This window comes from Paenibacillus terrae, from assembly GCF_005217525.1.
GTDB classification, from domain to species: domain Bacteria; phylum Bacillota; class Bacilli; order Paenibacillales; family Paenibacillaceae; genus Paenibacillus; species Paenibacillus terrae_C.
The window spans coordinates 51486-109156 of the sequence record NZ_PNXQ01000014.1; the positions used below are offsets into that span (position 1 = coordinate 51486).

51 protein-coding genes (1 of these 51 only partly in view) are annotated in these 57671 nt (G+C 44.5%); 36 read left to right on the plus strand and 15 right to left on the minus strand.

The genetic code is table 11. The features are described from left to right. The 5 genes from C1I60_RS25675 to C1I60_RS14985 all read left to right on the plus strand — a co-directional run. On the plus strand, positions 1-405 hold a 405-nt coding region (locus C1I60_RS25675), incomplete at its 5' end, for a Rossmann-fold NAD(P)-binding domain-containing protein (protein WP_491844698.1). Positions 406-660: 255 nt separating this feature from the next. Next, complete coding sequence (locus C1I60_RS14970; protein WP_137062462.1) at positions 661-2316, plus strand: helix-turn-helix domain-containing protein; 1656 nt, start codon at positions 661-663, stop codon at positions 2314-2316. A gap of 180 nt (positions 2317-2496) precedes the next feature. Continuing rightward, complete coding sequence (locus C1I60_RS14975; RefSeq protein WP_137062463.1) at positions 2497-3447, plus strand: iron-hydroxamate ABC transporter substrate-binding protein; 951 nt, start codon at positions 2497-2499, stop codon at positions 3445-3447. Positions 3448-3606: 159 nt separating this feature from the next. Further along, on the plus strand, positions 3607-4614 hold the full coding sequence (locus tag C1I60_RS14980; RefSeq protein ID WP_137062464.1) for a FecCD family ABC transporter permease: 1008 nt from the start codon (positions 3607-3609) through the stop codon (positions 4612-4614). Next, a complete protein-coding gene (locus C1I60_RS14985) occupies positions 4611-5618 on the plus strand; it encodes a FecCD family ABC transporter permease (protein ID WP_137062465.1) in 1008 nt (335 codons plus the stop codon). Before C1I60_RS14980 ends, C1I60_RS14985 begins: the two co-directional genes overlap by 4 nt. A 178-nt stretch (positions 5619-5796) precedes the next feature. Here C1I60_RS14985 and C1I60_RS14990 read toward each other — a convergent pair whose 3' ends face one another. Genes C1I60_RS14990 through C1I60_RS15000 form a run of 3 tightly spaced genes read right to left on the minus strand, consistent with a single transcriptional unit; the run spans position 5797 to position 8243 of the window. Further along, positions 5797-6801 (minus strand): alpha/beta hydrolase family protein, encoded by a 1005-nt coding sequence (locus C1I60_RS14990; protein ID WP_137062466.1) that lies wholly within the window; start codon positions 6799-6801, stop codon positions 5797-5799. Further along, entirely contained in the window at positions 6798-7451 is a 654-nt protein-coding gene (locus C1I60_RS14995; protein ID WP_137062467.1) for a GNAT family N-acetyltransferase, read from the minus strand. Before C1I60_RS14995 ends, C1I60_RS14990 begins: the two co-directional genes overlap by 4 nt. Positions 7452-7478: 27 nt before the next feature. Further along, positions 7479-8243: a helix-turn-helix domain-containing protein gene (locus C1I60_RS15000; protein WP_137062468.1), complete on the minus strand. Its 765-nt coding sequence runs from the start codon at positions 8241-8243 to the stop codon at positions 7479-7481. A gap of 205 nt (positions 8244-8448) precedes the next feature. On the opposite strand from C1I60_RS15000, the gene C1I60_RS15005 reads away from it, so the two are divergent. Further along, positions 8449-9327 (plus strand): radical SAM/SPASM domain-containing protein, encoded by an 879-nt coding sequence (locus C1I60_RS15005; protein WP_137062469.1) that lies wholly within the window; start codon positions 8449-8451, stop codon positions 9325-9327. Positions 9328-9469: 142 nt separating this feature from the next. Here the strand turns inward: C1I60_RS15005 and C1I60_RS15010 are convergent, their stop codons facing one another. Beyond that, positions 9470-10036 carry a TetR/AcrR family transcriptional regulator gene (locus C1I60_RS15010; protein WP_137062470.1) on the minus strand — a complete coding sequence of 189 codons (567 nt, stop codon included), beginning with the start codon at positions 10034-10036 and terminating at the stop codon, positions 9470-9472. A 195-nt stretch (positions 10037-10231) separates the two neighbouring features. Between C1I60_RS15010 and lpdA the strand changes: the two genes are divergently transcribed. Both lpdA and C1I60_RS15020 read left to right on the plus strand, forming a co-directional pair. Next, complete coding sequence (lpdA, locus tag C1I60_RS15015; RefSeq protein ID WP_137062471.1) at positions 10232-11617, plus strand: dihydrolipoyl dehydrogenase; 1386 nt, start codon at positions 10232-10234, stop codon at positions 11615-11617. Positions 11618-11737: 120 nt separating this feature from the next. Then, the gene (locus C1I60_RS15020) at positions 11738-13720 is read left to right on the plus strand and encodes an AraC family transcriptional regulator (RefSeq protein WP_137062472.1); all 1983 of its coding nucleotides are present in this window, start codon (positions 11738-11740) and stop codon (positions 13718-13720) included. A gap of 231 nt (positions 13721-13951) precedes the next feature. Here C1I60_RS15020 and C1I60_RS15025 read toward each other — a convergent pair whose 3' ends face one another. From C1I60_RS15025 to C1I60_RS15040, 4 genes are all read right to left on the minus strand, one after another. Further along, positions 13952-14764 carry a DNA alkylation repair protein gene (locus C1I60_RS15025; protein ID WP_137062811.1) on the minus strand — a complete coding sequence of 271 codons (813 nt, stop codon included), beginning with the start codon at positions 14762-14764 and terminating at the stop codon, positions 13952-13954. Positions 14765-14851: 87 nt separating this feature from the next. Continuing rightward, positions 14852-15502: a peroxiredoxin-like family protein gene (locus C1I60_RS15030; protein WP_137062473.1), complete on the minus strand. Its 651-nt coding sequence runs from the start codon at positions 15500-15502 to the stop codon at positions 14852-14854. A gap of 78 nt (positions 15503-15580) precedes the next feature. After that, the gene (locus tag C1I60_RS15035) at positions 15581-16255 is read right to left on the minus strand and encodes a Crp/Fnr family transcriptional regulator (RefSeq protein WP_137062474.1); all 675 of its coding nucleotides are present in this window, start codon (positions 16253-16255) and stop codon (positions 15581-15583) included. Positions 16256-16397: 142 nt separating this feature from the next. Continuing rightward, positions 16398-17285: a LysR family transcriptional regulator gene (locus C1I60_RS15040; protein ID WP_137062475.1), complete on the minus strand. Its 888-nt coding sequence runs from the start codon at positions 17283-17285 to the stop codon at positions 16398-16400. Positions 17286-17412: 127 nt separating this feature from the next. On the opposite strand from C1I60_RS15040, the gene C1I60_RS15045 reads away from it, so the two are divergent. The 4 genes from C1I60_RS15045 (at position 17413) to C1I60_RS15060 (ending at position 22062) form a co-directional block, all read left to right on the plus strand. Continuing rightward, complete coding sequence (locus C1I60_RS15045) at positions 17413-18093, plus strand: O-methyltransferase (protein ID WP_137062476.1); 681 nt, start codon at positions 17413-17415, stop codon at positions 18091-18093. 312 nt (positions 18094-18405) lie between these two features. After that, the gene (locus tag C1I60_RS15050; RefSeq protein WP_137062477.1) at positions 18406-19152 is read left to right on the plus strand and encodes a DeoR/GlpR family DNA-binding transcription regulator; all 747 of its coding nucleotides are present in this window, start codon (positions 18406-18408) and stop codon (positions 19150-19152) included. 2 nt (positions 19153-19154) lie between these two features. Next, entirely contained in the window at positions 19155-20066 is a 912-nt protein-coding gene (gene pfkB, locus C1I60_RS15055; protein ID WP_137062478.1) for a 1-phosphofructokinase, read from the plus strand. Positions 20067-20133: 67 nt separating this feature from the next. Beyond that, positions 20134-22062, plus strand: coding sequence for a PTS fructose transporter subunit IIABC (locus C1I60_RS15060; RefSeq protein WP_137062479.1), 1929 nt, complete (start codon positions 20134-20136; stop codon positions 22060-22062). Between the two features lie 128 nt (positions 22063-22190). On the opposite strand, the gene C1I60_RS15065 is transcribed toward C1I60_RS15060, so the two are convergent. Beyond that, entirely contained in the window at positions 22191-23066 is an 876-nt protein-coding gene (locus tag C1I60_RS15065; RefSeq protein ID WP_137062480.1) for a LysR family transcriptional regulator, read from the minus strand. Between the two features lie 111 nt (positions 23067-23177). Between C1I60_RS15065 and C1I60_RS15070 the strand changes: the two genes are divergently transcribed. Both C1I60_RS15070 and C1I60_RS15075 read left to right on the plus strand, forming a co-directional pair. Further along, positions 23178-23564: a tautomerase family protein gene (locus C1I60_RS15070; protein WP_137062481.1), complete on the plus strand. Its 387-nt coding sequence runs from the start codon at positions 23178-23180 to the stop codon at positions 23562-23564. A gap of 68 nt (positions 23565-23632) precedes the next feature. Further along, the gene (locus tag C1I60_RS15075) at positions 23633-23968 is read left to right on the plus strand and encodes a carboxymuconolactone decarboxylase family protein (protein WP_137062482.1); all 336 of its coding nucleotides are present in this window, start codon (positions 23633-23635) and stop codon (positions 23966-23968) included. 104 nt (positions 23969-24072) lie between these two features. Here C1I60_RS15075 and C1I60_RS15080 read toward each other — a convergent pair whose 3' ends face one another. Further along, positions 24073-24693 (minus strand): GntR family transcriptional regulator, encoded by a 621-nt coding sequence (locus tag C1I60_RS15080; RefSeq protein WP_137062483.1) that lies wholly within the window; start codon positions 24691-24693, stop codon positions 24073-24075. A 243-nt stretch (positions 24694-24936) separates the two neighbouring features. Here C1I60_RS15080 and garR point away from each other — a divergent pair, with 243 nt between their 5' ends. The 12 genes from garR (at position 24937) to tkt (ending at position 41748) form a co-directional block, all read left to right on the plus strand. Then, positions 24937-25830: a 2-hydroxy-3-oxopropionate reductase gene (gene garR / locus C1I60_RS15085; RefSeq protein WP_137062484.1), complete on the plus strand. Its 894-nt coding sequence runs from the start codon at positions 24937-24939 to the stop codon at positions 25828-25830. A gap of 42 nt (positions 25831-25872) precedes the next feature. After that, positions 25873-27309, plus strand: a complete 1437-nt coding sequence (locus tag C1I60_RS15090; protein WP_137062485.1) for a four-carbon acid sugar kinase family protein — start codon at positions 25873-25875, stop codon at positions 27307-27309. A 62-nt stretch (positions 27310-27371) separates the two neighbouring features. Next, positions 27372-28730, plus strand: coding sequence for a GntP family permease (locus tag C1I60_RS15095; protein ID WP_137062486.1), 1359 nt, complete (start codon positions 27372-27374; stop codon positions 28728-28730). Between the two features lie 225 nt (positions 28731-28955). Then, entirely contained in the window at positions 28956-29813 is an 858-nt protein-coding gene (licT, locus tag C1I60_RS15100) for a BglG family transcription antiterminator LicT (RefSeq protein ID WP_137062487.1), read from the plus strand. Between the two features lie 184 nt (positions 29814-29997). Beyond that, positions 29998-31857: a beta-glucoside-specific PTS transporter subunit IIABC gene (locus C1I60_RS15105; protein WP_137062488.1), complete on the plus strand. Its 1860-nt coding sequence runs from the start codon at positions 29998-30000 to the stop codon at positions 31855-31857. A gap of 76 nt (positions 31858-31933) precedes the next feature. Continuing rightward, entirely contained in the window at positions 31934-33343 is a 1410-nt protein-coding gene (locus C1I60_RS15110; protein ID WP_137062489.1) for a glycoside hydrolase family 1 protein, read from the plus strand. A gap of 142 nt (positions 33344-33485) precedes the next feature. Continuing rightward, complete coding sequence (locus C1I60_RS15115; RefSeq protein ID WP_137062490.1) at positions 33486-34388, plus strand: LysR family transcriptional regulator; 903 nt, start codon at positions 33486-33488, stop codon at positions 34386-34388. A 123-nt stretch (positions 34389-34511) separates the two neighbouring features. Beyond that, positions 34512-35651 (plus strand): 5-methyltetrahydropteroyltriglutamate--homocysteine S-methyltransferase, encoded by a 1140-nt coding sequence (locus C1I60_RS15120; RefSeq protein ID WP_137062491.1) that lies wholly within the window; start codon positions 34512-34514, stop codon positions 35649-35651. A gap of 332 nt (positions 35652-35983) precedes the next feature. Beyond that, positions 35984-38029, plus strand: coding sequence for a BglG family transcription antiterminator (locus tag C1I60_RS15125; protein WP_137062492.1), 2046 nt, complete (start codon positions 35984-35986; stop codon positions 38027-38029). Next, the gene (locus C1I60_RS15130; protein ID WP_044647107.1) at positions 38026-38307 is read left to right on the plus strand and encodes a PTS sugar transporter subunit IIB; all 282 of its coding nucleotides are present in this window, start codon (positions 38026-38028) and stop codon (positions 38305-38307) included. Before C1I60_RS15125 ends, C1I60_RS15130 begins: the two co-directional genes overlap by 4 nt. A 15-nt stretch (positions 38308-38322) precedes the next feature. Further along, on the plus strand, positions 38323-39681 hold the full coding sequence (gene ulaA / locus C1I60_RS15135; protein ID WP_137062493.1) for a PTS ascorbate transporter subunit IIC: 1359 nt from the start codon (positions 38323-38325) through the stop codon (positions 39679-39681). A gap of 54 nt (positions 39682-39735) precedes the next feature. Next, positions 39736-41748 carry a transketolase gene (gene tkt, locus C1I60_RS15140; protein ID WP_137062812.1) on the plus strand — a complete coding sequence of 671 codons (2013 nt, stop codon included), beginning with the start codon at positions 39736-39738 and terminating at the stop codon, positions 41746-41748. A gap of 140 nt (positions 41749-41888) precedes the next feature. Here the strand turns inward: tkt and C1I60_RS15145 are convergent, their stop codons facing one another. Continuing rightward, complete coding sequence (locus tag C1I60_RS15145) at positions 41889-42233, minus strand: helix-turn-helix domain-containing protein (protein ID WP_137062494.1); 345 nt, start codon at positions 42231-42233, stop codon at positions 41889-41891. Positions 42234-42625: 392 nt separating this feature from the next. Here C1I60_RS15145 and C1I60_RS25680 point away from each other — a divergent pair, with 392 nt between their 5' ends. Both C1I60_RS25680 and C1I60_RS24885 read left to right on the plus strand, forming a co-directional pair. After that, positions 42626-42853, plus strand: coding sequence for a hypothetical protein (locus tag C1I60_RS25680; protein WP_252361730.1), 228 nt, complete (start codon positions 42626-42628; stop codon positions 42851-42853). 119 nt (positions 42854-42972) lie between these two features. After that, positions 42973-43077, plus strand: a complete 105-nt coding sequence (locus C1I60_RS24885; protein ID WP_212734478.1) for a YjcZ family sporulation protein — start codon at positions 42973-42975, stop codon at positions 43075-43077. 422 nt (positions 43078-43499) lie between these two features. Here the strand turns inward: C1I60_RS24885 and C1I60_RS15155 are convergent, their stop codons facing one another. Further along, positions 43500-44630, minus strand: a complete 1131-nt coding sequence (locus C1I60_RS15155; protein WP_137062496.1) for a phosphodiester glycosidase family protein — start codon at positions 44628-44630, stop codon at positions 43500-43502. A 246-nt stretch (positions 44631-44876) separates the two neighbouring features. On the opposite strand from C1I60_RS15155, the gene C1I60_RS15160 reads away from it, so the two are divergent. From C1I60_RS15160 to nspC, 4 genes are all read left to right on the plus strand, one after another. Next, complete coding sequence (locus C1I60_RS15160) at positions 44877-45500, plus strand: SMI1/KNR4 family protein (RefSeq protein ID WP_137062497.1); 624 nt, start codon at positions 44877-44879, stop codon at positions 45498-45500. Between the two features lie 181 nt (positions 45501-45681). Beyond that, positions 45682-47562 carry a molecular chaperone HtpG gene (htpG, locus tag C1I60_RS15165; protein WP_137062498.1) on the plus strand — a complete coding sequence of 627 codons (1881 nt, stop codon included), beginning with the start codon at positions 45682-45684 and terminating at the stop codon, positions 47560-47562. Between the two features lie 437 nt (positions 47563-47999). Beyond that, complete coding sequence (locus C1I60_RS15170; RefSeq protein ID WP_137062499.1) at positions 48000-49199, plus strand: saccharopine dehydrogenase family protein; 1200 nt, start codon at positions 48000-48002, stop codon at positions 49197-49199. Positions 49200-49207: 8 nt separating this feature from the next. Next, positions 49208-50347 (plus strand): carboxynorspermidine decarboxylase, encoded by a 1140-nt coding sequence (gene nspC, locus C1I60_RS15175; protein ID WP_137062813.1) that lies wholly within the window; start codon positions 49208-49210, stop codon positions 50345-50347. 117 nt (positions 50348-50464) lie between these two features. Here the strand turns inward: nspC and C1I60_RS15180 are convergent, their stop codons facing one another. Next, positions 50465-50953: a hypothetical protein gene (locus C1I60_RS15180; RefSeq protein WP_137062500.1), complete on the minus strand. Its 489-nt coding sequence runs from the start codon at positions 50951-50953 to the stop codon at positions 50465-50467. 381 nt (positions 50954-51334) lie between these two features. Here C1I60_RS15180 and C1I60_RS15185 point away from each other — a divergent pair, with 381 nt between their 5' ends. Together C1I60_RS15185 and C1I60_RS15190 are read left to right on the plus strand one after the other, a co-directional pair. Continuing rightward, positions 51335-51850, plus strand: a complete 516-nt coding sequence (locus C1I60_RS15185; RefSeq protein WP_137062814.1) for a hypothetical protein — start codon at positions 51335-51337, stop codon at positions 51848-51850. A 35-nt stretch (positions 51851-51885) separates the two neighbouring features. Continuing rightward, on the plus strand, positions 51886-52392 hold the full coding sequence (locus C1I60_RS15190) for a GNAT family N-acetyltransferase (protein WP_137062501.1): 507 nt from the start codon (positions 51886-51888) through the stop codon (positions 52390-52392). A gap of 103 nt (positions 52393-52495) precedes the next feature. Here the strand turns inward: C1I60_RS15190 and C1I60_RS15195 are convergent, their stop codons facing one another. Further along, positions 52496-52933: an N-acetyltransferase gene (locus tag C1I60_RS15195; RefSeq protein WP_137062502.1), complete on the minus strand. Its 438-nt coding sequence runs from the start codon at positions 52931-52933 to the stop codon at positions 52496-52498. Positions 52934-54123: 1190 nt separating this feature from the next. Here C1I60_RS15195 and C1I60_RS15200 point away from each other — a divergent pair. After that, positions 54124-55863, plus strand: coding sequence for an SGNH/GDSL hydrolase family protein (locus tag C1I60_RS15200; protein WP_137062503.1), 1740 nt, complete (start codon positions 54124-54126; stop codon positions 55861-55863). A gap of 22 nt (positions 55864-55885) precedes the next feature. Here C1I60_RS15200 and C1I60_RS15205 read toward each other — a convergent pair whose 3' ends face one another. After that, positions 55886-56668 (minus strand): helix-turn-helix transcriptional regulator, encoded by a 783-nt coding sequence (locus tag C1I60_RS15205; RefSeq protein ID WP_137062504.1) that lies wholly within the window; start codon positions 56666-56668, stop codon positions 55886-55888. A 106-nt stretch (positions 56669-56774) separates the two neighbouring features. On the opposite strand from C1I60_RS15205, the gene C1I60_RS15210 reads away from it, so the two are divergent. Next, positions 56775-57671: the start of a glycosyl hydrolase 115 family protein gene (locus tag C1I60_RS15210; RefSeq protein WP_137062505.1), read on the plus strand. It continues 1971 nt past the right edge of the window; the window shows 897 of its 2868 coding nt (coding positions 1-897); the start codon lies at positions 56775-56777; its stop codon lies off the right edge, out of view.

Here is a 57671-nt window from a genome sequence, read left to right on the forward strand (position 1 = left end):
TTTACTGCCAGAGGCTCGTCTGCAATTTATGGAAAAACCAAGCTGTTTAACATTATGTTTACGGGTGAACTGGCACGTCAATGGACTGGTACGGGGGTCAGTGTTAACGCTCTGAATCCGGGGTTTAATGTTACTGGTCTCGGACGTGAGCTCTGGTTTGCATCAATGCTTGAGCGTTTATTGAATTTTTTTCATATTGGTGATCCACGCAGAGGAGCTGATATTATGACTCGTTTAATTGTGGATCCGCAGTACCAGGCAGTTACAGGAGGGTATTTTAATGTCGGAACCGGACATTCGATTGTACCTGTACACCCCGGTGGAGATATTGCTATGCAAAATAAACTGTGGAACTGTACGAAAGAATTACTACAACAAAGAGGTTTTCTTAACAATATGACCTGATTTTATGGATTACAGCGGCTAAACTGAGGACTGTATTGTAAAAATCCAAGGTGGGGTAGCATGAGCATAGTATACTCTTGCGGAATACATGATCTGCATAAGATGTGGAATTTGGAGAATAGCAGTAGCATGAAAAAGGTTTGATCATTTATAGTGTAGATATCGTTTTTGTGCTATATAATTGGACTTTTTTGCTTAATACAACGCAGAGGACTGAAAGACATTCCTCAATATTTTGTAATGGAGGCTTTGCTTGTGGATAACGTTGTCTCGGAGTGGGCAGAGTCCCATTTTCCTTTATATACTGCTGAAAGCATCCATTCGCTGTACAGCACCTCTAATTTTCCGATGTACAAGATTCATGAGAGTGTAACCGTGCTGATTGCGATTGCCAGCGGCAAAGGCATTCTCAGGATTCATGACCAAATGTACGAGCTTGTGGAAGGGAGCGTCATCCTTCTCCCGGCGCATAGCCATGCCGCTTTAATTACGAATCTCCAGCAACCACTTCATGCTTATAAACTTTTAATCCGTACGCTTGAGCAGGTGAGCGCTCTGCCCGCAGGCGCAATGATGCGGAAAAGCGAGGTGGCATCCAATGCCAATATTCAGTTTTCCCATTATGAACCTGCGATTGTGGCTAATGTGGAGGAGCTGTATATCCATCGTTTACCTGCTAGTGAAGCCCGTCATGTGCAGAATCAAATTATCTTTCACCTAATCATTCTTCAACTGTTGAAACAGCAGGAGGCCAAGTATGCTGCCAGTGAGCAGCCGTCGATGGAACACAGCATTACTTATTTGGAAAATCACTATAACGAGAAAATAACGCGTGAGCAGTTGGCCGCGATTGCAGGCGTAAGCCGATCACATTATTCTATCCAGCTTAAGCAGCTTACCGGTTTTTCCCCGAACGAATATTTGTCGCGGCTGCGCGTTCATCGAGCCAAAGAGCTGTTAATTAACGGATCAGGCACGCTCCGGGAAATTGCAATGAAGGTAGGTTACAAGGATGAATTTTATCTAAGCCGTCGTTTTAAGCAGCATACAGGAGCATCACCTTCAAGCTACAACCGCGGATCATCCCAGCGTGTGGCTGTATTGCTTATACCTTACGCCAGCCATCTGTTGCTGCTTGGGTTGGAACCTGCTGTCACCATTTCGGAAAGCAGCGAATATGTGAAGACGAATGGTCTGGAGCCACCGCAAACGATGAAGTTTATAAGCACGAACTGTTCTGCTGAACAGGTGAACTCAGTATTGCTCGATACCAACATTGAGTTGATCATTGCAGCCAAACAGCATTTGCACCAATATGGGCTAAATCCTGAGCATTTGCGAGTTGTAGCGCCTATCGTGGAAATTTCATGGATGGAAATGGGATGGAAAGAGCATCTGCGTCGTATTGCACATGCTGTTCAGCGGAGCGATCGGGCAGAGCAGTGGCTGGCTGCTTTTGAAAAGGAAGAACAGGCAGCCCGTTCACTGATCCAGCAATGCGCAGTCGCTCATGAAATTATAACGATTCTGGTGATTAAGCCAGATAAGCTGCTCGTTTACGGAGCGAGAAATGTCGGATATATTATCTATCAATCGCTTGGACTACGGCCTCCTGAATTGATTGGGCAGGAGATGAAGAAGCGTGGGGATCAATTTCATTCTATTCCCATTGAGATATCCGAACTTGCAGCTTATGCTGGGTCTCAATTATTGGTTGCTGTGTTTCCGGATGAGAAGGGCTCCACCGCACATAGTGAAAAGATATTCAGGTCCTCCTATTGGAGCAGCCTTCCCGCTGTACAGCGGAATAATGTACATCTGCTTGACCTGGATGAATGGTTGCCCTACAATCCGGTTTCTATTCGTTTGCAGCTTCAACGCGCGGTAGCTTTATTTACAAGTAACCAATAGTCCAAGTCATTTTCCAAACAAAAAGGCATGGATCGGTGCATAGTGGTTCCATATAATTAGTTCATACAAATGAGAATGAATTTCATAATCAATGAAAAGGTGCTAAGTTTAAGATTAGCGTCTCATGCACGATATGAAGACTCATTGAACATAGCGTTTTGAAAGGGAGAGAGTTATTTTATGAAAAAGCTTTTTATTCCGCTGGTACTTTTACTTGTGGTTGTATTGAGTGCTTGTGGCGGAAACCAAGCGAACCATACCCAGAATAGTAAAAGTTCGTCCTCTGAGGCTGCTTCGGACTCTAAATCGGAATCTACCACATTCGTCTACCAATCCGAGAATGGCCCCGTGGAGGTTCCGACCCATCCACAACGCGTCGTTGTGCTTACCAGGTTCTTAACAGGTAACGTTATGGCGCTCGGTGTGCCTCTGGTCGGCGTGGACGAAATGTCCAAGACCAACCCGAATTTTGTAGAGAAGCTCGAAGGCGCCGAGGCGGTGACAGATGAAAGTCTGGAGAAGATCATCGAGTTGAATCCGGATCTTATTATCGGGCTTTCAGATATTAAGAACGTCGATAAATTTAAGCAAATCGCTCCTACGGTCACTTATACATATGGCAAGGTGGATTTCTTAACCCAGCAACGTGAAATCGGAAAATTGTTGAATAAAGAAAAAGAAGCACAAGCCTGGGCCGATGATTTTACAGCCCGTGCTCAAAAAGCCGGAAAAGAAATCAAGGCGAAGATCGGTGCAGATGCGACGGTTTCCGTTATCGAAACATTCAATAAGCAACTCTATGTCTATGGCGATAACTTTGGCCGCGGAACCGAAATTCTCTATCAGGAGTTCGGACTCGCCATGCCGAAGAAAGTCAAGGAGGCGACCCAGAAAGAAGGCTATCTTGCCTTATCGACGGAGGTTATGAAAGATTACCTAGGTGACTATGTCATTTTTAGTAAAAACGTGGATGAGGATAATTCGTTCCAGAATACCGAAACGTACAAGAATATTCCCGCAGTCAAGAATCAACGTGTCTTCGAGGCCGATGCGAAGGCGTTCTACTTTAACGATCCACTGAGTATGGAATACCAATTGAAATTTTTCATTCAACATTTTCTCGGTCAGTAAGAGTTGATTCCTATTTCGGGACTGCAACGCTTAGGGTCGTCTACGATTCAAATCATGGCAACGATTCGTCTTTCGTTGTGAACCAATTTACCCGATGCGAAGGAACTTGTTAACCAACAGTTTCTTCGCATATTTCATTAAAGAAGAGATGAGAGTCCGATGAAGATTAAACAACATGCCTTTCCCTTTGCATATAAGCTTCTTGGCAGCGTGCTGGCGCTCATTTTGTGTTTCATCATTTCAATGATATTCGGTGCAGCGGAAACGACGCTCCACGACCTGTGGCTTGCTCTCACCTCGGGTACCAAGGATGACAAGATTCTCATCCTGCGTGAGATTCGGCTACCCCGCGAGCTGGCGGCGATGCTGGTTGGTGCCGCTTTTGCTGTGTCCGGTGCTATTATGCAGGGAGTTACCCGAAATCCACTGGCTGATCCAGGCTTGCTGGGCCTGACTTCCGGCGCCAATATGGCGCTCGCATTGGCTTTCGTATTCATCCCCGGGATCAACTACTTCGGCATCATGGTTGCCTGCTTTCTCGGTGCTGCTCTGGGAGCAGTGTTAGTCATTGTCCTTGGCTCAATGCGCCGAGGACACCTGTCCCCGATCCGAGTCGTTCTGGCGGGAGCGGCTGTCTCTGCGTTTTTGTATGCCATCTCGGATGGCGTCAGCATCGCTTTCAAGATTTCAAAGGACGTATCCATGTGGACCGCCGGGGGCCTGATTGGAACGACATGGGGGCAAATACAGGCCATTGCGCCAGTGATCCTTATCGGAATTGTGGCAGCTCTGATACTCTCCAACCAATTGAGTATTCTCAGCCTGAGCGATGAGGTGGCGGCAGGATTAGGGCAAAATCTGTTAAGGATCAAATTCATCCTGTTCGTTCTTGTTATTGTGATTACGGGCGCATCGGTCGCGCTTGTTGGAAACATGGCATTTGTGGGGCTGATGATTCCTCACATCGTCCGCAAAATGGTTGGCACCGATTATCGGTATATCCTGCCTTTCTCGATTTTTGTAGGAGCTACGTTCTTGCTGCTTGCAGATACGCTGGGGCGCACGATTAATGCACCTTACGAGACTCCGGTGACGGCCATCGTGGCGATGCTGGGCTTGCCATTCTTTCTGCTCGTCGTGCGTAGAGGAGGTAAAGCTTTCTTATGATCCTATCCGCCCTTGTTCGAAAACAACGCCTGATTCTGCTCATCAGTTTAGGGCTAATCGTTCTAACCGCTATAGCCAGCATGGCTTGCGGGTATTCTTCATTATCGTTTGACAGGCTGATCCCTGTTTTGTTCGGTCAAGGCACCTTCAAAGAAGAGTTTGTTCTGTTCTCCGTCCGACTGCCACGGATTTTTATTACGTTGTTGTCGGGTATGGCGCTTGCGTTATCCGGTTCTATTCTGCAAAGTATCACCCGTAACGACTTGGCCGACCCAGGCATCATCGGCATTAATTCTGGGGCGGGCGTAGCGATTGCGTGCTTCTTTCTGTATTTCCCGATCGATGTCGGATCGTTCGTCTATGTTCTGCCACTTGTCGCTTTTATGGGCGCATTGGTAACAGCAGCTTTGATCTATGTTTTCTCGTATAGCCGAACGAGCGGACTTGATCCCATCCGGCTTGTACTGGTGGGGGTTGGTTTCTCCCTTGCGCTGTCGGGGATCATGATTGTAATCATCTCCTCGGCTGAACGCTCGAAGGTCGATTTTATCGCGAAATGGATTGCGGGCAATATATGGGGCACGGACTGGCCGTTCATTTGGGCACTGCTTCCCTGGCTGATCCTGCTTATACCGTTTACCTTGTACAAATCTCAACGTCTCAATCTTCTTGCTTTGAGCGAACCGTCGGCGATTGGCGTCGGTCTGAGGCTTGAACGGGAACGCCTCGTTCTTATTCTGACGGCGGTCGCCGCGGCTGCATCTGCGGTATCCGTCACAGGCGGTATCGCGTTTATCGGGTTGATGGCCCCGCACATGGCCAAGTCACTGGTCGGCCCACGCAATCAGTTGTTCATTCCCGTCGCTGTTCTGCTTGGCGGCTGGCTGCTCTTAACCGCGGACACGATTGGTCGCAATCTCACAGATCCCGACGGTATTCCAGCGGGCATCATGGTGTCGTTAATCGGTGTGCCTTATTTTGCTTATTTGCTGCTTAAAAAATAGCTCCCATTATTAAAAAGAAGGAGGAGGGATATCTCTAAACATTAAGAACTATCGCTGATAAGCATCAGGTCAAGGCTTTCATTCATGGTAATCCATATGTGTAGTCCGGGAGGGGAGCAGATCTGGGACTACACATGTGGATTATTTTATTTTCCTTTTCTCTAAATGGGGAAACATTTTAACGCCGAATGACGTAATCAGCAAGGATTTTTAGATACACATCATTCACCAATTTTCGGGGGGCAAATACGGCAGTTAAGAAAGTGAGAGACTTGGAATGCGCGATTTTTTCATTCATCATGGAATGATCGGCTTCAGGTAAATGGATGACGGATAGCAACTGCGAAGGCACCTTCTGTCGATACACTCGTTCGGTATCTTTGACATCAACATTTATATCTTTTCCAGCTAGAACCAATAGTACTGGAGAATGGAAGTAACCTAATTCTTCAGTAGAGTCAGACTGATAATTCTCACCTATAAAATACCATCTTTCTCTGGAAATTAAATTGTCAGAGTTAGCTATTTTCAGGTATTCTTCGTAAGAAGCATGTTTTTGCAGTAACTGCAAAATCTGTTGATTATAGTCCAATCTCTTTGTAATTTCTTGCGGAGTAGCCCCAGCTTGTTCCATCTCTTTTCTGGTGTTAAATTGCCCTTGTGTAATCCAGTTCACTGCTGGTGATACCAGGATGCTGAAAGCAATGTTATGCTCCTCTTTCACGATCTTCGGAATGACCCAGCCTGCTTGACTTGCTCCCCATAGGCCGATTTTCTGCTTATCGATCATCGGCAAGGTTCTCGCCCAGGCTATTGCATATCGGATATCCTGTGCCCGGTCCTCCATGCTTTGGTCCAGCCAATTTCCAGGAGCGCCATTAATACCGGGCTTGTTCAGTGACAAAGAGGCATAACCCTTGGAAGCGAACCTTTCCCACAGTGGTTTGTATCCATCATCGTATGTGTCATTGATCGGACCATCTCCATGGACAAAAACAACCAGTCCAACCTTTCCTGAGTAGTCCTTAGGCAAAGCTAATGTACCCGTTAATATCCCTTTAGGAGTCTCAATTTGTACCTTTTCTTCCGTCATCTTGTAGGAATTTTGATATAAAATAAACAATATTAAGGCAGCGGCCAGAACTGCCGCAATACCAAGAGTAAGTGTTAATGTTTTTTTCAATGATGTTCTCTCCTCGAATGCAGTGTAGCTTCTTTCCAGCTCATCAGATGCCATACAGGCTCCTTGAACCAAAAATGCCGCAAACCATTATATTTGGATTGTTCTACTTCAAACGCTAGTTTGTGATACAAACGGATAGCCCCTTGATTCTTATGCGCTACATGAAGCGTCAACACATCAAAACCGGATTCAACCGTAAATTGCTGTGCGAAAGTTAGAAAACGTCGTCCTATCCCCTGATTACGATGACTTGCGCGAATCGCCAAATGATCGATGTAACACTCATCTGGGGCAGGCTTATATTCCAACGCATGCATACCTGTCAAAAATTTAAATACATTGAAGCAGCCAAAATGTTTTATGAGCGGAACCCAAGAAATAGGTATTGTTTTAGGGAGCGAAGAGGAAGGTGCTTTCCATTTGAGGGAGAGGACACCGACAACTTCTTTGTTCTCTTTAACTACAAATTGCTTCATCGTTGAAGGATGAGGGTCTTGAACCCAGACCTTCATGAGTAGCTGCTGTATATCCTGATCCTCCAGTGTAACAAGAGCTTGAAATTTAGTTTTAAATGATTCCACTAAGAGCTTACATACAGCTTCATAGTCTTGTTTTTGATAAGCAACAATATCAATTGACTCTGGACTCATGTAACGGCCTCCCGCACTCCAAAAAGTTTATTTTACTTTAACTTGAATCTCATAATACAACCTGTTGTTGTCGAACATGGAAAGATAGGATTTTTCCACCAGAATAAATTTACTTTGGCACTTATATTGGTGCTGAGCAACATAGCGCTCCAGCTGTTGGATTTCATATTCAATCTCAGCGTCTTCAGTGACGGAAAAAGGCTTATAAAGATAGCTGCCTTCTTCCAGAATATAGTCAGCTGTATCTGTTATTTCTGTCGTTTCATAACATAGCTTCACCTGTCCAGAATCAGCTAGATAATGCAGATCATTTTCAAATAACTGGGGTGGGGCGGGCCGCTGTTCGAATAGATCTCTGGCAGTTAGCTCTTGACCCTCCTCCAATTCAAACCACAGCTTTAAATATCGGGGGCCAAACAGCCGGATCTGATATCCATGGTCCTGCTGGGTGAGGTTATGATGTTCTTTTAGCACTTTGTGAATAAACTGCTCAAGCTGCTTCAAGTTAGCTATTTCATCCTGTACTTTCTGCAACGAATGCTCTAAAAGATGGTTATAGTCATCGGATGAGTAGGAAGTCATACATTCTTCAATCTGACCCACAGAGACATTTAATTTACGTAGCATTAAAATATGGGAAAGCTGATAAATCTCATGAAGACCATACATTCGATATTGATTTTTTTCTGTGTATGACGGATATAGAATCCCCTTTTCTTCAAAATATCGCAGTTGATGTACAGATACATTCATAAGCTGTGAAAGCTGGCTGATCGTAATGTATTCTTTCAATGACAGGACTCCTTCTGTGTTGTTGAATAACACTACTATAAACCTTAGGTCTGACCTAAGGTCAATAGCAAATGGAGGACAGCAGAAGATGCGCAAGTGAACGAACATAAATGATTTACCTGTCCGCGATAACCCGGTATAATCATAGGAATTAGATTAATGAGCATAATAAGATGTTCAGGATGAAGTTTAGAATGGGGAAATCATGTTGAAGACTTTTAAAAAGGTATATATTGAAATTACAAGTATCTGCAATCTCGCTTGCAGCTTTTGCCCTCAGACGCAGCGTGTGAAAAAATTTATTGATCCTGAAATCTTTCGGAATGTTCTTGATCAGGTCAAGCCGCATACGGATTTCATTTATTTGCATGTAAAAGGAGAGCCCTTGCTTCATCCGAAAATTGACCTTTTGCTGGAGAGTGCTCATGAAAAAGGGTTGAAGGTGAATATTACCACCAACGGCACTTTGCTGCCGAAAACCGGACATAAGCTGTTGGGTCAGCCTGCGCTACGACAGATGAATTTTTCGCTTCACAGCTTTGACGGGCATGAAGGCTCGGTAGACCGGGAAGGATATTTGGGCAATATTTTTACGTTTGCAAGAGAAGCTGTCAAGCATAATGTCATTATTTCGTTTCGTCTCTGGAACCTGACTCAAGATAATTTGACGAATGTGCAGCGTCAGCGCAACCGGGAGACACTTGAGCGATTGGAGCAAGAATTTGGGTTAGACTACCGGATTGAGGAAAAAGTGATACCGGGCAGTGGGGTCAAAATCGCACCAAACGTTTATTTAAATCAGGATCACGAATTTGAATGGCCAAGTCTGAGTGCCCCGGAGGATGATGGAAAAGGCTTTTGCCATGCGCTTCGCAGTCAGGCTGCGGTATTGGTCGATGGAACAGTCGTCCCTTGCTGTCTTGATGGGGAAGGCGTTATAAATTTAGGTAACGTGCACGAGCAATCTTTTACCGACATTGTTGAAGGGGAACGTGCAAATCGCTTGTACTTCGGATTCTCCAAGAGAGAAGCGGTGGAAGAGCTGTGCCGCAAGTGCGGGTACCGTAAACGATTTGGAACCTAACAGAGATTGGGCGAGTGGGACATGGAATCTCTGACAAATCGCCGTTCCCATATTGAGTTTAAACCCATAGGAAAAAGCCGCTAAATACCAAGGATTGATTGGTGTTTAGCGGCTTTTTTGCGTACGTGAAACATGTTCACATTCAACTGTTAGCCAGCGCTTTGGCGTATTGTTTGCCTGCCGAGAGAAGGCTGTCGCTCAGTTCAGGATCATTAACTGAACGTGCAAGCACTAGAGAACCGACCATACTGCTGAACAACGCGCTACCTTTGGACAGATCCATTCCCGCCAGATTGGAGATAAACGTAATCATACGTTTCAGCTCCTGCGTGAATATCTGCCGGATTTCTTCGGAAGAACGGGCTATGTCTACGGAAAGAGCAGGAATAATACAGCCCATTTTTGTTCGATCACGGTGATGGGTGCTTAAATAGTAGTCGATGATAACATTAATTTTGGGATCTTGCGCTTCTTGGTCAACAGCTTTCTGAAGCAGTGCGAGGGTATCACTGACAGCATAGCGACAGGCTTCAGCGACTAGCTGTTCTTTGTTCTCAAAGTGTGAATAAAATCCGCCGTGAGTTAATCCAGCCCCTTTCATAATAAAGGGCACACTTACATCGTGGATACCGTTGGCGCGAAAAGCCTGGGCAGCACTTTCAACGATCTTGCTCCGTACTTTCATCTTGTGGCCTTTTGGATAAGGCATTGTAATCACTCCACGGCTTCATAATGCTAACTTCAAAATATTATAATCATCATAATAAAGCGTGTCAATTGTTCTTCATGCCACAACAACTTCAGCAGAGCTGACCACGACTATTGACGTATGCAAAATATGATGACTATAATATATTATGATTATCATATTTAAATCGGCAATTTTAAAGGGAGGCATCAGGTTATGAGCAAGCTTGAATCTGTAGATACACTGGTCATTGGATCAGGTCCGGGGGGTTATGTGGCGGCAGGGCGTTCTGCTCAGCTTGGAATGAAGACAGCCATTGTCGAACGCAGTCAGCTAGGTGGAGTCTGTACGCATGTGGGCTGCATTCCATCCAAAGCTTTGATTGCCGAAGCACATCGCTATGAGGTACTCAGGCAGTTCAATCAGGCCGATACAGCAGCGTCATTCATAAATGCTCAAGCCTTCAAGCAGGGGATTGTGAATAAGCAGGCAGGCGGAGTCGGATATTTAATGAAAGCGGCAGGTGTGAGTATTCTGGAAGGGGAGGCAAGCCTAGTTGATGAGCATACAGCTATCATCAAGCAAAATGGAGCGGAACAAACGATATCCTTTAAGCATGCCATATTGGCAACCGGTTCCCGCCCAATCGAGCTGAAAGCATTTCCGTTTGGCGGACGTATTTTGTCCTCTACAGAGGCGCTTTCGCTTCCAGAGGCTCCGACCAGTCTGGTCGTGATAGGCGGTGGATATATCGGCATCGAGCTTGGACAGATGTATGCCAAATTTGGAACTAAGGTAACAATTCTGGAGGGAGGGGAACGGATATTGCCGGGATTTGAGGCGGATCTTGTGGCCCCTGTTGTCAAGCAGTTGAAGACAGATGGCGTAAACATCGTAACTGGTGCGACAGCCGAAAAAGCCGTGCAGAATACGGATGCCATTACGCTGCATTATTCAAAAGATCAGGAGCAGTATCATGTTACCGCAGAGTTTGTATTAGTTACTGTAGGCAGAAAGCCCAATACAGATGGCACGTTAGGACTGGAGCACATTGGCTTGCCAGTGACGAGCAGAGGGCTGATTGAGACAGACGAGCAGTGTAGAACGGCTATACCCCATATTTTTGCCATTGGAGATATTACGGCGGGTCCAGCTCTTGCCCACAAAGCTTCCTATGAAGCGAAGATTGCGGCAGAAGCGATTGCAGGTCAAGCTGCCAAAGTGGATTATAAAGCCATACCGCTGGTTGTTTTTTCTGAACCGGAGCTGGCTAGTGTTGGCCTAAGTGAAACCGAAGCCAAGGAACAAGCATTACCGATTGTCATTGGCAGAGCCTCGTTTGGGATTAACGGCAGAGCACTGGCACTAAGGGCAGCAGACGGATATATCAAAATCGTAGCAAAAAAAGATTCGGGAATCGTACTGGGGGCGCAAATCGTGGGTGTTGAAGCCTCAACACTCATTTCGGAGCTTGCTCTAGCTATCGAGATGGGCGCAACCGTAGAAGACTTGGCTCTAACCATTCATCCCCATCCCACATTGGGAGAAGTAATTATGGAGGCTGCGGAGAACGCGGTCAAAAAAATGGACAGTGCAAAGTAGAGGCACCGTACGAAATCAATTCATTGCCTGTGAGAATGGTTATCAACTATAATATATTATAGTTGAATGTGAATGCGATCAGGTACGTGGATGGTTTGGATCGGGGGCTGGACAAAAGCAATGAAATTAAATGATCACATCTTGCTCTGGAATCATGTTTTTATACAAGTGTTGGATGTTCGTCATAAGAAAATGGGTAAAGAGGAGGAGTTGCGGAGCTATAGACTTCCGGCTAGTGCGTTCTTGTTTACTCTGCGCGGTAGTGCGCGAGTGCGGCTGGACGACAGCATTCATAGGGTGGAGCGTTTTCATGTGCTGCATGGGGGAAAAGGAATGTGCCTGAGCGTCATTACGGATGATGTGCTTGAATATTACATCATCCTGTACAAGGCAACGTTGGCCCTGACCTGTCGCAAGGAGATTGCACAATTGTTGGAAAAGGAAAATCCTTTTCAGAATCAGTATGCCTTCGCACCTCATTACCCACTGCCCCTGTATGATAAAGTAAAGCTGTTGGAGCAAGAATGGCGTAAAGCTTCCGGACTTGGAAAACTGCATGTCAAAGTCTTATTTCAACAATTTGTATATGAGCTGTTGCAGCAGTTGTATCGACAAGGCATTGAACCCCTTAAGCCCGACCTGGTAGTGCAGGCTGTAGCATATATTCGTGAGTACTCCAGCCGCTCTATGACACTTGAGTCCATTGCAGAGGAACTGCAGTGTAGCACCGGGCATCTATCAAGGCTGTTCAAGAATAAAATGCATACCAGTCCGATTCATTATTTGGGTCAGGTACGGATAGATCGAGCAGCTCAGCTTTTAATGGAGACGGACGCCACTTTACAGGAAATTGCGGAGATTGTGGGGTATCTGGATGCTCATTCATTAAGCCGCAGCTTTAAGAAATATAAAGGACTTTCTCCTGTACGATTTAAAAATGAACGGCAGCATCATGTCAGGAAGCAAGATCAGGATATGCCCCAAAAGATGCTAACATATGCCCTTCAGCAGACTTCTTCCACACGTTATACTGATATTGATTATCAATATCAGTATAACGTGGAAGGAGATTTATTCATGCACGGAAGAGTCAAAATAACCGCCATGATGATTATGCTGTGTTTATCATTGATGCTGGGAGCTTGTTCAGCTCCTGCCAATACAAATGGAAGCTCGCAATCAGAGGCTAATTCTACAACGACAGCATCCAATGGCGATGGACAAGCGACAGTGCAAGCAAAGACAAGAACAGTATCGACACTAAAAGGAGATGTAGAAGTACCTGCAAACCCGAAGCGAGTTGCATCTGATCAGTATATGGGTCATCTTTTGAAACTGGGAATTATTCCGGTAGGGGTCAGAAGCTTTATGCTGAATGAGGCCTGGATTGATAAATCAGGATATCCCAAAGAGAAGTTGGTCGGAATCAAGGATCTCGGCGAATTTCCTATGAATCTGGAGAAACTGACGGTTCTGCAACCGGATTTAATCATAGGTTCGATAGAAAAAAACATCGACAGTTACCAAAAGGTTGGAACAACTGTGTTCCTGCCATATTGGGAGGGCGAATCTACACCGGGGCCGCTGGATAAATTCCGCAGAATTAGTGAAATCTTTGGTAAGGAGAAAGAAGCCGAGCAGTGGATCACTGAATATGAGAATAAAGTCGCAGAGGCCAGAAAGAAAATTGACGGTATCGTTAAGGACGGAGAGACAGTTTCGATCGTGCAGGTTGCGAACAAATCAGTATATGTTTTAGCGGCAGAAGGCGGAAATTACGGAAGTCCAACCATTTATCAGATGTTAAAGCTGCCACCTACGAAGAAAGCATTGCACATGAAAGAAGGATTTGAAAATATTTCGCTTGAGGTTTTGCCTGAGTATACAGGGGATCATATCTTTGTGTACGGTTCGGAAGATGATGGGGCCAATCAAGTTCTAAATAGTGAGCTATGGAAAGGCCTTCCGGCTGTAAAAAAAGGACAGGTTTATATGTACGGTTCATTCAGCGAAAAGGGCGATGAGTTTGTCATGGAAGATCCTTATTCGCTGGAGCTTCAACTTGACACGATTGTTAATATCTTATTAGCTCACAAAAAATAAAGTTTTATATAACTTTTAACAAATCGGCTCTTAGCCTGATTCGTGCAGAACGTGTAACATACATTTCCGATAAATCATTTGGTCCAAAGAGAAATAAACCGCTAAATACGAGGGAAAACCCTGTGTTTGGCGGTTTTTGTATGATGAATTCCTCCATTCCTAATATTCCAGATATATCTCATAGTTTATGTGTATCATCTGGATAAGGATTGGATAGGGAAGAGTCTCTAATTACTGATTTTTTATCAAGCTTCTTGTGGCTCGGGTCACTATTCGTTTGGTTTCCTTCGTATCCGAAGTCTCCAGCCACGCATCACAAACCTGAAGCACCCATTCCGGCTTGGTTTTACTGGCATCATTCAGCCAATTGCCCACGGAGTCCTGTACATATTTGATCGGGTCGGATTGGACAGCTTCCAAAAGTGGAAGAGCCAGCTCTGGGTGTTCTTTTAATTCGGGAATATGCTTGGCCCAAACGCCCTGTGGACGGGTCGATTCGATGGCAAAACGACGGATATTAGCATCCTGATCCTGTACCCAACCGTTTAACAGTTGAAGCGCTTCAACCAGTTGCTTGGAAATCGGTTCTCTTACGGCCATCCAGGCAATTTCACGCACCCCAAAATGTGAATCTGCTGCAAAAGGGCGAATGCTCGCCAATTTCTGTTCTACCCTTAAAAGGGGATCAACCCCGATGATATAGGCAGCCCAGCAGCGAATACTGTCTGAAAGATGAGAGGCCATCGCATCAAAGATCCGTGAGCGCTCTTCTTGTGCTTGCTGCTCGAACAGGTTCAGCCATGCTCGCGCGATTGCAGGGATCATTTTCATAATCTTCTTTTCCTGCAAATGGTTCAGTTCGGAGAGAAAGACATCGGATTCTCGCTGTAAGCCAAATTCATCAAGTGCATTTCGTAGCAGTACAATATGATCGACAGCCAGCCATTCGGTGAGATTCACCGTCTCAAGCTGCCCCTGCTGTAGTAGTTGAACCACATCATCAGGGATATCTATTCCTTTGCGAGCCCCTTTTCGTTGTAATATCGAATCTGGAATTAAGAATTGTTTTTTAGGATTCATATATTGCCCCCATCAGTGCAGATAGATAAGAATTATTTTTTAATGGTAATTCTAGAGAGAACGAAGAACATGTAGTACCTCCGAAGGTTCCATACGTTTTTTATAATCAGCATCAGCATATCCTGCACGAATGATACCTTCTTTATCAATTACATAGGTAGCTGGTACGGGGAGTTCCCAGGCACTGTTACCATGAAAAGTATCCAGAGAAATGTCTAATGATTTGTAAAGCTCATGTGCATATTCAGGGAGTTTAAATTTGAGATTGTATTTTTCTGCTATTTGATTATGCAGGTCACTTAACACAGGGAAACTCAATTCGTTCTTTTGCTGTACTATAGTTGAATACTCGGGAGTTTGTGGACTAATCGCGATTAATTGAGCATGGGCGGACGTAATACCATCCATGATTCGCTGATATGCTTGCAGCTCCAGATTGCAGAATGGACACCAGCTCCCTCTGTAAAAAATAAGAACAACAGGACCTTTTGCTGTTGCTTCAGATAAGGTTATGGTCTGGCCTGTAAAGTCAAGTAAACTAAATTCCGGCGCTTTGGTTCCAAGGCTTAATCCATAAGTGGCATTCAAAGTGCGAATATCCTGGATCGTTTTATCAAATATATCCAGTACTTCTGAAGGAAGCATTTTTTCCATGTCTGCTTTGGCTGCTTCCAGATCACTTTGTAATTTTTGATATTCCATTCCGTTCACTCCATATCGTATGTTTTTTCTGGTAGGTATACGATACTTCTTTTCTCTGTACTATAGATGTAATGTAGCTTACAACTCCAGCAGCTTTTCGCGATGGATATAAATGGTTTTAAATCCGGTCTTAATGACCTTTTCTTTTACAAGCTCCTGTAAAGCAGCAGTTACAGCTTCTCGGGTTGCACCGACCAAATGAGCGATTTCTTGATGGGATAGCGGGAAATTGATTTTATAATACTCATCTTCACTTTGGAGGGCGAACTGATCGGACAGTTTTATAAGAACATATAAAATTTTATCCTGTAAATTCCCCAAAGCCAGGTGTTGGGCCAAACGGCTCATACCTGAGATTCGATCGCTTAACACTTTGATCAAGTTCATCATGAATCGGGGATGTTGGATTAAAAAATGCTCAAAACGGTCTTTGTCCATCCGGCAGATATCGCATTCTTCTATCGTTTCTATATACATATCCCTTGTCCCTAGTGAAATCATATCCATTTCACCAAATACATTTCCCTCGCTGAGGATATCCAAAGTAAATTGCTTTCCGTCAGCGTTTAGCTTATAAAGACGTACTTTTCCCTTCTTTACAAAATAAAGCCCTTCGGAAAAGGTATCCGGGGTTTGAATAAATGTATTTTTCGGTAGGGTCGTAATGGAAGTCATTTGATCCATTTCAACTAAATCCTCTAATGAGAGACTATCAAGCAGATTGAATTGGGATAGGTATTGAATGCTATTCATATGTTCTCCTTATGGTTGCTGGTGGTGTACAGAATCATAATACAATTATAGCTTTTTTAAGGAACTTTGGTCTCTTCTATTACTCACAGCCAGAAGTCTATCTGGAGAAGATTATGGAGGGGGGCTTCATTAATCTCCCCCCTCAGGAGTTACTGCGGATGAGCTGAATAAGGTTCAGGGCAGCGGCAGATAGAGGTTCATTTTTGCGGGTACAGATAGCGATTGAATTTTGAAGCTGGATGTCTTCGACGTATACCCGGCACAGCTCGCCGCGTTCTACATATTCGCGTACGACCAACGAAGACACAAAGTTCGCACCGTATCCGGCAATAACTGCGGTAATGGCCTCATGCAATCCCGTGAAGTTCAGGGTGATCTGGGGAACTGGAGCATTGTAGGTTCGACATAAGGAAAACAATCGCTCCCGTGTCGAGCTTCCCTTTTCACGCATAACAAAGGGTTCATGCATCATCTCTAATAAAGTGACCTGCTGATTAGCGTATCGGTGATCCGGTGCGACGACAAACCATAGCTCATCACGAAACAATTCTTCTGTCTCAATCGTATCCGGGTGTTGCTCTGGCAGTCCCCCATAGACGGCAAAGTCCACTTCTATATTTAATAGCTGCTTCAATGCATCATTGGAATTGGTTGTGTTAATCGTCATTTCAACGTGTTCATATTGTTGCTTGAACTTCGCAATCCAGGTCGGAATTAGAAAATGAGCCGGTAAATAAGTAGCAGCCAGCCGGATATGCCCATGGGTTCCATCACGATAATCCTGTGAAAATTGTTCGATTTGCTGTTCAACGGCAAAGAGCCGTTTGGCGAGTAAAGCAAGCTTTTCACCAGCATCGGTCAAGGCAATTCCTCTTCCCAGCGGCATGAGCAGTGTGAGGGATATTTCTTTTTCGAATTTTTTAATTTGAGCGGTAATAGCAGGTTGGCTGATATTTAATAGTTCAGAGGCTCGGGTCACACTTCCGGTGGAGGCGACCACATGGAATAAACGTAACGCATGCAGGTTCATTGTAGAACTCTCCTTTTTCGATCATTCATATATTTAGATTATAAATAACGCAAAAACATATATTATTTTTATAATAATAATTCATTTACAATCAAAGTGTAAGTTAATACAAAGGAGAGTGGAGCAAATGAATCAAACGAATCAAACGAACACATGGGATCAAGTAGACCAGTATATTTCGGATCGTCTCATTCCGCATGATGCTATTCTGGAACAGGTACTGGCTGTTAATCAAAAAGCGGGATTGCCTCCGTATGATGTATCACCCAATCAGGGAAAACTGTTAAATATCTTTGCTCAAATGCAAGGTGCACAACGCGTGCTGGAGATCGGTACTTTGGGAGGATATAGTACAATCTGGCTGGGAAGGGCGTTGCCGAAGGACGGAAAAATTGTTACGCTGGAAGCCAATCCGCTTCATGCTGAAACAGCCCGGTCCAACATAGTGTTGGCCCAATTGGATGGAATGGTCGAACTTCGTGAGGGAGACGCATTAAAACAGTTAGCACAGATGGAGGAAGAACGCGTTGCCCCTTTTGATCTAATCTTTATTGATGCAGATAAACCGAATAATCCATTGTATCTAGCTTGGGCACTCCGTTTTTCGCATCCTGGCACGGTGATTATTGGCGATAACGTCATCCGTGAAGGAGAAGTCATTCAAGCCTTAAGCACAGACCCTCGTATACAGGGGGTAAGAAAATTTTATGATTTGCTGGCTGAAGAATCGAGGATTACAGCTACAGCCATTCAGACGGTAGGGAGCAAAGGCTATGATGGTTTCGTCATCGGAATCGTAAATGGTTAAATGGCCGAAATCTGCTAAGCACAGAGGGGACCAACCCAGGTGTTTAGCTTTTTTGTTGTGGTAAAATGGTGCTGATGGAAGCAGCAGAACGTTTTTGAACGTTTACTGCTGAATTCCTATGTAAGAAGAATGGATTTACATAAAAATGGATGCCATTCCCTTTCAATGTAAACGCAACCATGGCGTTGGGGCTTGGAATTCACCATTTTGTAAAAAAATGAAGTTGGGATGAAGTTTTTTGAATCTTTTTGAATAAAAATGATTGTTTTTTGTGAGGTTTATGGTACGATATGAATAGTTGGGGGAATGAAGATGCTGACGGAAGAAAGATACAAGTTAATAATACAGCGCTTACAAGAGCGTGGTGTTGTAAAGTTGCAGGAATTGGTCGATCTGTTGGGCGCTTCTGAATCAACGATTCGACGTGATTTAATCGATCTTGAAGCCCGTCAGTTGCTAAAGCGGATTCATGGCGGGGCAGCCTTGCTGAATCAGAAAAGTCAAGAACCTGGCATGGAAGAAAAAACATTCAAAAACGTTCAACAGAAAAACGCAGTCGCTCGTATGGCCGCCAAAGAAATTTTGGATGGCGAATGTATTTATCTGGATGCGGGAACAACAACGATGGCGATGATTCCTTACATTGAAGCTAAAGACGTGACGGTCGTGACAAATGGCCTATCCCACGTAGAAGCACTGGTAAGCAAACGAATCAGAAGCTATCTACTGGGAGGGATGATGAAAATTCATACCAAGGCTGTAATCGGGAGTATTGCCCTGCAGAATATGGATAATTTTCGGTTCGACAAATGCTTTTTAGGAACGAACGGTGTCGATGTGGAAATGGGATACACAACTCCTGATCCCGAAGAAGCGTTGGTTAAACGGCGTGCCCATCAGCTATCCGGCAAAACCTATGTGTTGGCCGATTCCAGCAAAATTGGTGAAGTTACCTTTGCGAAGCTGTTCGAACTGAAGGAAGCTATCCTTATTACAGAATCGGTGCCTGAACGCTCACGCCGATCCATTGCTCAGAAAACTAAGATAATCGAGGGATAACGATGATATATACAGTAACGCTTAACCCTTCCATTGATTATATCGTGGAAGTTGACGACTTGAAGCTTGGTGATTTGAACCGGATGAAACGTGATTTGAAACTGCCGGGCGGCAAAGGAATTAATGTATCGCGTTTGTTGAATCAGTTGGGAGCAGACAGCACGGCGATTGGTTTTCTCGGAGGATTCACAGGCAGGTTTATCAACGATACATTGCGGGAGGAATCCATCAAAACTGATTTTGTAATCATCGAAGATGATACACGGATCAACATTAAGCTCAAGCATGGTGATGAAACGGAAATTAACGGCTTGGGACCTGCTATACGTGAGCAAGAGGCAGATGCGCTGGTGCAAAAGCTGTCGGGTCTCCAGAAAAATGACATTGTCGTCTTGTCTGGAAGCATCCCGCCATCACTTGGGGGGGACTTCTATGATCGGCTGATTAACGTGTGCCAGCAGACTGGGGCTGAATTCGTCATTGATACCACAGGTGAAGCGCTGATGAAGTCACTCGTTCATAAGCCGCTGCTCGTCAAGCCGAATCACCATGAGTTGGCGGAGTTGTTTGGCGTAACCATTCATTCAAAGGAGGAAATCGTCACTTACGGCCGCAAGCTGCTGGAAACAGGCGCAAAAAATGTTCTGGTTTCCATGGCAGGAGATGGAGCTTTGCTCATTACGGCAGACGAAGTGTACCACGCAAATGTACCGGCAGGAACGGTTAAAAATTCTGTAGGCGCAGGTGATTCCATGATTGCTGGATTCGTGGGTACGTTAGCTCTTGTTGGCGATCCGATCGAAGCATTCCGTGCAGGAGTGGCATCCGGAAGTGCAACCGCGTTCTCTGATGATCTGGCTACCAGAGAGAAAATTGAACAATTACGGCCGCAAGTCACGATTACAAAATGGTAATTCCGCTGCATCATGAGCTTATTAGGCGTGTGTTGACACGCTGATCGAACATAGGAGAGTGAGAAAAATGAGAATAACAGACCTGATGATTAAAGAAACGATGATCATGGACTTGCAGGCAACGACAAAAGACGGGGCGATTGAGGAACTCATCGCCAGTCTCGAAGCCAGCGGACGCATTAACGACCGGGCATTGTTCAAAGAAATGATTTACAAACGCGAAGCAGAATCCAGCACCGGAATCGGCGGTGGCATTGCGATGCCGCATGCCAAGACCAAAGCTGTGAATGAAGCGACTGTTGTTTTTGCAAAAAGCAGTAAAGGCGTAGATTTCGAATCGTTGGACGGTGAGCCGGCGAAAGTCTTTTTCATGATTGCGGCTCCAGAAGGAGCAGCGAATACGCATCTTCGCACACTGGCGGCGCTTTCCCGGTTATTAATTGATACCGATTTCATCGGTAAACTTATGAATACGCAAACACCGGGTGAAGTATCCGAGCTGTTTGATACTAAGCAGGCCGAAGTAGAAGCAGCCAAGCAAGCAAAAGAGGCGAAGGAAGAAGCTGCCAAGGCACAGCAAACGCCAGACGTTATCGTTGGCAACCCGGATTCTGACGAGTTTGTGGTTGCGGTTACCGCTTGCCCTACAGGTATCGCACACACGTTTATGGCTGAAGACGCTCTCATTAAGAAAGCGAAAGAGATGGGTGTAAATATCCGGGTAGAAACGAACGGCTCCGAAGGTGCACAAAACGTACTGACTCCGGATGAAATTCGTCGTGCCAAAGGAGTGATCGTCGCAGCCGACAAGAAGGTCGAAATGGCCCGCTTCGACGGCAAGCCTGTATTGCAAAGACCGGTAAGTGACGGTATTCGTAAATCTGAAGAACTGATCCGCAAAGCGCTAAACGGCGATGCTCCAATTTACCGCAGCGAAGGTAAGGGGAACGCGGAGGAGACGAAAGCAGAAAAAACCAGCGTCGGCAGCAAAATTTACAAGGATCTAATGAACGGTATCTCTCATATGTTGCCGTTTGTTGTAGGCGGCGGGATTTTGCTGGCTATCTCCTTCCTGTTCGAACAGATAGCGGGAGCGGAGAATCCGATTGTCAAGCTGTTACAAACGATTGGTGGCGGAACAGGTGCGTTCCACTTCCTGATTCCGATACTGGCCGGATTTATCGCGATGAGTATTGGGGATCGTCCGGCATTGATGCCAGGTATGGTTGGTGGTCTGATGGCTGTAAACTCTAATGCAGGTTTCCTTGGCGGTCTGGCAGCAGGTTTCATGGCTGGTTATGTGGTTATCTTCCTGCGTAAAGCTTTTAAAGGTTTGCCGAAAGCGCTGGATGGTTTAAAACCAATCTTGTTATACCCGGTATTTGGACTCCTAATTACAGGCGCGATTATGTTCTACCTGTTCGATCCGATTTTCGGTGGTATTAATACGTGGCTTGTCAATGTTCTGAACAATTTGGGTACAGGTAATGCAGTGATTCTGGGTCTGATTCTTGGTGGAATGATGTCGATTGACATGGGTGGACCTTTCAACAAAGCGGCTTATGCATTTTCAATCGGTGTCTTTACTTCCAGTGGTAACACGAACGGGGCTATGATGGCTGCTGTTATGGCGGGCGGTATGGTACCTCCGCTGGCGATCGCATTGGCTTCGACGTTCTTCAAAAATAAATTTACTGAGCAGGAGCGTAAGTCTGGTTTGACGAACTATGTACTCGGTTTGTCCTTTATTACGGAAGGAGCAATCCCATTCGCAGCTGCTGACCCTCTGCGCGTCTTAACCTCTTGTATTGTAGGTTCAGCGATTGCCGGTGGTCTGACACAGTTCTGGAAAATCAATCTTCCAGCTCCACATGGCGGAATTTTTGTAGCAGCTCTTGCCAATCATGCTTTGCTGTTCTTGCTTGCGGTGGCGATTGGCTCTGTGATTTCCGCGCTCATTCTGGGACTGTGGAAAAAACCGCTCGAAACGAAATAACTGGCGTCACTTCCTCTAGTCTCCATAATAGTAAAGCCGCTAAACACTAGGTTTATGAGTGTTTGGCGGCTTTTTCTTTATGCAAAGGTGTCGGCTTGCGAACTAAAACGATTTGCGCCTAGCCTGAGCTATCGCCTACAAAGCTCCTTAACCAGTTGCATAAACAGTTTTCGGGCTGAGGACATATATTGCTGATGCTGGTTGCTCTGTAATAGTCCAATAGGAATATTAGGGTCTGTTAGCTGGAGGGGTAAGGTGACTAAATCATCCGACAGAGGCAATGACGATAGAACCACTCCAACCGAAGGAATCGTTTTTACAAATAAAGTTATAGACGAGATTTGGCTTACGGTATAAAAAAACGGCATCGACGGAAAGCGGGAAAGCTCTTTTTCCAGCCGGATATGGTACAGGCAGTTCTTCCCTCCAACGATAAGCGGGTACTCATACAGATCTTCGAGATGAAGCTCGCTTTTTGCAGCGAAGGGATGATCACGGGATACAATAAAGGCGATTTGTTCGTGATACACAGGTTCAAAGTGCAGGGCGGGAACCGAGTGAGATTCCCCGCAAATTGCAAAATCAAGCGTGTTGTCCAGCAAAGCGTGCGAGAGCGTATCCGTGTTTCCAACTGTAAAATGGCACGTCATATTCGGTTTATGCTCCCGAAACTGAAGCAGAACCGCAGGTAGTACGGAAGCCGCCACCGTTTCGATCACACCGATGTGGAGGGTGCCGATTTCCTCCTTTTTCAGAGAGTTGGCCTGATCTAATACATAATTCCAATGCTGAATAAGCCCATTTACCTCGTCTGCATACACTTTTCCTGAGGCCGTTAATTCTGCATCCCATCCCCTTTTAAAAAGCTGAAATCCCAGCTCCTTCTCCAGTCGCTGAACTTGGCTGGTTACTGTAGACTGTGCGTAGTTTAATTTGGCGGCAGCCTTTGAGAAGGTTCCTTCTTCAATAATGGTACGAAACGTGGTTAGCTCTTTCAGATCCATGAACACTCATCTCCATCGATAAAAATGAATATATTTATGATTATTTTCAATTATATAGATGAAAATAGATGGAGTACAATTAATTTATCCCAACGGACAGGAGAGATGAACATGCCATTTGTACGAGTAGGTTACATGGAGGATCAATACACAGAGAAGGAGCTGCCTTTAATTAGCCGCTGTATCCTGGACGCTTTGATCGAGCATTTTCAGGTACCGGAAAAGGACTACTTTCAGGTTTTTCATGCTCATAAGCAAAGCGAGTTTTATTATAGTCCGGATTATTTGGATATACCCAGAACAGATAAGCTGCTGTATATCCAAATTACGATGGGATTAGGTAGAACTACGGAGCAAAAAAAGAGTTTCTACCAAAGGTTATCCGAACTCTTATCCACCGAATGTAAGATCAGGCCGGAGGATGTATTTGTCACACTGGTGGAAACGGAATTTGAGGATTGGTCCTTTGGCAACGGACTTGCCCAGATGATTCTGTAGCTGGAAACTGCACATCTGCATACGATCTGCATAACTGCACATCAGGGACGAAGGGAAGTGTTGAATGAATGAAGCATAAATTAATCACGTCGAGTGTGCGGGAAAAGGTTGGTGATTTTGCACCCGCTTTTGTGAGCTATACGGAGGATGTTCTTTTTGGGGATGTATGGAGAAGAAGTGAGCTATCTCTCAGAGAACGGAGTCTCATAACCGTTTCCGCATTGGTAGCGGGTGAGCATGGGGGGCAGCTTCCCTATCATCTGAATTTGGCTAAGGATAACGGATTATCGGAAGAAGAACTGGTTGAGGTCATCACTCAGCTTGCCTTTTATGTAGGATGGCCCCGAGCCGCCTCAGCGATTCAAATCGCCAAAGACGTATTTAGGGAAGGAAAAGAGAGTTAGGCGTTCGATCATCCACGAATTTTATACCCAAAAGACCGCTAAGCACAAGGACTCAAGTGTTTAACGGTCTTTTTGGCATGGCATGAAATGGATAATAGAAAAGCCTATCTGATCAGATGCAGACAAAAATCCAAATCCGCTTGAAGATGCTCCTTCATCAGCCGTTCTGCCGTGTCACCATCATGCGCCCGAATCGCTTCGCAAATGTGCTGATGCTCGTCAATCAGAAAGGGGCGATGATAGTAAACGACCGTATGACGGAATAAATAAATGACGGATTGCATCCGGTCAAATAAATCAATCATCATCGAATTATTGCTGGCGCTCATAATGATTTCGTGAAACTCTTTATTCGCTTGCATCACCTCATCCAGCGAGCCGGAGCGCCCAATTTCCACACATTGCTCCAAAGCCAGCAGCTCTGTCTCGGACAGATAGGCCGCTGCACTTCGCGCCGCATGTCCTTCAAGCAGCATACGCAGCTCAAAGGTATTACGCAGGTCGGTTTCAGAGAGCTTGACTACACGCTTATTGACGATAAGCCCCTCCTGCTCCAATTTACGGATGGATTCACGGATAGGCGTACGGCTCACACCGAGCTGCGTAGCAAGCTTTTCCTCGACCAGCTTGGTTCCCTGAGGAATCGTTCCGTTCAGAATCATATCACGCAGCGTTTCATAGGATTGCTGGTGCGCCGTTCGGGAGTTATTGCTGCTGTACTGCATGTCATTCACCTCTATGTCTACTTTAGCGAAAAGACGGAGGTTAAACAACGTTTATCCTATGTATTCAATAAAAATTGATACAAATTTTTAATTTTTGTATACAAAAATGAATTTATTGTGTACAATTTCAAATGTAAAGACAAATTAATAGCGCTTACATGTGATAAAAAGCGTTTACAAATGGATTTTTATAAAAATCCTGAATAGGAAATCGAATTTGAAAAGCTACGGAGGGACTTTAACATGGCAAAGAAAATTGGATTTATTGGATTAGGTATTATGGGTCGTCCGATGTCGTTGAATCTTTTGAAAGCAGATTACGAGCTAACCGTATTTGATATTAATCAGGAGGCAGTCGCTGCTTTGGTGGCATCAGGGGCGCATCCAGCCGCATCTCCCAAGGAAGTTGCCGAGCGCAGTGAGATTATTTTCACGATGCTGCCGAATTCCAACCATGTGAAGGAAGTGGTTTTGGGCGAGAACGGGATTTTAAAAGGGGCTAGTGTTGGAAGCGTTATCGTGGATATGAGTTCCATTTCCCCCGTTGTCTCCAAAGAGCTGTCGGTGAAAGCTGCTGACGCTGGTCTGCATATGCTGGATGCACCTGTCAGCGGTGGCGAACCGAAAGCAATTGATGGGACATTGGCGATTATGGTTGGTGGAAAAGAGTCCGTGTTTGAACATATCTTGGATGTTCTGCATGTGTTGGGTCAGGATGTCACCCTGGTTGGTGATAACGGCTGCGGTGCAACGGCAAAGCTTGCTAATCAGATTATGGTTAATCTGAACATCGCAGCCATGTCCGAAGCGCTCGTATTTGCAGCCAAGGCGGGTATTAATATCGAAAAAATGTACCAGGCTATCCGTGGTGGATTAGCAGGCAGTGCGGTACTGGACGCCAAAGTTCCTCTGATTTTGGAACGTAATTTTGTAGCTGGCGGACGGATAGATATTAATCTCAAGGACATCACGAATGTTATGGAAACGGCTCATGATATCGGGGCACCTTTGCCACTTAGCAGCCAACTGCTGGAGATATTTCACGCACTGAAAGTGGACGGAAAAGCGGCAGACGATCATGGCGGAATCGTGCAGTATTTTGAAAAGCTTGCGGGTGTACAGGTAAAAGCAGAGTAGGTAGAGCATGCTAATCCAGAATTTGAATAAGGTGGAGATTACATGAATGTAAAAGCAGGATATACTTCGTTGTCAGCCCTTCAGGCAGAACTACCTTCCGAATGGGAAAACAAAGGGATGCGTCAGGAGATTCAACGGATAAATGACTCCAGAGGCCGGAAAATTATCGTTTTGGACGATGACCCAACAGGTGTACAAACAGTTCATGATATCGACGTTTTGACGCAGTGGGATGAAGAATTGCTTCGTGAAGCATTTGATTCCCCGGAAACACTCTTTTATATCCTGACCAATACTCGCGGGCTTGATGCGGAGACCGCAGAACGGATTAACCGCGAGATTGCTTGCAATGTACAGGCTGTTGCATCTGAAAAGGGAAAATCATTTACCTTTGTGAGCCGTAGTGATTCCATGCTGCGTGGATATTACCCGCTGGAAACGGATGTACTGGCAGAAGAAGTTTCACGTCAGAGCGGACGGAGCTACGATGGTCATCTGATCATTCCAGCCTTTTTCGAAGCTGGGCGCGTGACCGGAGGCAACACCCATTATATGGTGGAGAACGACACGCTGATTCCCGTACATGAGTCGGAGTTTGCCAAGGATAAAGTATTCGGCTATGAAAACGGCGATTTAACAGCATGGGTGGAAGAGAAGACAGAAGGCCGTATTCACGCCTCGGAATGTCTCGTCATTTCACTGGAACAGATTCGCAAGGGACCGGACGCTGTTCAAGAGATATTGCTGCAAGCCAAAGATAATGTGCCGATCATCGTTAACGTGCTTTCATATGCAGATATGGATGTGTTGTCACTGGGACTGCTGAAAGCAGAGGAGCAGGGGAAATCGTTCATTTTCCGTACAGCCGCTTCCTTTGTCAAATCATATGCCGGGATATCAGACCGGGATTACTTGCCTAAAGAACGTCTGATTGCAAGTGGACAGGAAGGCCATGGCGGTATTGTCGTCGTTGGTTCCTATGTTCAAAAAACAACACGCCAACTGGAGCAGCTACTGACGTATCCGGGTATTGTGGGTCTGGAAATTGATGTAGAGCGGGTGCTTGAGCCTGCGGGCTACAAACAGGAATTAAGCCGCGTCATAGAAGAAGCCAACAAACAATTGGCTGCGGGCAGTAATGTGGTTGTATACAGTAGCCGCAAGCTGATCGCAGTGAATAACAAAGCCGACAATTTCAAGATTAGCCAAACGGTATCCGGCGCATTGGTCGAGATCGTACAGTCGCTTGACATTGTGCCCAAGTTTATCATTGCCAAGGGCGGCATCACTTCCAGTGATGTAGCGACCAAGGGCCTTGCCATCCGCAAAGCGCGTGTACTTGGTCAGGTAACGGCAGGTATCCCGGTGTGGTTGACCGGAGACGAAGCCAAATTCAGCGGTATTCCGTATATCGTGTTCCCCGGGAATGTGGGCGGAGAACGGACATTGCTGGAAACCGTAGAGAAAATCGAAAACTAGCAGGGGGAACCCCTGTATTTTAACAACATAGAGAGCGCTTACTTAACTAAGGGGGTTATGTGATGTATTCCGTATTTGGACTCAGTCATGACGCAAGTTTGTTGTTGTATGCACTTATTTCTATTATCGGATTGATTGTACTGATTGCTAAAGTCAAAATGAACCCTTTTGTCGCGCTCATTGTCGGCGCTGTATTTATGGGTCTTATCGCAGGCATGCCGCTGAAAAGCATCGTAACGGCCTTTCAGGAGGGCGTAGCCAGTGTCCTAGGTTTTATTGCGATTGTGCTCGGTCTGGGTACGATGCTCGGTAAGCTGATGGCTGAGTCTGGTGGCGCGGAGCAGATTGCCAAAACGATGGTTCGGGTGTTCGGTGAGAAAAACGTCCATTGGGCCATGATGGTTGTCGCTGTTATCTGCGGTATCCCTGTGTTCATTCAGGTGGGTATCGTGCTGTTGTTCCCGCTTGTATTCGTGATTGCCAAGCATACGGGAACGTCGCTGATCAAAATCGGGATTTCCCTTGTAGCTGGATTGGCAGTCGTGCATAGTCTGATTCCGCCACATCCGGCGGCGATGCTGGCTGTAGGTATTTTTAACGCCAACATCGGTAAAACGATCTTCCTTGCGCTCATCGTAGCGCTTCCTTCCGCAGCCATTGCGGGTCCGATCTACGGAAGCTGGATTTCCAAACGTATCAAGGTGGAAACCTCCAGTGAATTGATGGAGCAATTTACAGAAACGAGAGAAAGAGAGCTGCCAGGCTTCGGTATTACACTTTTCACCATTATGCTGCCTGTTATTCTGATGCTCATGGCGACGATTGTTGATCTGATTTTGCCAGAAGCCAACGGCTTTAGACAGGTCATTGATTTTATCGGCAGTCCGATCATTGCGTTGCTGCTTGCCTTGTTGTTCTCGCTCTACTCTTTTGGTTATGCACGTAATTTCGACAGCAAACAGCTATTGAAATTTACGAACGATTGTCTCGGTCCGGTTGCTTCCATTATCTTGCTGATCGGCGCGGGCGGCGGTTTCAACAAGATTTTGACCGCCAGTGGCGTGGGTGACGCGATTGCAGGTTTTGCCCAGCATGCACATTTATCACCGCTTGTGCTTGCCTTCGTCATTGCGGGTCTGATCCGTGCAGCCGTCGGTTCTGCCACGGTAGCCATGACGACTGCGGCGGGTATTGTTGCCCCGATTGCGGTCACCATGCCGGGGGTAAGCCCGGAACTGCTGGTACTGGCTACAGGGGCAGGCTCGATCATTTTGTCCCATGTCAATGACTCCGGCTTCTGGATTGTTAAAGAATACATGAACCTGTCCGTACCGCAAACCCTGAAAACGTGGACGGTCATGGAAACCATTCTCGGGTTCAGTGCTTTCGGTATCGTGATGGTACTGAGTATCTTTATCTGACTTATATCATAATCTATATTTACCAAACGACTTTTAATCACGATTGTATTGTTATTCTGGTTTGAAAGCGTTATAGTAAAAGTAATTGAATGAAGGGGCAAATAACCTTCGGGATTGTTACTGGTTAGCAGGCGATACCCAAATAATGACTAATTATTTAGTCGTTATTTGGTTTTTTTTTGTTATTACAAACTTTGTCATTACATCAATGAGGTGAGTAGATATATGATCATCCGGCAAATATTTAACAACAATGTTATTCGGGCCGAAAATCAGGTTGGTCATGAATTTGTTGTCATAGGGAATGGTCTGGGCTTTAAAAAGAAAAATGGTCAGAGGGTCGATGAGGAAAAAATAGAAAAAACTTTTGTATTAAAGTCCGATAAAATTCCGCAAAAATTAATTGATCTCATTGGAGAAACATCTGTAGAGTATTTAAAGGTGGCGGATGAAATTGTAGGGAACGCGAAAAAGGAAATGGGAGATATTTTTAGTGATAACATTTATATCTCTTTGATTGATCATATTCAATTTGCTATCTCTCGGTACAGGAAATCCGTGGGACTAAAAAATTCACTTTTGTGGCAAATTAAAAAATTTTACAAAAAAGAATTTATGATTGGTATGAATGCACTGGATATGATCCACGCTCAATTTGGTATTCACATGGACGAGCATGAAGCAAGCTTTATTGCCATGCATTTTGTCAATGCAAGGCAAGACGGTCAGGGAATGAAGCAAACGGTTGAGATTACGGAGGTCATTGATGACATTTTCAACATTGTAACCGATTACTATCAGCTGGCATTGGATGAAACTTCATTCAACTATTCCCGGTTTATTACTCATTTACAATACTTTGCTCAAAGAATGCTGAGTAACGAACAAGAGCAACGAGCTTCAGGCGACAACTTCTTGTATGAGCAGGTCAAAGATAAATACACGAAGGCTTTTCAATGTACCCATTTGATTAATCAATACCTGGAAAGCAAGCATGAAAGCGCTATGTCGATTGATGAAAAGGTGTACTTGACGATTCATATACAGCGTGTGACTTCCAGAACCGATATGGCTGGTTCCTAGAAAAAAAAGCTTGCAAACGATTTCTAAGTGATTTATAGTAGGCTCACAACTTAAATATAAGGATTGTTACTGGTTAAGCAGGCGATACCTAAATGAATGGCAGTGATCATTTTCTTTGATTACACAGGCCTTTCGTTTAGGTATTTTTTTGTTTTCAGACAATCTGCCCAGAAGGAGAATGAACATGGACCATAAGAAAATGGGCGATGACATCGTACGCCTCGTTGGAGGAGAAGAAAATATTAACGGGCTTGTGCATTGTGCGACACGGCTCAGATTTGACCTGAAAGATTCAAGAAAAGCCGAAAGAGAAACGCTAGAGAAGCATGAGGGCATCATCACTGTTGTCGAAAGCGGAGGGCAGTTTCAAGTGGTTATCGGGAGCCACGTTGCCTATGTATATACGGAGATCATGAAAAACAGGGATTTTGGATCGGACTCTCCTGCGGCTGGTGAACCAAGCGGAAAGAAGAGATCGGTCATATCTACAATCTTTGAAGTTATTTCCGGCAGTTTCTCCCCGTTGATTCCGGTGATGGCGGGCTCGGGTATGCTGAAAGCACTCCTGACGGTTTTGACCTTGCTGGGGTGGATGTCTGCGACAAGTGATACCTATCTGATCCTGTCCGCTGCGGGGAATGCTGTGTTTTACTTCTTGCCGATTTTGCTAGGGATCACGCTCGGTATAAAGCTGAAGGCGAATCCTTATGTAGCAGGTGTCATCGGTGCGGCCCTCATGGAACCCAGCTTTACCGGGCTGATGGACAAAGGCTCTGATGTATCGTTTTTAGGAATACCGGTGGTCATGATGAACTACTCGGCCAGTGTTTTCCCGGTTTTCATATCCATCAGCATATATGCGTTGGTGGACAAGTTTTTGAAGAAGATCATTCTTAAGGATCTACAGCTTTTTTTAGTTCCGATGCTGGCTTTAATGATTATGGTTCCGCTATCTGCGATCGCATTCGGACCTTTCGGTACAGGGGTAGGAGATTGGATTTCTTCAGGTGTGACATGGTTAATCGGTGTAAGTGGCATTTTGTCAGGGATTGTTCTTGGTGGTTTTATGACCTTTATGGTCGTCTTCGGACTTCACTGGGGTTTTACGCCCATCACGATTCAAAATATCGGTGTTGGTGGTGATCCGATTGAAGCGATGGCTGCAGCAGCAGTATTTGCTCAAATTGGTGTGGCATTTGGTATTTTCCTGAAGGCGAAAAAAAATAAAACACTTAGAACTCTTGCGGGTTCCACGAGTATTACAGGATTGCTGGCTGGTGTGACAGAACCGATTGTGTATGGTCTGGTGCTTCGCTTTAAACGTGTCATTCCCATTGTCATTATCGCAGGGGCTATAGGCGGAGCCATCAATGGACACTTTGGGGTAAAAATGACGGCTTATGTTTTTCATAATATTTTTGCTATTCCAGTGTATACGCCAACCTTGATTTACGTGATTGCCATTTCATGTTCATTTATAGTTGCAACGGTACTGACCCTTATTTTTGGGTATGAAAGTAAGGTTAAGAAGGAGATCCCTGGCACGGTTGAATCCGTGAAAACAGAAGAGCCCGTGGCCGTCGACATCAAGAAAGAAACGATATACAGCCCGATCACAGGCAAGACTATACCACTGAGCCAAGTGAATGATTCTGCATTTTCTACAGAGGCCATGGGAAAAGGGTTAGCCATTGAACCGTCTGTCGGTGAGGTCGTAGCGCCGATAGATGGAGTCGTAACCTCGCTGTTCCCCACAGGACACGCGATAGGCTTGACTTCAAATGGGGGTACAGAGATATTGATTCATATCGGAATTAACACGGTTGCTCTGAAAGGGAAGCATTTTAATCCAGTGGTTAAAGAGGGCGACAGTGTGAAACAAGGCGAATTGTTAATCCAATTTGACAGGGAACAGATTATAGAAGCAGGATACGAAATCGTGACGCCTGTCATCGTTACACTTACTAAAAATAAAGTGGACGTATTCGAGACAAATCAGGAGCAGGTTCAGAAAAACGAAGTATTGTTAACTTTGGTTGTATGATATAGGAAAGCGTCATCATCACATACATGGATTGCGAACATCAGAAGGATATAACTATAACTGGAGGGACTATATCATGAAACATGATCAATTGAAGGCATTTCCCGAAGATTTTTTCTGGGGAGGTTCAACTTCCGCTTATCAAGTAGAGGGTGCATGGGACGAAGATGGAAAAGGCCCCTCTGTCATTGACATGGCTAATCACGTCGAAGGGGTCACTGATTTTAAGGTAACCAGTGATCACTACCATATGTTCAAAGAAGACGTAGCTTTGATGGCTGAAATGGGATTTAAAGCGTACCGTTTCTCTATTGCCTGGACGCGTATTTATCCACAGGGCGCAGGTGAAGTTAATCAGAAGGGAATCGCGTTTTACAGCTCATTAATTGACGAACTCATTAAATATGGTATTGAACCTATTGTTACCATGTATCATTTTGATCTGCCATATGCTCTTGAAAAACAAGGCGGATGGTCGAAGAGGGAGACGATTGACGCCTTCGAGCAGTATGCCAAAACGTTGTATGAGAACTTTGGAGATAGGGTGAAATACTGGTTAACCATCAATGAGCAAAATATGCTGATTCTCCATCCCGGCTCCATCGGAACTTTAGATACAAGCCTGGAAAATCCGCAAAAGGTACTGTACCAACAAAATCATCATATGTTAGTAGCGCAGGCGAAAGCGATGGTTCTGTGCCATGAGATGCTGCCTGATGCGAAAATAGGGCCTGCGCCGAATATTGGGGTCATATATCCGGCCAGTTCCAAGCCAGAAGATATGCTGGCGGCTGATAACTATGCAGCCATTCGCAACTGGCTCTATCTGGATATGGCGGTATTTGGTCGATACAATCACATTGCCTGGAGCTATTTGGTCGAAAAAGGATATGAGCCTGTCATTGAAGAGGGCGATATGGACATATTAGCGAAGGGAAATCCGGACTTTATCGCCTTTAATTATTACACCTCTCAAACCGTAGGAGAAAGCTTGGATGACGGAAATGATTTTTCACATACAGGAGATCAGCATGAAATTGTGGGTGAGCCTGGAGCATACCGAGGCTCGGTGAATCCCAATCTGCAAACGACGGAGTTTGGCTGGGAGATTGACCCGGTCGGTTTTAGATCCACACTGCGTCAAATTTATTCTCGCTACCATTTGCCTCTCATCGTGACAGAGAATGGTTTGGGCGCTTTTGACAAGCTTGAAGAAGGTGATGTCGTGAATGATCCTTATCGGATTGACTTTTTCAAGAAACATATCGAGCAGATTCAATTGGCTATTACAGATGGCGTAGACATATTCGGCTTCTGTCCGTGGTCTGCGATTGATCTTGTCAGTACCCACCAGGGCTCCAGTAAGCGGTATGGGTTTATCTATGTGGATCGGGAAGAGTTTGATCTCAAAGAATTGCGCCGTATTCGTAAACAAAGCTTCTATTGGTATCAAAAACTGATCGCCACGAATGGTGAAATTCGTTAATTAAAGCAGCAGTACAAGCACCTCCCTGAAATGGATGTTACCATTTTGAGGAGGTGTTATTTTGGGTCTAGGGGTTTCTTAAACAGCAGTGTTATCATATGTTATATAATAGAAGAAACACAAACGGAAAGGACACCATGCATTGACCTTACAACAATTAAAATATGTCATCGAGGTTGCCAATCGTGGCTCCATGAATGAGGCGGCAAAGCGGTTGTTTATTTCCCAGCCCAGTCTGTCGAACGCGATTCGGGATCTGGAGGAAGAAATTCATATCACGATTTTTGATCGTACCAATAAGGGTATTTCTTTGTCCAAGGAGGGTGTGGAGTTTCTCGGTTATGCGCGTCAGGTCGTCGAACAGGCGGAGCTGCTGGAAAGTCGCTATCTGGATGCCAAGCCTTCACCGCAGCATTTTTCCGTATCCACGCAGCATTATGCTTTTGCTGTAAATGCATTTGTGAATCTGGTGAATCAATATGGACAGGATGAGTATGAGCTGGCTTTGCGGGAGACGAAAACCCATGAAATCATACAGGATGTCAAAAGCTTGCGCAGCGAAATCGGAATCTTGTATTTGAACGAATTTAACGCCAAGGTCATTAATAAGCTGCTAAAGGATGCAAACCTGCAATTTAACAGCCTGTTTACCGCCAAGCCGCATATTTTTATCAGCACGAATAATCCGTTATCCCGGCAGTCCAGCGTGACCATCGACCAGCTTCATCCCTATCCGTATCTGTCCTTTGAGCAAGGGGAGTACAATTCCTTTCACTTCTCCGAGGAAATTCTCAGTACGTTGTCGCATCCGAAAAGCATTCGTGTCAATGACCGGGCAACTCTTTTCAATCTGCTGATTGGCCTGAATGGGTATACCATTTCTACCGGGGTGATCAGCGCGGACTTGAATGGTAATGAGATTATTTCTGTGCCTTTGGAATGTGAGGAATCTATTAATGTGGGGTGGATTTGTCATAAAAATGCTTCGCTCTCCAAGCTGGCTTCCGTCTATGTAGAAGCGCTGCATGAGGCGATAGGCGAGTAAAAAGTTTGGTATAGCTTTAGGCTATAACTAGCTATAGTTTATTGGAGTTACATTATAACTGAAAATGTGTGTTATCTTTCTTACAAGAACTTCACTACAGAAGCGAAAAAGGAGATAACCCTAATGAGCAGCATCCTTGACAATGCATCCCAACGAAAAGTGACCCCTTTCAGACATGATATGGTCGGCAGCTTTCTGCGTCCACAAGCGATCAAAGACGCCAGAATCAAATTTCAAAACAACGAAATCTCTGCGGATGAACTAAGAAAGATTGAAGACAACGAAATTACAAAGCTGGTAGAAAAGCAAAAATCCGTAGGACTTAAAGCTGTGACAGACGGCGAATTCAGACGCTCTTGGTGGCATCTTGATTTTATGTGGGGCCTGGATGGCGTGGAAAAGGTAGAGCTTTCGAACGGTTACCAATTCCAAGGCGTGGAAACAAGAGCGGAAACTGCACGCCTGACTGGTAAAATCGGTCACTCCCTTCACCCTTTCATTGAAGACTTCAAATTCTTGAAGCAAGTAGCAGGTGAGGATGCGATTGCACGTCAAACCATTCCGGCACCAGCACAGTTCCTGGCCGAGCTGTTGCGTGGAGAAAATAAAGAAACAACCGATACCTATTACAGCAATCTGGATGAGCTGGTGACGGATATCGCCAAAGCTTACAAATCCGTGATTCAAGCATTCTATAATGAGGGCTGCCGCAGCTTGCAGCTGGATGATTGCACATGGGGCATGCTCTGCGATAAAAACTATTGGGAAGCCAGACAGCATGCGGGTGAGAATGTGGAAGATACCAAAAAGCTGTTCGCCCGAGTGAATCAGGAAACCGTGAAGGATCTTCCAGCCGATCTGGTGGTTACGACCCACGTATGCCGTGGAAACTACCACTCCACCTGGGCATCCTCGGGTGGCTATGAGCCAGTTGCCGAAACTCTGTTCGGCATTGACAACATCGACGGCTACTACCTCGAATTCGATACCGACCGTGCAGGCGATTTCACACCGCTGAAGCATCTGAAAGGCCAGCAGCAGATCGTCCTGGGCCTCGTTTCCTCGAAAATAGGTGAATTGGAAGACAAGCAGACGGTCATTAACCGCATCAGGGAGGCCACTCAATTCGTGGACATCAACCACATCTGCCTCAGCCCACAATGCGGCTTCGCTTCGACAGAAGAGGGCAATATTTTGACAGAAGAGCAGCAGTGGAAAAAGCTTGCCTTCATTAAAGAGATTGCGGACGAGATTTGGAAGTAAGGGTTTAGGGGAATTGATTGGGTAGGTTCTTTAAACTAAAGATCCCGTTATCATAAAAAACACGCCACATGGGGCGTGTTTTTTTATTTTGGCGTGTGACTTAGCTTGCGTTTGAGCGCACCCTGTAGAGGGCATACCTGTTTTGTAGAATTATTGCCTTCCCCTCTACAAGTCACACTATTGATTTTACAGGAGCCTCTTGCCTTTCGCATGTAAGTAAAGGATGACATTTCAGTCCAATACACCTGCCAACATCACAACAAAGATTGGATTCAACAGCTATGATATGGCTCATAATTTTCATTTATAATAAGCACAAGGAGGCTCATAAGATGTTTGACCACAAGTCATTGCAATTGCTAACTCAGATGGTTAACTATCCGAAGTTGTCAATTCCGGAGTTGAGACTTCAATTGAATTTATCGCCTCGACAGTTTGAATATACGCTGAATAAATTAAATGCCGGACTAATTGAGTTGGAATTACCGAAGATTGAAGTAATTGAAATGGGGTTTAAGATTGACGAAAGAGTTAAGAAATACTGGAAAAATGAGGAGTTATCACTTGGTCGCAAGCAACTGGTTTTTCAAGAGAATGAACGACTGTATTTGATTTATTTATACACGTATATCCGGCGGGAGCCGATTTCGATCGTTCATTATCAGTCTTTGCTCCAGGTAAGCAGGAATACGGCCTTGGCAGATGTCAAAAAGCTACGTGCGCTTTGTCAGGGAGAAGGTGTCAAATTAGATTATAACCGAACGGACGGTTTTAAATTGGAGGGAGAAGAGCGTCACAAGCGGCGATTTGCATCGGTATGTATTGGGACACTATTACAGTTGCCGATGGGACGCCCGGGTATCAAGCAGGTGATGGATAGTTGGAAATATGAAGATGCGAGTACAACGATCAAGCAGCAATTAACCGATATGGCTCATGAGTATCAGGTCGTCTTTGTGGGCAACAGGCTGGATCAACTTATTTATGAGCTGTTGTTTCTGCAATTCCGCTATGGACGTAATGCACTGTTTTTGCCCGTTAAGCAAACAGAGTTAATACAACAACAACCACTCTTTCTAATGGGCAAGAAATTATCCGCTTATTTGTTTAATGAAGTGCATGAGATGGAGATCGTATATCTAACGATTCAATTATTGTCAGCTACGCAGGGCGTGCCCCATATTTATCCCAGTGAAGAGCTGAATTATGTATCTGACGAAATTATCAGGGAAGTAGAACGCCTGACCCTAGTACCCTTTAAAGAAAAACCTATTTTGCAATCGATCTTGTACAAGCATCTGGTACCAGCTTACTTTAGGATTATGTGTGAAGTGCCTTTATCTAATCCTTTAATTGACACTATCAAAGCAGAACATGATGCCCTGTTCAAACTGGTCAAGCAAGCGTTGAAGCCATTGTCTGATTTTACAGGGGAGTGGATCTCGGATGAAGAGGTTGGATACTTTACCATTTTGTTTGGGGGGCATGTCCGCAGATTAGAACTTGAACCTAAAGTATACCGGGCTACAATTGTATGTCCAAACGGGATCAGTTCCTCCATGATGTTACGGACGCAATTGTGTCAGCTATTTCCGGGCGTGCATTTTACGGAATCACATTCGGTTGCAGAATTAAAAAAGATATCTCCGGATAGCTATGACATGATTTTTTCTACTATTTATTTGGAATCATCCAAACCTGTTTACTTGACTCGCCCATTATTAACCGCATTAGAAGAAGATTATTTGCAACAAGCTGTTGCTGCTGATTTTGATCTGCCCGTACCTTCTGCGGTGCCCATAGATGAATTAATGGCTACCATACGGAAACATGCCACGATTAAAAGCGAAAAAGCACTTTATACAGATTTAACAAATCATTTACGACAGATGCGTTCAATTGAAAGGAGTCATTCCCCTATGTTGTCCGAGCTTTTAACTGTAGATAAAATTCGATTCACGGATGCTCCCCTGGATTGGAAGGAAGCGATTCAACTAGCAGCCAAACCATTAGAGGAACAGAACTATATTACACCTGACTACACACAGGCAATGATTAACAGAGTTTTGGAAATCGGTGCTTTTATTCATGTCGGCAAAGGAATTGCTATCCCACATGCAAGGCCGGAACAAGGTGTGCAGAAATTGGGGATGTCGCTGTTGCGAGTGAAAAAACCGGTGTTGCTGCTTGATCAGCCGGAGCATGCGATTGATATGTTTATTTGCCTAGCGGCGATTGACAATAAGTTGCACTTAAAGGCGCTGACGGAATTGACTTCGTTTCTGGTCAACGACGATTCGTTAAACCGTTTGAAAGAAGCTACAACGGCGGACGAAATTATAGCCATGATGCAAAAAAAAGGAGACGATAAAAAATGAAAATTTTAACAGTTTGTGGTTCTGGTCTGGGAACAAGCTTTATGGTGGAAATGAATATTAAGCAGCTATTGAATGAGATGGGCGTAGAGGGTGTGGAAGTAGATCATTCCGATCTGGGTTCCGCTACGCCTGGGAGCGCAGATGTGTTTTTTCTTGCCAGAGACATTGCTGAAGGCGGAGCGAGCCTGGGTGATGTGGTCGTTCTGGAAAACATTATCGATCTTGAGGAATTACGCACAAAACTAACAGCAGTCTTACAAGATAAAAATCTATTGTAAGGAGAATTGGCCCATATGAATAAAGCTTTGAATATACTGATTAACGTTTTGAGTGAGCCGTCTGTGCTAGTTGCGTTGATTGCTTTGGTAGGGTTGCTGGCTCAGCGGAAAAATCTCTCGGATATCCTGAAGGGAACGACCAAAACGTTTGTAGGATTTCTTGTCATCAGCGCAGGCGCAGGTGTTTTGCAGCAAGCTCTTGCCCCTTTTGGCGATATGTTTAAAGCAGCGTTTCATGTAAGCGGTATCGTTCCAAATAATGAAGCTATTGTGGCTCTTGCCGTGAGTAAGTATGGTTCCTCCACCGCATTGATTATGTTTTTTGGTATGATTGTGAACCTGTTGATTGCTCGTTTTACACGATTTAAGTACATTTTTTTAACAGGTCATATTACGCTATATATGTCATGTATGATTGCTATCATTTTATCAGTGAGTGGTTTCACATCCGTCTCCCTTATCCTTTTTGGAGCGCTGACTGTAGGTATTTTCATGTCGCTTTCTCCAGCCGTTGTGCAGCCATTTGTCCGTAAATTAACGGGCAATGACAATGTGGCTTTGGGGCATTCTGGCGCGGTCGGCTTTGCTATTGGCGGGCTGGTAGGTATGGCAGTGAAAGGCAAGAAAGACATTGTATCCACTGAACAAATCAATTTCCCTAAAGGACTCGGCTTTCTGCGGGACAGTACGGTCAGTATTGCGTTAACGATGGCGGTCTTCTACATCATTGTAGCCCTTTTTGCAGGTCCGGCTTATGTCGAAAGTCACTTGAGTAACGGGAAAAACTATATTTTATTTGCGCTACTTCAGGCAGGGTTGTTTTCTGCAGGCGTATTTATCATCTTGTCGGGTGTACGTCTGGTCTTGGCTGAAATTGTACCGGCATTTAAAGGGATTTCCTCGAAAATTGTACCGAATTCCAAACCGGCGCTGGATGTCCCTATTGTTTATACCTATGCTCCGAACGCGGTACTGATAGGCTTTTTCTCCAGTTTTGTGGGGGGGATTGTCAGCATGCTCATTCTGGTTTTATCCGGCGGGATTGTTATTTTACCTGGGGTTGTCCCGCACTTCTTCACAGGAGCAGCAGCAGGAGTGTTTGGAAATACCATGGGCGGTGTGCGTGGCGCCATTTTAGGCGCATTTGTGAACGGAGTGCTCATCAGTTTCATGCCCATTCTATTAATACCTGTTTTAGGGGATCTCGGGTTAGCCAACGCAACCTTCTCCGATTCCGACTTTGGTGTAGTGGGGCTGTTCTTGAGCGGGCTAAACCAGATGGGTGGAAAAACGATAACGATGATCGGGATCGGTGTGGTGCTGCTCATTATGATTTTGGTAAGCCTGAAAAAGCCGAAAAGCAGTGCGCAATAAACAATATAAATGAACACTATAAAAAACGAGGATCAGGAAGAGAGGACAAACTTTATGAGATTTGACCAGCAAGACCTTCAAGCCGTTATGGCCATCCGAGCATTATCTTTAGACGCGATTGATGAAGCAAACTCCGGGCATCCCGGATTACCTTTAGGAGCAGCACCTATGGCTTATGCTCTTTGGTTACAGGCATTACTTGTAAATCCCAAAAATTCGCGATGGGAAAATCGGGATCGGTTCGTTCTGTCTGCTGGCCATGGATCCATGCTCCTTTACAGTTTGCTTCACTTATCCGGTTTTAATGTGACGATTGACGATTTGAAGAAATTTCGCCAGCTAGGTTCCCGAACGCCCGGGCATCCAGAAGTCGGACACACCGACGGTGTGGAAGCGACGACGGGACCCTTGGGACAAGGGGTGGCGATGGCTGTTGGCATGGCATTGGCAGAACGGCATTTAGCAGGTTTATATAATAAGGAGTCATTTCCGATTGTGGATCACTACACATATTGTTTGTGCGGAGATGGTGATTTAATGGAGGGCGTGGCTAATGAAGCGATCTCTCATGCCGGCCATGAGCAATTGGATAAATTAATCATGCTATACGATTCCAATGACATATCGCTGGATGGAGAACTGAGTCACTCTTTCTCAGAAAATATAAAACAGCGGTTTGAATCCAGTGGGTGGCAACATATCCTGGTTACAGATGGGAATGATCTTACCGAGATTACTGCAGCGATTGACTTGGCACGAGAAAATCATACACAACCTACAATTATTGAAGTGAAGACTGTGATCGGGTATGGCTCACCGCATGCCGGTACGCATAAAGTTCATGGTTCACCTCTGGGAGAAGCAGGAACGGCTGCGGCAAAATTGAGCTATCAATGGGAACTACCGGCTTTTACCGTATCAGAGGAAGTATATACCCTTTTTCGTGAAAAAGTAGCAGCTCGTGGTGCCAAAGCCGAGGCTGAATGGCAGGCTCTAATGGTGAATTATACGGAAAGTTATCCAGAACTGGCTAAACAGTTTCATGACAGCTTTACCAATACACTGCCCGTAGATTGGGAAAAACCATTGGCTGATTACGAAGCAAGCTCAAGTAAAGCAGGACGAGATACCGGCAGCGACATCTTGAACTTGATTGCACAGCGAGTCCCTTATTTCTTTGGAGGTTCAGCTGACTTAGCGAGCTCCAATAAGACATTAATTGCAGGAGATGAACGTTTTTCTAAATCAGCCCCAGCAGCACGTAACATTTGGTTTGGTGTACGTGAATTTGCGATGGCAGCTGAAATGAATGGCATAGCACTGCACGGTGGGTTAAAGATTTATGGAGGAACTTTCTTTGTATTTTCCGATTATTTAAAAGCAGCTATACGCTTGGCGGCCATTCAGCAACTTCCAGTGATTTACGTACTAACCCATGACTCTATTATCGTAGGAGAAGACGGGCCTACCCATGAGCCGATTGAGCAACTGGCAGGATTGCGTGCGATGCCGAATTTAAATGTAATCCGTCCCGCAGACGGCAATGAAGTGATCGCTGCCTGGCATGTGGCGATCTCATCAGTTTCAACACCGACAGCACTTGTCCTTACACGTCAGGCTCTGCCGATCCTTGCAGGCAGCTCTGAAAAGGCGTTGGAAGGTGTGAAAAAAGGCGGATATGTTTTAGCGCCTGCTTTCAAAGAAGTACCAGATTTGCTGTTAATCGCAAGTGGTTCAGAGGTGAGGCTGGCTGTCGAAGCACAGAGTATCTTGGAAAACGAAGGCATTTCAGCATCTGTCGTAAGCTTACCGAACACATCTGTTTTTGATCAGCAGGACGAAGCTTACAAAGAAAGAGTCTTGCCCAAAGCAATACGTGCCCGCGTCGGCATTGAAATGGGGGCAAGCTTTGGCTGGGAACGCTATATCGGACTGGACGGAAAGATGTTAGCCATTGATCGTTTTGGCGCATCCGGTAAAGGAACCGAAGTTGTAGAAGCCTTTGGCTTTAACGTACCCAATATTGTTGCTTTAGCGAAAGAGGTACTTGCTGAATTAAGGAAATGATAGGAAATTAGAAACACTGAAAAGACGCAAACACGCTACTAAGCAGTACTCAAAAAAGTCGTTCATTAGATCAATCTGATGAGCGGCTTTTTTGATATGTTTCTACACGATGTAACTGAACCACGTATGCGTGCGTGTCATTATTCATTGTTTAAAATCTCTTTAACAATATTTTTCGCTAGCTTAATTTTTTGAGGGTTTGACTTTCTAAGCAATGTTAGTATTTCATTTAGTTCGGCTTCATGCTTTGTAACCTTAATTTCCTCATTTACATAAGCAAAAAGCTGAATCAAATTAACATCCAGTGCATCTGCAATTTTAGCTATATTCAATAACGATACGTTCTTTTCCCCACGTTCAATCTGCCCTATGTATGAAAAATGAAATCCACCTTTTTCTCCAAGCGATTCCTGAGACAAGCCCTTTTCTTTTCGCAAAGCACGTATCCTGGCACCCACTAATTTGAGAACTTCTTTATCGTCCATCTTCTACACCTCACTTATTCTAAAAGTGTAGACAAGATATCTAAAGGAAAACATTAAATGATGAATACAATAAATATTAATGATATCTATAAGTATTATTTTGGGGTATAATGAGACTAATATTGAAATTCTCTGGAGGAATAGATATGAAAAAAAATCCTTCTACCCTTAACCGAAGCCATACCCAACCATCCAGACACGAGCAACACGTATACCATTCAATAACCGATTTCCACACCCTAGCCCAATACCATATGAAACTAGCCAAAATCCTGCAAAAGCACAACCAACTCCAATGCTGCATTATCCTGTGCGACTGGGCTTTAACTTCCATGCTGAAAGCTCTATATATGAAAGAACATAACAGGCTTTTCCCTCCAAAATTCCTATCCATGACTGATTTACTGAACTTATTACATACCGAAACCAACCCGGGATTGGATGTTGTCGTATTTATCGGCACCACTCAATTTCTGTCATCCCAGTTAGAAACCCCGCTCCTTCAAAAGATGAAGAACAAGGATGTGAGCAGGTTGCTGCGCAGAACCGACGACATTCTGTGCCAGTTGTCCCCCCGTGTGATTACCGATCCATCCGAAACGTATCAGTCCATTTTCTAAGAAGTCCTATCCTGTCAAAATAAGCTTGTACGTCAAATAAACGTTGCCAATGTGCCCTGTCGTAAACCGTTTTTCTTCATACGATAAGAGTATGCTTTAAAGCAAGGAGGGATTCAGACATGGGTGAAGTTGGTTACGGTGGCGGTGGAGCATGGACATCCACAGGCGCGATTCTGGTATTGTTTATTTTACTGGTTATTATCTCTAAATCTTTTCTGATCTAACAGCAGGTTAGCGTCGCTTAAATTCACAAAGCAGCCTTCTTTCACTATATAGTGAGGGAAGGCTTTTTTTGTGTAGAACGGATGCCAACCTAAGCATGTTGTCTGTCCCTGCAAGCATTGCTATACTTTATATACTGGGAAAATTCCCCTTAGCAATGTGACATACATGGATACGCAGAATACGCGAAAAAAACGGAGATTCGTTGACCAAAATCAAGAGGATTACACAATGAACGTAGCATGGCGAAGGCAGTAATAGTTTTACAAGTCTGATCCGATTGTAAAGACAGGATAAACCCTGTAACGACCCGGACAAGCCGCTTGAATATGCGGAAACCCTGAACAGGTGCAAACCTGAACTTATGAAAATGGAAAAAAGGCTACCCGCACGGCTTACAAATCCGCGAAGACAGCCTTAAAATCTATTGATATTTTACAATTATTGCATTGCTGATCTGGCGGCCGGGTGTGGTGAGATAGGAGCCGTTGTAATACAGCCCACTGGAAGCACCGCCATCCAAATTCATGGCCTGATAAGCACCAGCCTGCTTCATGATTTGAGCAAGCTGTGGAATAGTGGCTCCGCTTGTGGTCAGGAGAATTAGCTTATGATCCCGTGTAATCCCGAGGGCGCTTCTGGCCCCGCCGCCTGTTAATATTTTGGGGTCCTTGAAGCCTTCGGCTTTTATATTCAGGGAAACCTTTCCGTTCGTCACTAAACGAGGTCCGGCTTGAAGGGCGCCTTCGACGTTGCCTTGGCTTAAACGCTGCTCAAAGGCAGGACCTGAAACCAGCTCGGCCAAATGGTTAGCATCGTACGTGAAGACGGTTCGTTGGTCGCCAGAGCTTTTTTTCAACAATTTCCCGTGGCTGGCCAGGTAGCCATAAGGCGTTTTGTAGGAGTTTTTGGTATAGGCGTCAAAGTAGGTACCGTTGATAGCTACAACCGCTTGATTGCGTTTGGCGAGACCGCTTAAGTTCTCCACCTTGCCGATGCTATTCCCTGCCAGCGCCACGTCCAGACTCACCTTGGGATGAAGCATGGAGATGGTGACCACCTTAGCGGAGAAGGTGCGTGATCCGACCTTGAAGCTTTTATGAGCCTTCGTGATCGGTGTGGTACTGCCGGGCAGCTTGCCTGTGAGTACCGGAAGCGAGACAGACGTTGTGCCTTGACTGATATGTACCGATGAGGCTTCCTTTTGCCATGAGACTTGCAGGTTTAGATGCTGACTGATGAACTTCAGGGGAACGTAGGTGGAACCATTATCGGTAAAAGGAGCCTTTTGCAAACGGATCGTTTGATCATTAGCTTTGGCCACAGACTGTCCTGCAAATAACGTGAGCCGGGTATCGCCCTGGGCAATCTCAATCTTTTTGTCCTTAGTCGTCTTGTTGATGGTGACCCCTTCATAGCTGTTCAGGAGACGGAGTGGGATAAAAGAATGGTTACTCTGATCCACATAAACCAGCATGGGTACTGGTGCAGCAGCATAGATCGGGGTTACAAGGATCAGCAGGAACAGGATAACAAGTGCGGTGATTTTTTTCATGAATAGATCAATCTCCTTATGTAGTCTTGACACTTTACGAGGTGCTTGTACTTATATCGGGTTTTATAAGCTATAAATGTATGTATCCATGAGCTTTGGACCATCTGGGTAACCATGAGCCTCTGCGCTGGTAATACTAATATTTTAAAAACGATGATAAAAGCAAAATCTGTTAAGCTGAACTTGAAAAAATGTTTAATGGCATATGATGCAGATCTGATATAGAAAGGAAAGAGGTGCGGGGACATGGACAAGAAGGCGGATATTCGCACATCCATGAAGGAGTTATTTGCACATATGGATGAGGCTTTTTTTATGGACTTGGTAGAAAATGTACCCTTCGAGATGCGTGACGGCAATGCCGATGAGGAAGGCTGGATCAAGTGGAAGCCTCTTCCTTCGCAGATCACAGAGCAGGAGGTTCGGGATCTTGAGGAAACCTATCATTTCGAGCTTCCTCCCTTGCTGAGAAGTTTCATCATGTCCTATCATTATGTGGCTTTGCAATTCGATAACGAATTTATTCCTGGAATATACTGGAGCGATTGTGCCTTTATTGAGTTTCCGCGACTGCCTGTGGGTCAAGGCTTGAAGGGATTTCACGGTTTGCTCCGCGAATGGTCGCCCTTGCTATCGGCAGGCTATATTCCCTTTGCAATTGCAGAGGACGACCAGGGTCCCGTTTGTCTGAATGCAGGAAGCAGACATAAGGATGGGGACTATCCTGTCGTATGGTTCTTTCATGAGGATTTGAAGCATCTGGGCGAGGATGAGTTGCGCATCAGGGATAACCTGATTCCCCATGTACAAGGGCTGTTTCCCTCTTCTGTCGAGATGTTTAACGTGATGTTTAAGCAGATCAGGCACTAACAATTTCGGAATTGGGACTATATCATGCATCCATCGTATTGACATAAAAAATGAGGAATGTTATAAAAAAAGGTAGGCTGGCACTCAAATGAGGGGAGTGCTAACAGACTTTCCAGTTTGGACGGTTCCCCATGTGCAGCCTTACCTTACATAAGGTTCATATTCGAAAGGAGATATCAGAATGGAGAAAAAACAGTTTCAGGCTGAGTCCAAGCGTCTGCTCGAAATGATGATTAACTCGATTTACACGCAAAAGGAAATTTTTCTAAGAGAGCTGATCTCCAACGCAAGTGATGCAATTGACAAAATTTATTACAAAGCGTTGACGGATGATCAACTGGTCTTTGACAAAGAAAATTACTATATCAAAGTAACAGCCGACAAGGAGAACAGAACGCTCACTCTTCGTGATACCGGGATTGGTATGACCAAGGAAGAACTGGAAAACAATCTGGGTGTCATTGCTAAAAGTGGCTCGCTGGCGTTCAAAAATGAAAATGAATCCAAGGATGGACATAACATCATTGGACAATTCGGGGTCGGTTTCTATTCGGCATTTATGGTTGCGGATGTTGTTACAGTGACTACAAAGGCACTGGGCAGCGATACCGCTTATAAGTGGGAATCCACAGGTGCAGATGGATATACCATTGAACCGGCTGAAAAAAACGAGGTCGGCTCTGTGATTGTTTTGAAAATCAAAGAAAACACCGAGGATGAGTCCTACGACGAATATTTGGACGAGTATCGTTTAAAAGCACTGATCAAGAAATACTCCGACTTTATCCGTTATCCGATCAAGATGGATGTTACAGGCAAACGTTTGAAAGAGGGCAGTGACAACGAGTTCGAAGATTACGAAGAAGAACAGCATATTAACAGTATGGTTCCCATCTGGAGAAAGAACAAAAGCGAGCTGACCGACGAGGATTATCAAAATTTTTATGCGGAAAAACGCTATGGCTACGACAAGCCACTCCAGCATATTCACGTCAGCGCGGACGGCGCGGTGGTGTACCAGGCTATTTTGTTTATTCCAGAAAATATCCCGTTTGATTTCTATTCCAAGGAGTATGAAAAAGGACTGGAGCTGTACGCTAACGGCGTGCTGATTATGGAAAAATCGCCTGACCTGCTGCCGGATTATTTCAGCTTTGTCAAAGGTATGGTGGACTCCGAAAGCTTATCGCTGAACATTTCCAGAGAAATGTTGCAGCATGACCGCCAGTTGAAGCTGATTGCCAAAAATATCGAAAGCAAAATCAAAGGCCAACTGCTGACCCTGCTCAAAAATGACCGGGAAAAGTACGATCAATTCTACAAATCATTTGGCAGACAATTGAAATTTGGTGTCTACAACAATTATGGCAGCCATAAAGAAACACTTCAGGACCTGCTGATGTTCTACTCTTCTACGGAGAAAAAGCAGGTTACACTGGACGAATATGTATCGCGTATGCCTGAGGATCAGAAGTATATTTACTATGCTTCCGGGGAGTCCAACGAGCGTATCGAGAAGCTGCCGCAGACCGAAATGGTGGCCGACAAGGGCTACGAAATTCTGTACTTCACCGATGATATTGATGAGTTCGCTATTAAAATGCTCATAAGCTACAAGGAGAAAGAATTCAAATCCGTATCCAGTGGCGATCTGGGCATTGAGGCTGACGAGAATGAGAAGGAAACAGAAGCGGAACAAAACGACAACAAAGAGCTGTTCGAGTACATGAAGGGCTTGCTGGAAGGCAAGGTATCCAGTGTTAAAGCCTCCAAGCGCTTGAAGACGCATCCGGTGTGTCTGTCCGCAGACGGCGAAGTGACGATTGAAATGGAGAAAATCTTAAATGCCATGCCGAACAACGCCGATGTCAAAGCGAATAAAGTGCTGGAAATCAACATCAACCATGCGGTGTTCAACTCTTTGAAAGAGGCTTTTGCCGAGGACAAGGAGAAGGTCAATCTCTATACGGCATTGCTGTATAATCAGGCACTATTGATCGAAGGCTTGCCACTGCAAGACCCGGTTGAATTCACCAACGACATTTGCAAAATTATGGTTTAACAAGCTTTAGTTTTGCTTTAGTTTTATAGAGAGCCGCTCCCGCATCGGGGGCGGCTTTATTCATGGATAAACAATCCTACAGTACCAGCCAATCATTTTCCCCCCTCTGAATCTTCTTCATAAGAAATAGCGGGTGGCCTTTTTACTAGAAATAAGATAATATTAACTCTTTAAGGCTGTTTACTTGGAGTGCGAAAAAACTTCCTTTAAACGTGTACTGACTTCCTTGGAGCGCCTTCGGAGGAGCTATTGTTTTCTTTATTTTATGGCGTTTTCTTGCTTGAATTTGGGATTTGTAAAATTTTTGTGACATAGTGGTGTGAATTTTTACACTGCAAATTATCGTTTTTCTTGATTATTTGGTGGGATGTCATTATAATCATTTTGTTTGCAAGAATGATTAGCGATTAGCGTATGGAATAAGGAGGTTATTTATTTTGGGAAAAGCATTGATTATTGGCGCCGGTGGCGTGGCCAGCGTTGTGGTGCATAAATGTTGCCAAAACCCAGATGTATTTGAAGAAATTTGTATCGCGAGCAGAACTGTTGAGAAATGCGATGCGCTTAAAGAAAAGCTGGGTGGAGGCCGTACGAAGATACAAACGGCTCAGCTGGATGCTGACAACACCGACATGGTCATTGACCTGATTCGAAGCTTTCAACCGGATGTAGTTATCAATGTGGCTCTCCCTTATCAGGATTTGACGATTATGGATGCTTGCCTTGAGACAGGCGTTCATTACGTTGATACGGCGAATTATGAACCGCCGGATACGCCGAAGTTTGAATACAGCTGGCAATGGGCTTACAAAGAAAGATTTGAAAAAGCGGGCATTACAGCTCTGCTGGGCAGCGGTTTTGATCCAGGCGTGACTGGAGTATTTACGGCTTATGCTCAAAAGCATTATTTTGATGAAATTCATACAATTGATATTGTAGATGCGAATGCAGGGGACCACGGATATCCTTTTGCAACTAACTTTAATCCGGAAATTAATATTCGGGAAATTACGGCGAAGGGCCGTTACTTTGAAAATGGAGAGTGGATTGAAACTGAGCCCCTTTCCGAGAAAAAGGTATACGACCTTCCTGAAATCGGACCGAAAAATATATATCTTTTGTACCATGAAGAACTGGAATCTCTTGCAGTGAACATTAAAGGTGTGAAAAAAATCCGTTTTTGGATGACTTTCTCGGACAATTACCTGAATCATTTGAACGTGCTTCAAAACGTAGGCATGACTTCCATTGAGCCTATTGATTACGAAGGACAGCAAATCATTCCATTGCAATTCCTGAAAGCCATTTTGCCAGACCCGGCTTCCCTGGGACCTAGAACCAAGGGTAAAACGAATATTGGATGTATCATCCAGGGTGTTAAAGACGGAAAACCAAAAACGTATTATGTATACAATGTGTGTGATCATGAGGAATGTTATGCAGAGGTTGGCTCTCAAGCCATTTCCTACACGACAGGTGTTCCTGCCATGATTGGCGCAATGCTTATCATTAAAGGCATCTGGAAAAAACCAGGCGTATACAACGTTGAGGAATTTGATCCAGATCCATTCATGGAAGCACTGAATAAACACGGATTGCCATGGCAAGAGAGCTTCACGCCAACGTTGCTTGATTGAGGTCTGTGATGAATATTGATATTAGCGGACTTCCATCACCTTGTTACCTTGTTGACGAAAGACTTCTTGTGAAAAACCTTGAGGTTTTAAATTCTGTTCAAGAGCGAACAGGCTGCAAAATTTTGCTTGCTCTTAAGGGATTTTCGATGTTTTCGACATTTCCTCTGGTTGGTAAATATTTAAAAGGCGTAACTTCCAGTTCATTGTTTGAGGCGAGACTGGGTCGCGAAAAAATGGACAAGGAGGTTCACGTATACGCACCAGCTTATGTTGACAGTGAATTTGACGAGCTGCTGGAGTATGTTGACCACATCGTTTTCAACTCCTTCGATCAATTGAAACGGTTCAAAAGTAAGGTGCAAGGCGTGACTTCCAAAAAGATAGACATTGGAATTCGGGTCAATCCGGAATATTCGGAAATCGAAACTCCGCTGTATGATCCTTGCTACAACAACTCCAGAATGGGTGTGACCTTGGCTAACTTTAGACCTGAGGATCTGGATGGCGTGGATGGTATTCATTTTCACACGATGTGTGAACAGAATTCCGACACGCTGGAGCGCACCATTAAAGTCGTGGATGAGAAGTTCGGGCCATACATTAAGCAAATGAAATGGCTTAATTTTGGCGGCGGTCATCATATCACCAGAGAAGACTATGATCTGGACACGCTGGTACGCTGCATCCAATATTTTCAGGATAAATATGGTGTACAGGTTTATCTGGAGCCGGGCGAAGCTATCGCTTTGAATACCGGTTATCTGGTTGCTACAGTCCTGGATACGATGAAAAACGGAATGGATATTGCGATTCTGGATACTTCGGCTGAATGTCATATGCCTGATGTACTGGCTATGCCTTATCGTCCGAATATCATTGATGCAGGCAAGCCTGGTGAGTATGCACACACCTACAGACTCGGTGGACTTACTTGCCTGGCAGGAGATGTGATTGGCGACTATTCCTTTAAAGAGCCATTGAAGCCGGGAGACAAGCTTGTGTTCTGCGACATGGCCCATTACACGATGGTCAAAAACCACATGTTCAACGGAGTCAACCTGCCAGCCATCGCCAGCTACAATGACGAAGAAGGCATTAAGGTGATCCGCCAGTTCTCCTATGAGGATTTTAGCTCACGTCTGTCGTAAGAAAAAGATGGGGCTTTAATGACTGAGTGTACCGAATGGAATGACTGAACTACAAAAGCCTCGTCCCTTGAGATAGGGGCGAGGCTTTTGATTTATAAGGGTTAGGATTTTTAATATTTATTGTTCAATCGTAGCTGAAAGCCTATAATCGAACTGTTGACCAATTTCGTAGCCTGGAACCTCAACTGCTATATAATACCATTTTCCAGCTTCAAGTTCTTTGCCTAAAGTGTTCTGACGATCTACCGCTGTTCTAATCTCATGACCATTACTATCGGATAGAACCAATCTTAACCATGCATTAGGATACTTATCCCCTTCAATTTTAAAATTAACCCGTTTGGTCTGAAAAGCCTTGAACTTAAAAACATCGTATGAATCCCAATTCCCTTGAGTAAGTTTTCCAATGCTTCCATATATATCATCACCCAACCAAACTTCGCTTGCTTCTTCAAAGCTATTATTAGGCTCTCTGTCGGTCCCGTTATCATAGAGTTTAATCGATTCCTTAGTTGGTGAAGCAATGTCTTCTTGAGCAAAGGCAACTCCTGCAGAAGTACTTAACATAAGTGTCAGACCTAATGAAGCTAACAACGTTTTTTTCATGAATAAACGACCTCTCTTTTTGGGATTTATATTCATTTATATGAATATATTAGTAATAGGACTCAAATCTATTGTATATAATTTACCAGTAAATTGGAACAATAAAAAGGAATATTTATCAATAAAATAAATATAATAGAATATTTTGTTACAAAGGTGTATTTTTTCATCCCTCAGAAGTAAAATCTAAGGAAGTTCTGTAGAAAAGGAAATGAAGTATGTACTAACAGTTCAAAATGGAAAATATAATCAGAGCTTTTTTGCTGGAAATTCGGTGAATTTCTTGGCGGCCAACATTTATGATATACTCATTGGATTGGAAACCTATTGGAGTGTTAAATGTATGAAGCATATGGAATGACAGGCAGAGGTGAATTGAACATGTTTGACCCGACGGTTTTTGATAATTTAAAAGTAGCTATGGAAAATGCAGTATATGATCTGGATAATCTGGATTCACGTATTGAAATCACGCAACGGATCGACCGATTGGAAATGTCCGTGATGTCGCGTGAGTTCGCTATACAGTTTAGGCTGACGGAACGACCCGGTGTGACGGCAGAAATTCGCTTGAATGCAGATTTAAACAACCTGGCTGCGGAAATTTTGGAAATTGAAGATCAAATCCCTGGATGTGTACTGCTGCTCAGCTTCTATATGGAGGTTCGTGAGATTGAAACACAATGCAGCCAGATTGAAGATATATTGACACAAATTTGGAAACCGGATCTTAGGCCGCTCCAAACGCTCAGCTTTGTTTACGGGGAGAAGGCAGCTACATACCAAAACAAGATTGAGCTTCAATTTTCCAGACAAATAAATGAAGATCAGATGGAGGATATCCCGGAGCTATTGGAGCATATTTTGCTGACGCTTACGGAATTGCACAAGGTATGAAATAACATAATCATTAAAGGAGCAGGGAATATAAAATGAATGAACTTGAATTCTCACAAGTGTATGCCATTATGGAAGCCTCTTTTCCTGAAACGGAATGTAGAATCTTTGCGTCGCAAAAGGCACTGCTTACTCATCCTTCTTATCGCTTAATCACTGAAAAGGGTGAACAAGGGCATACGATCGCTTTTCTGGCAGGCTGGGAATTTACACATTTTCGATTTGTAGAGCATATTGCGGTAGATCAGGCTATACGTGGTGGCGGGTTAGGTAAAAAGCTCATGAGCAGATTTATTTCACAGTCCGATAAACTGGTAGTGCTGGAGGTTGAGCCACCTGAGGACGAATGGACTCGGAGAAGAATTGGTTTTTATGAACGCTTGGGATTCCATCTCAACGATTTTGAGTATGTACAGCCACCTTTGAGGGCAGGGCAGACCGATCTGAGGCTTCAAATTATGAGCTATCCGTATGCGCTGACAGAGCAGGATTTTGCGCCGTTTAGACAAATTCTATATACCGAGGTTTACGGGCTGGAATGAGAGAATATATATATTAGCGCAGGTAAAATATAAAAGGCTCTGCTTTTACCGTATTTATACGGGAGCAGAGCCTTTGACTTCATTGAGATAATATAACTTAATGTTACTTGTGCTTTGTCCAAACCATTATAAATTCCTTTTCACGGGTTGCTGGATCAACGGATTCTTCTTGAATGATAAAGCCATTTTTGGTATAAAAGTTAAATGCCTTCGTGTTGGACTGGTATACTTTCAATTGGATCTGATCATATTGCTTCTTAACCCAATCTAGTAGTAACTTGCCATACCCTTTTCGTTGGGAATCTACTCGTATAAACAAGGCCGCTAAATATCCATCTATCATAGAAACGAAGCCACCAATAGTGTGATCGTCCTGTATAATAACGTAGTTTTGAGCTAGAGGAAGGTATTTGTCTTCCATTTCGCCAACCTGTGATGTCCAATATTGTGGATCAATAAAATGATGGGCCTCTATGGAAGCTTCCAGCCATATAGTTGCTAAATCTTTAAACTCTTCCACATTCCCCGGTCGAATAGACATAGAATGACCTCTTTTCCCAGTATGTAATCTTGTTACGATAGTGTGGTGTTTAACATAAAAAAGACCGTCCGAGGACGGTCTTTTTACCCGTAGCGCTTAATTAAAGCTTTGATCCGTATCCCGCGCCTCCGTCAACTCTGTAAATTAGAGAATAACGGACCGGGTAAGGGATACGCTCAACATATAATTATTAATGTTGACGCACCTCCTTTCCTGATGTACCCATTTTACCATATATGGTCTGTTATATCCAGTGATTTTCTTGTATTTATAGTAATGATTCATAGATATTATAATATAAAATTGGCTTAATTTTATGTTCAATGGGAGATACAATCCTAATCAACTAGCTCCTAGATTTGTCCTTGTGGCGATTTAGGAGTTTTTTTTGCATAAGGGATTTACAATGTATTGCCCTATCACTTGAGCCGAAGAAATTTTTGAGCTGTATTCAAGATGAACATAGATGTTGGTGGTCGTGGAATAATGACTATTCCCAAACTGTACCCGACTTTAATAATTAATCTTTTATAAGGCTAATTCATATACTTGATTAGAAATAAAGTATTGATAAATAGGTATTATTTACCAATACTTTATTTTCCAATACCCTCAAGCCCCCTTTTTTTCTACAAATATTTAATTTTTACAAAGACGAAAAAGGATAAATATGCCATACTATGGATGAACAAGGTAGAATCTGCAAGATCGTAGATAAACATAATCCGAAAGAGGGGAGGATATTGTTTAGAAATTCAAAGGTACTGTTTAATGATAATGGGAATTTGCAAATAAGCGATTTGGAAACAGCAGAATGGTCGGAGAATGCCATAGTTTATATTGAAAACGGTTGCAAAATTACCGCTGATTTCAAAGGCTCCTCCAGCAATGCCAGCCGCATCCGGCTTTTGCCGGATAGTAGCAACTGGTGGCGGACAAGGAGCAGAAGGGGGAAGCAGACAACTTGTAGAGCCTACATATGACTAAGGCTACGAGGAGCGCACTTTCATGCTGGAGCCGGTAAAGGGAATGTAGAAGGTTACGTTCATATTTTTGCCAGGCTCTAATTTCGACTTCGGTTGGTTCTGGTTTAGTTGATTGTACTCCAGGGAGTAATGGTGTGTTCAAACACGCTCCTCACCAGCAGCATTGTCCTTATCCAACAATAAAAAGTAAAAGGAGACATTTCCATGAATGACAGTTTTTCAGGACTTACGCAGCAGGATGAGATGGAAGGCCCCAAGGCGCCTAAAGACCCGGTGACAAGACGAAGTGGATTTTCCGTTATGTATGAAACCATGATCGAGGGAACCGCTCGGCCAGACGGAAGCTTTGCCCAGGAGATTTATTTGGAGGGGAGGCTGGCTGATAAGGCCAAGTATACGGGAGGAGTTGGAGATGAGGACATACTGGAGCTACTAACCAATTGCGAAGGCTTGCGCCGATTGGTCCATAGTATTGGGATTACCGTGAAGGCGCATAATCCGGAAGTAGCTGACGTTCGGTTTGTGTACCATAACTGGGGTAAAACCAGCAAGTACGAATCCGGCACCCGCCTTGAGCTTATTTGTCCGGCAGATGGCTCTGAAACTATGCTGTTTATGGAGGAATACGACTGGTCTTTGGATGATGATGTTCCAGGAAGCTTCGTCTTTCTCTTCGACCGGGTGGGAGAACTGGCTACAGTCAACATTACGTTCTACCTGCACGACGGGTTCCATGTTCCCGAAGTTTCCATGGAGGAACCTGTGGATTTCGATTCGCAAGCCTATCGCGAGATGATCGCTAAATCAATTTTGAATAAAGGCAATAACAAAAGGCTCAAGGCTGCAATTGAAAAGGCCAAAAGAGGAGAACAGGTGACTGTGGCCTATATTGGAGGCTCCATTACACAGGGGGCAGGGGCCGTTCCGATTCATGAAAATTGCTATGCATACCAGTCCTATGCTCTTTTTAAGCAAAAATTCGGCAAAGACGGTGAGGAATCGGTTCAACTGGTAAAAGCAGGCGTAGGCGGTACCCCATCGGAATTGGGTATTGTCCGCTATGACCGGGATGTGCTTCGGGGAGGAACGGTAGAGCCGGATATTGTGGTAATCGAATTTGCCGTGAATGACGCGGGTGATGAGACAAAGGGAAATTGTTATGAAAGCCTGACATTGAAGGCCTTGAACGCATCCAATAAACCTGCGGTTATTTTACTGTTTAGTGTGTTTGTCAATGACTGGAACCTGCAGGAACGGCTGTCACCTGTGGGCTGGCATTATGATCTTCCTATGGTCAGCGTAAAGGATGCTGTAGAGGGGCAGTTCCGGCTTTCCAAGGCAGGAGGAAATGTGATTTCCAAACGACAGTTTTTCTTTGACATCTACCATCCGGCCAATGCCGGGCACCGGGTAATGGCTGATTGTTTGGGATGGCTGTTCGACATAGCAGATGAGGCATCACTCGATCAGACGGATGTGGATACCAGTAAGCCTCCTGTCATTGGTTGTGATTTTGCCGAAACAGAGCTGCTTGATCGCAGTAATTCGGAGCATATTGCCACAATCAATATGGGTAGTTTCACCGAAACTGATACAGACCTGCAAATGGTGGAAATGGATGATCACCCGTACAGCTCTCCCCAGTTTCCTTATAACTGGATGAATCATCCAGAAAATGGTGTCTCCGAATTTAAAATAACCATTTGTTGCAAACGTCTTATCCTGGTGTTCAAGGACTCGGGGAATAGCGATTTTGGATGTGCGGATATTTGGGTGGATGAAAAATATATCAAGACAGCCGATCCCCATGAGAACAATTGGACACATTGCAATGCCGTAATATTGTACAACGAGCAGGTGTCCAAGGAGCATACGGTGGTGATCCGCATGGCTCCCGGACATGAAACAAAACGCTTTACTATACTTGGATTCGGATATATTTAAGAATTTTTCTATTTCAAAGTTCCTATTTTTTTCTTACTGAGGATGGTGAGTAACCCCGCATCATTTTAAACAGATTGCTGAAATAAGAAATATCGTGAAAGCCGCAGCGCTCGGCTGTTTCCGAAACGTTGAAGTCGCCTGAGGACAACATCATCTCCGCATTGTTGATGCGGATGCGATTGAGGTATTTCTTGCAGGTTGAGCCGGTGGTTTCTTTGAACAGCTTGCCAAAGTAAACCGTATTTAGGTTTGCCTGTTCAGCCAGGATGCCAACTGTTATATTGTCCGAATAGTGCTCGTTAATGTAGTAGGTTGCGTTTTTGATTCTCGGATCAATTGTGGTCGCTGATAGCAGGTGATAATCGGAGAGCAGTCGGTGAAGAATCAATTCAAACAATGCACGGGTCTCGAAGGTGTAGAGCGGCTTCCTGTTCATCCATGCTTGTTTGAATTCACGAATATAGTCAAGGATCTCTTTAGTAATCATTTTCTTGCTTACGTATTCCAATGGAAGATGGACGTCATTATGCGGAGCAGCCCAATGAAAGTTAAAGGGATAGCAGTGCATGGGCAACTCCTTGAAGGTATGAGCTTCCCGGGTGCAGCCTTCCGGAATGTACAACAAATCGCCTGCTTGAACGATGACCTCTTCATCATTGATGTAATAGCAGGCTTTTCCGCTAATAACGAAAGTGAGATCGTGAAAGTCTATTTTTGCTTTTCTAATCGACCAATCTGCAAAGCATTTGCGGTCTACAAACAGGAATACTTGGGGGATCAGATGCTCGTGATAAGCCAAATTCAAATAATCTCCTCCTCATATGATGAAAGCGGTATCTTTTTATGGCATGTCAGAAGCGCATAACCAAGGTAGATTATGAACTAGAAAATGAAACGAAGGTGCTGTGATTATGAACGATGCAAAGCAATACTCAAAGGAAGCGGCCGTTCTCGTACAGAAGGGCAAGGCGACCCCCATATACACCGATGCGAAGGGAAACGACTATGACGGTATTCGGCGCGTCTCGTTATCACTGGTCAAGGACATTGAGCTGGTTACCACCGTTTTGCCCAACCTGATTACAGACAGGGCGCAGTTAAGCGGGATCGCGGTCATCGTCGGCTCCGCCGGACATAATGATATCATTGATTCCCTGATTGCGGAATACAGGCTTGATGTTTCAGATTTGCAGAATCGCCGGGAGACCTATATGATTCGGGTTTTAGAGCGTCCATGCCCGGAATTGGATAAAGCCATTGTTATTGTGGGCAGTGATAAGCGGGGAACGCTGTATGGGCTGTACCATATTTCGGAACTGATTGGAGTCAGTCCCTGGGTGTATTGGGCCGATGTACATCCCCCGAGGCGGCAGGAACTGGTCTTTACCAAGGAACAATTGGAATACACTTCTAAAGAGCCCTCCATTCGTTACCGAGGTTTTTTCCTGAACGACGAATGGCCTTCACTGGGATCATGGTCGAGGGATCATTGCGGGGGTTTTAACGAAGGGATGTATGAGAAAATATTCGAACTATTGCTGCGGCTGAAGGGCAACTATCTATGGCCGGCCATGTGGAGCGCTGTTTTCAGCGAGGATGGGAAAAGTCATCCACTGGCTAATGCTGAGCTTGCCGAGGCATACGGCATTGTGATGGGTACCTCTCACCATGAGCCCATGTTTCGAGCCGGCGAGGAATGGAGAAAGATTAATCAACATTATGGGGATAGCGGCTTGTGGGATTATTGGGCTAATACAGAGGCCATTACGAAATTTTGGGAAGATGGTGTCATCCGTAATAAGCATTTG

Bases quoted from the DNA above. Each gene is read 5' to 3' on its own strand.
- lpdA (WP_137062471.1), top strand. From the start codon at position 10,232: ATGAGCAAGCTTGAATCTGTAGATACACTGGTCATTGGATCAGGTCCG.
- C1I60_RS15125 (WP_137062492.1), top strand. From the start codon at position 35,984: ATGTTTGACCACAAGTCATTGCAATTGCTAACTCAGATGGTTAACTAT.
- ulaA (WP_137062493.1), top strand. From the start codon at position 38,323: ATGAATAAAGCTTTGAATATACTGATTAACGTTTTGAGTGAGCCGTCT.
- C1I60_RS15095 (WP_137062486.1), top strand. From the start codon at position 27,372: ATGTATTCCGTATTTGGACTCAGTCATGACGCAAGTTTGTTGTTGTAT.
- C1I60_RS15130 (WP_044647107.1), top strand. From the start codon at position 38,026: ATGAAAATTTTAACAGTTTGTGGTTCTGGTCTGGGAACAAGCTTTATG.
- C1I60_RS15045 (WP_137062476.1), top strand. From the start codon at position 17,413: ATGAATCAAACGAATCAAACGAACACATGGGATCAAGTAGACCAGTAT.
- licT (WP_137062487.1), top strand. From the start codon at position 28,956: ATGATCATCCGGCAAATATTTAACAACAATGTTATTCGGGCCGAAAAT.
- C1I60_RS24885 (WP_212734478.1), top strand. From the start codon at position 42,973: ATGGGTGAAGTTGGTTACGGTGGCGGTGGAGCATGGACATCCACAGGC.
- C1I60_RS14975 (WP_137062463.1), top strand. From the start codon at position 2,497: ATGAAAAAGCTTTTTATTCCGCTGGTACTTTTACTTGTGGTTGTATTG.
- pfkB (WP_137062478.1), top strand. From the start codon at position 19,155: ATGATATATACAGTAACGCTTAACCCTTCCATTGATTATATCGTGGAA.
- C1I60_RS25680 (WP_252361730.1), top strand. From the start codon at position 42,626: ATGACTGATTTACTGAACTTATTACATACCGAAACCAACCCGGGATTG.
- garR (WP_137062484.1), top strand. From the start codon at position 24,937: ATGGCAAAGAAAATTGGATTTATTGGATTAGGTATTATGGGTCGTCCG.
- C1I60_RS14985 (WP_137062465.1), top strand. From the start codon at position 4,611: ATGATCCTATCCGCCCTTGTTCGAAAACAACGCCTGATTCTGCTCATC.
- C1I60_RS15005 (WP_137062469.1), top strand. From the start codon at position 8,449: ATGTTGAAGACTTTTAAAAAGGTATATATTGAAATTACAAGTATCTGC.
- C1I60_RS15060 (WP_137062479.1), top strand. From the start codon at position 20,134: ATGAGAATAACAGACCTGATGATTAAAGAAACGATGATCATGGACTTG.
- C1I60_RS15190 (WP_137062501.1), top strand. From the start codon at position 51,886: ATGAATGAACTTGAATTCTCACAAGTGTATGCCATTATGGAAGCCTCT.
- C1I60_RS15020 (WP_137062472.1), top strand. From the start codon at position 11,738: ATGAAATTAAATGATCACATCTTGCTCTGGAATCATGTTTTTATACAA.
- C1I60_RS14980 (WP_137062464.1), top strand. From the start codon at position 3,607: ATGAAGATTAAACAACATGCCTTTCCCTTTGCATATAAGCTTCTTGGC.
- C1I60_RS14995 (WP_137062467.1), bottom strand. From the start codon at position 7,451: ATGAGTCCAGAGTCAATTGATATTGTTGCTTATCAAAAACAAGACTAT.
- C1I60_RS15075 (WP_137062482.1), top strand. From the start codon at position 23,633: ATGAAGCATAAATTAATCACGTCGAGTGTGCGGGAAAAGGTTGGTGAT.
- htpG (WP_137062498.1), top strand. From the start codon at position 45,682: ATGGAGAAAAAACAGTTTCAGGCTGAGTCCAAGCGTCTGCTCGAAATG.
- tkt (WP_137062812.1), top strand. From the start codon at position 39,736: ATGAGATTTGACCAGCAAGACCTTCAAGCCGTTATGGCCATCCGAGCA.
- C1I60_RS15010 (WP_137062470.1), bottom strand. From the start codon at position 10,036: ATGCCTTATCCAAAAGGCCACAAGATGAAAGTACGGAGCAAGATCGTT.
- C1I60_RS15195 (WP_137062502.1), bottom strand. From the start codon at position 52,933: ATGTCTATTCGACCGGGGAATGTGGAAGAGTTTAAAGATTTAGCAACT.
- C1I60_RS15065 (WP_137062480.1), bottom strand. From the start codon at position 23,066: ATGGATCTGAAAGAGCTAACCACGTTTCGTACCATTATTGAAGAAGGA.
- nspC (WP_137062813.1), top strand. From the start codon at position 49,208: ATGAATATTGATATTAGCGGACTTCCATCACCTTGTTACCTTGTTGAC.
- C1I60_RS15035 (WP_137062474.1), bottom strand. From the start codon at position 16,255: ATGAATAGCATTCAATACCTATCCCAATTCAATCTGCTTGATAGTCTC.
- C1I60_RS15120 (WP_137062491.1), top strand. From the start codon at position 34,512: ATGAGCAGCATCCTTGACAATGCATCCCAACGAAAAGTGACCCCTTTC.
- C1I60_RS15040 (WP_137062475.1), bottom strand. From the start codon at position 17,285: ATGAACCTGCATGCGTTACGTTTATTCCATGTGGTCGCCTCCACCGGA.
- C1I60_RS15070 (WP_137062481.1), top strand. From the start codon at position 23,178: ATGCCATTTGTACGAGTAGGTTACATGGAGGATCAATACACAGAGAAG.
- C1I60_RS15200 (WP_137062503.1), top strand. From the start codon at position 54,124: ATGAATGACAGTTTTTCAGGACTTACGCAGCAGGATGAGATGGAAGGC.
- C1I60_RS15185 (WP_137062814.1), top strand. From the start codon at position 51,335: ATGTTTGACCCGACGGTTTTTGATAATTTAAAAGTAGCTATGGAAAAT.
- C1I60_RS15105 (WP_137062488.1), top strand. From the start codon at position 29,998: ATGGACCATAAGAAAATGGGCGATGACATCGTACGCCTCGTTGGAGGA.
- C1I60_RS15110 (WP_137062489.1), top strand. From the start codon at position 31,934: ATGAAACATGATCAATTGAAGGCATTTCCCGAAGATTTTTTCTGGGGA.
- C1I60_RS15145 (WP_137062494.1), bottom strand. From the start codon at position 42,233: ATGGACGATAAAGAAGTTCTCAAATTAGTGGGTGCCAGGATACGTGCT.
- C1I60_RS15080 (WP_137062483.1), bottom strand. From the start codon at position 24,693: ATGCAGTACAGCAGCAATAACTCCCGAACGGCGCACCAGCAATCCTAT.
- C1I60_RS15030 (WP_137062473.1), bottom strand. From the start codon at position 15,502: ATGGAATATCAAAAATTACAAAGTGATCTGGAAGCAGCCAAAGCAGAC.
- C1I60_RS15155 (WP_137062496.1), bottom strand. From the start codon at position 44,630: ATGAAAAAAATCACCGCACTTGTTATCCTGTTCCTGCTGATCCTTGTA.
- C1I60_RS15090 (WP_137062485.1), top strand. From the start codon at position 25,873: ATGAATGTAAAAGCAGGATATACTTCGTTGTCAGCCCTTCAGGCAGAA.
- C1I60_RS15050 (WP_137062477.1), top strand. From the start codon at position 18,406: ATGCTGACGGAAGAAAGATACAAGTTAATAATACAGCGCTTACAAGAG.
- C1I60_RS15180 (WP_137062500.1), bottom strand. From the start codon at position 50,953: ATGAAAAAAACGTTGTTAGCTTCATTAGGTCTGACACTTATGTTAAGT.
- C1I60_RS15160 (WP_137062497.1), top strand. From the start codon at position 44,877: ATGGACAAGAAGGCGGATATTCGCACATCCATGAAGGAGTTATTTGCA.